Here is a 57,671-nt window from a genome sequence, read left to right as displayed (position 1 = left end):
CTTTGAGTTGCGTAAATGAAATCATTCCGGAATAGTTTGAGAAAATTTAGTGAACAAACTGTTTTCGCTATCTCTTGTTTTTTTGCTGACCTTCACCCGTATGGCTTAAGGCGGTAATACCAATAGAGGAAAACTACGGATAATCATTCGACTAGTGTAAAAATAAAGTTGATATTTAACAACGAGGAAGTAACGGAAAAACATGGACGATAATCCGTCAAGCCGCGACTTTATAAAGCGACTTCCAATAACGTTAACCTTCGAGGATTATGCTGGAACTGAAAAAATCAGCAGGCTAGAAGAAAGATTATCCAATGAAGCTGCACCGTCAGGCACTGATCCTTCCGTTGGAGATTTTAATTATTATTCCCCTTGGGGCCATTTGGCTATATGTTATCGAGATTTTGGTTATGAGATCGGGCTTAGATGATTATTCGTCCAGCAGCTCAAGTTGGTTAATTATAAAAGTAAAAAGAAAGTAGGGATTAAAAAATGAAGAACCAACACTTAAACAATAGCACAATCTTCCCGTTGGGCCAAAAAGTAGAACAATACTTTATCGGTGACGCATACTTACAAATGGTGTTTACCGATCCAACACCACTCAATACTGCTATAGGGAATGTAACCTTTGCTCCAAGTGCTCGCAATAACTGGCACTCTCATTATGCTGGGCAAGTGTTGTTAGTTACTGGCGGTGAGGGTTGGTATCAAGAAGAAGGAAAACCAGCTCAATTCCTCAAAACAGGCGATGTGGTAAACATTCCACCGAACGTAAAGCATTGGCATGGGGCTACGAAGGATAGCTGGTTTGTACACTTAGCACTTACACCAGGGCAAACAGAATGGTTAGAACCAGTTGATGATGAATGGTACAATAAATTATAAAATTTCTGTTGCCTGATAACTGATACTTAGGTAGAACTTTTGAGGATGAAAGGGATAGATAAACGTACACATATTTCGTTAAGTAGGCATAAGCTGAAAAGAAAAATGTACGAGGGGAAAAGATCTAAATGCAGGATATCGGGGCACTATGTCAGGAATTTGCTCATATTTTGGGTGGGGAAGGAAACATAAAACATGAAGTATGTAAGGTGGAAAGGGATCGCCCGCATATTAAAATAAGCATATTGGGAAGACCAAGCCATTCTGGGCTGGCTCTACACTCTATGTGGTCGTTTGAATCAATGGACAATCAGGGGAGAACTTTAAACCTAGGGGAAACAGCGCTCCTTCAAGAAGAAGCTTATCCATTTATCTGGCATCTACAAAGATACGGGATCATGTTGACTGCTCTGCATAACCACTGGCTAATGGATAATCCTCATCTTGTTTATGCTCACTACGCCTCCGTTGAGGAGCCTTTATCCTTTGCAAGAAAAGTTGCAGAAGCTTATAAGGTCTTACAATAATACAATTTCTTTATATGAAATTATGTCTAAAACCGGGCTCCCTAGTGGAAAGGGCCCCGGTTTTTTCGCAATTATCTCTCATGAGGAGTGCCGAGTTACAGCTGCTACAGTGTCAATTCTCAACATGCCCGCATACTGTTAATAATACATCTAGGGAAGAAGAGGCATGTACATGATTAAAAGGCATAAGGTACGGCTAGTTTTATTTCAAAGAGACTTTTTCACAAGGCGAAGAAGGGGTTTTCTTTAGGGTAGACCGATTAGTCACCGACAATAAACAGCAATTCATTAGTCTCCGCTCCATCCATCGCTTATTTAATGTTGACTTGCTTTTTAATGTTTGTAAGAAACGTGTTACAATTCGGCAACCTGGTCATTTTTTTGTGACTCTAAACGGGGATACATTGAGAGCACACTCATGCCGCAAACGAGACGTCATCACATCTGCTCACTAAATGGATTTCCCACAATCAATTAAACCCAGTTTAACACTTTATTTCAGTGTTTTGACTGGGTTATGTTTTTTTAGGGGTTCAGTGACATTATTCCACCCCATGTTCTATTGCCGGATTGACGTTTCTTTTATGATGTAGAATGAAATAAATAATAGCCGTGAATGCAACGATTATGGCAGAAATCATGTATACTGCTGAGTAACCTGAGCTTGAAGCCAATACTCCTAAAAGGTAAGATCCTACGCCATAACCAAGATCGAATAAAACAAAGAACGTGGCTATTGCAACCGCTCTGCGGTGAACATTTGCCGCTTGCACGGCAATCGTCTGAAAGCAAGGCAGCAGGGCGCCATAGCCGAGACCGCACACAAGTCCAGATAATAAAAATAAAGCGGGCGAATGGGCCAACCCTAGCAATAGCATGCCTATCGTGAAGGCGCCAATGCTTGGATAGACAATGACATGTTCTCCGTATTTATCGAGTATTTTGCCGATAAGCGGACGCGGAAGAACGGGCGACTGCTCTCACAAACGTTTCGATGGGTGCAAACTGTACAAGATTGATACGTTTAAGGTTTCATGAATGTGCGAAAAATGTACGAAAAAGTGCGTGCTGCGCGGGAGATTGTACATTCGTGAAGATAGATTTTCCATAAAGAGTGGATTTTTTAGATTCATTGACAATTAAATTAAATACATTTAATTCTCGCATGCCGCACGCTCCTATTGTAGTTTCATTTTTTGCTAATGAATACGAAAATTCGGAGGTTATTATCATATGTGTGGTATTGTTGGATATATTGGTAAAAGAAATACACAAAACGTCTTAATTGAAGGACTTAAGAAACTTGAGTATCGCGGTTACGATTCTGCGGGTATTGCTGTATTCACAGACAAAGGTCTTGAAATTGCGAAAGCGAAAGGCCGTCTAGCGAACCTTGAAACGAAGCTCGAAAATACACCGCTTATTGGTTCCGTGGGTATTGGACATACTCGCTGGGCAACACACGGTAAACCGTCTGATGTCAACTCCCACCCGCATACAGATGACAGCCACAAGTTCTCCGTTGTTCATAACGGTATTATCGAAAACTACTTGGAGTTGAAAGAAGAACTGATCGCTGAAGGACACACTTTTGTGTCAGAGACGGATACAGAGGTCATTTCTCATCTGATTGCACGTGAATATGAAGGCGATATTGTAAAAGCCGTTCAAAAAGCGATTAGCCATATGCGTGGTGCATATGCACTTGGAGTGCTTACAGAGTATGAACCTAATAAATTAGTTGCAGTTCGTCAAGCAAGTCCGCTTATTATCGGTGTTGGCGAAGACGAGAATTTTATCGGATCTGATATTCCTGCGATTCTCGAATACACACGTAATGTGTACATTTTGAATGACGGCGAAATGGCTGTATTGACACAGGATGCTGTCGAATTGATGACGATTGAAGGCAACTTTATTTCTCGGGAAATGATTCGTGTCGATTGGGATGCTGCAACAGCAGAAAAAGGCGGTTTTGAGCATTTCATGTTGAAAGAAATTCACGAACAGCCTAAAGCATACCGCGATACAATGCGCGGCAGAATTGACGCTTCTGGTAAACACGTAGTATTGCCTGAACTTAAGCTGAATTCAGAACAAATTAAAAATATTCGCAACGTTCAAATTGTAGCGTGCGGTACAGCGTACCATGCAGGTCTTGTGGGTCGCAGTGTAATCGAGCAGCTCGTTAAAATTCCAGTGGAAACGGATGTTGCTTCGGAATACCGTTACCGTTCACCAATTATAACGCCAGAGACACTCGTTATCGTCGTGAGCCAATCCGGTGAAACAACGGATACACTTGCAGCTCTTCGCGAAGCACAAAGCCACGGAGCGCATGTGCTTGCCATTACGAACGTAGTCGGAAGCTCAATCGCTCGTGATGCTGATGATGTAATCACAACACTTGCAGGTCCGGAAATTGCGGTTGCTTCAACGAAAGCTTATACTTCTCAGTTGATTGCTTTCTACTTGCTGGGCTTGTATCTTGCTGAAGTACGCGGAACGCAAACTCCAGAGCAAATTGCTCATATCATTGCTGCTATGCAAGCATTGCCTGAGCAAGTTGAGAAGATGCTGTCCCAAGCTGATGCCATTAAAGACTTTGCAGAACAAATTTCGAAACATGAAGACTTGTTCTTCATCGGCCGCGGTCTTGACTATGCTGTAGCTCAAGAAGGATCGCTTAAGCTGAAAGAAATTTCTTACATTCACTCTGAAGCTTACCCAGCAGGTGAATTGAAACACGGTACACTTGCTCTGATCGAAGACGAAATTCCTGTGATTGCACTTGCAACACAAGAAAGCGTCCTTGAGAAAACAGTAAGCAATATTAAAGAAGTGAAAGCGCGCGGCGCAGAAGTTATGGCAATTACATTCGAAGAGCACGTTGCTGGACTGCTGAAATCTGTAGACCAAGCATTTGCAATCATCACCCATATTGTTCCATAATTCACACATCTCCACTTCGCCCTAGTGATTCTCACTCCCATGTCTCAGCGGACCATAGCCCTTTCATTCCTATTGGTCACATCTAACCCTAACTACAGGGTGGAGGTCGGTCTTTCTAACGGAATGGGTCCGAGCCCTTTTGTTCAATGTCTCCCGATAATCCGTGCAACTTGTCATCCTACGAATACTTGAGCTGGTGAGGACAGATTGCTTTATGCTGCATGTGGGAATACCTTAAACGGTTCGTAAGATGCTTGGCTTTTAGATAGAGCTACGAGCAATCGTGCTACTTTAGCGAATAATTTCATGATGGATTTCATCTTCTTTAGTTTCTTTTTCTCTACATTGTAACAATGTAACCTCGAATTTCCGGATTTGTCATGACCATACTCATCATCATGAGATAAAGAAAATGACGTAGATGTGGCCGGCCACGTTTACTGAGCATTCATGTTTCCTCGCAATTCCCAGGGCCTCTACGCCGATGACCAAGTGATGAACAGTAATGGATTCAATGAGTTGATTTTGCTTATTTTGTGCCTTAAATTTCATAGTAGAGCGACCTCCTAATGGGTTTTTTGAGACAATAACCTCGTGCGTGACCCCATCTTATAGAGGCGCTCGTTTTTGTTAAAACGCCAAATTATTCTGTTTACAGGGATTCTAATGGGGGAACGTTAGTTGAAAACAATAAAATGGCAGCCGATCAGAAGATCAGTTGCCAATTTTAATGAAGTATAGGTGAGTTTACTTCAAATATAGAATAATGTTCATGTAAAAGGAGGATATAACTGGTAGACATAATTACCACAAGTGGAGTCATCAGTTTAGAAAAATCCACTAGCGTTGCATAAACCTTGCGAAAACGTTATGTCTGAAAATTAGAAATACCCTTATAAATCAAAAATCCAAAAAGGCGATAGCTTCCTAAAGGTAGCCTGTCTCATTTGGATGATTTATACAAATATGTATGATTAGATAAGATCAGCGGAGTGAGTTGTCGTAGCAATCGTTTTATTTCTTCGTCGCCTTCCCTTGGATGAACGACTTGGTTTTTGTTTCATTCGGCTTAACCATTGAGCATAGGGCTGCCATAGTAATTTAATAAGCCATCGAGTCAATTGCAGTAGACTGTGATCGACCTTCGTATCCAGTTTGACGAGCAGTAGCAAACAAAAGGCGATAAGGGCGATCCAGACCTGATTATGAACTGCGCGGTCGCTTTGACCATGGAAATGCTTGATCCTCAGATGCTGCTTCATCCACTTAAAAAACGTTTCAATCGCCCAACGACTGCGATACATGTCGCTGATCTCGTCACAGGTCAGGTCAAACCGATTGGTAACCAAAAATAACAGATTGCCCTGAGAATCTTTCGTTTGAACCATCCGAAGCAAATGCTTCATTTTCTTTTGTGGAGAGCCAACTCGCACTATGACATCCTCACTGACACGGCTTTCTTGCGGAACTTCAAGAAACTCAATAGGTTCAATGCACGCATTATTCTTCAGCCTTGTGACGAAAGAGATGTTATTCTCGCAATAGCGGTCGAATGCGGAATAGTCCATGTAACCTCGGTCAAACACATACGTGAAGCCTGGTTCATCCGTAAGCTCATCGAGCTGTGTACGGTCGTTCTTCTTTGCATTCGTAATGGTCGCCTTCTCTGGCAAGACATCTTGTTCGCCGACAAATGCCAGTCGCATATGGAGTTTAATTCCTGCCTTCGTCTTGCGGAAGGTTGCCCATTTGTACTTTTGCAAGCAAAGGGCGACGGTAGTCGAATCGATAATCTTTATTTTGTTACGTGCAGCTGGTGCATGATAGGTCGTGAGAATTCGTTTGACGAGACGCTCAAACAACTGTTGAAGCAAATCCGGATCCACCTGATTATGCTTCCGACTAAGTTGAGCTGCGGAAATGGACTTCAGCCCAAGTTCACGTTGAAATGCCTTGCAGAGCACATCATCGGCAATGTGCCTGAGACCTTTTCTGCCTTGCAGTTGTGCATGCAGGAACAGTTTCAAGTAGGCTGCAGTCGTTAGCTTCTTCACATACTTATCTTGCTGAGTTCCTATAACCCAATCTGTGAACGTTCTCGTACATATTGGTGCTAACCATTTACCAAATGAAGAAATTAGGATATGCTTGTCCATGCGTGAATCCTTTCATTGGATTATGGACAGGGCTACCTTCCATATCTATTGTAAAGGATTTTTTTATGCACAATTTTAGATAAGACAGAAAGTTATGAAGATTCCGAGAACATTAATGCAACGCTAGTGAGAAAAATCATTACTTTAAAAACGATATAATTGTTTAAGCCGACAAATTTTTACATAATTTGGTGCTTAGGGATTATGGAATTATTCTATATAATTCTATAATATTACATGTGTATGAATTAACCATGTTAATAAATAAGTGGTAGAAATGGGTAACCAGTATCATCTTTGATTGAGATGCCGGCCTGCTTTCAATATAAAAAATGCTAATTAAATTGGAGGAATTTATATATGAAGCATAAAGGTAAATTGGCTATCGCCACACTAGCAGCTTCTGTGCTCTTTGCCGCAACATCAGCCTTTGCCGCGACAGCTACTTTCTCGGGTAGTCTACCAGCCAATCAAGGCGATACTGAAATTAGTACCGTAGCGAGAGCTAATGAAGATACTGCTGTGAAGTATTTTAGCATCAAAATAACAAGTTTAGGTAGCGGAACATACGTTAGAGCATGGACAGAAAAAAGTGGTGGTATTGGTGCGAATCCCAATCTATCAGATCCATATAATCAAGTAGCTTTTGATAGCGCATATCACACTATTAACTACTCCACAGTACCCACTAAAGGTACTAATGTCATATTAAACCTCGACAATCCTGTCGTTACAAGTTCGACAGTTTCTGTTTCAGGTGCATGGAGTCCCAACTAAGCTGACTGATTTATGCTTATGCTCTTGAGATTTAGCACAAACATGGGGACAAGTAATTTACGTCCCATGTTTGTGCATTTTGTTACTTGAAGGGACTCTTCATAAAATGTTTTTGTCACAAAGGAGAGGAAAAATCGAGTGGGAGATTTGCTAGTAAGTTATCTGAAAATTGATATCAAAAGACTGATTACAGATAAAAAAGTATTATTCGCAGTTCTGATATTGCTTATTATTGCCGTGATTGATCCAATTACAGTAACTAGACATTTTACTAAATATGCTGGTTCAGCAGAGACAATTGGGCAGAATCCGTTCCAGTTTTGGATGTTAATGAATTCAGTAAGTTGGGGGAATAATTTATACAGTACTGTATTTTGGATTCTTGCTGTGTTATTTACCGGGTTGATCTATTACGAAGATAAGAATACCTCACTGTATATGTATCAAATTACCCGAGGAGGTAAAGGTAGGTACTTTGTTTCAAAGTTCATTTCTACCGGTATGCTGTCTTTCCTTACAGTACTAGTCACTTTGGAGATAAATGTTGTAATGACCTATAAGCTATTCCCTGATACGATCAATAAGACTGAGTATTATGATCGATTGGTTCCGCATGCAGGAAGCTTTGTATATAACGCTTTTTTGTCGAATCCGATGAATATGGTTCAAATTTATACACTGATTAATGCTTTAGCAATCTCTATATTTGTCGTGTTTTCACTTTGCATTAGTATGCTGCTTAATTTCAAAAATAGGTATGTTATTCTTGTGACTCCGGTAATTATTCTATATGCAATTAACTATATTTTTGATTCCTATCCAACGTTGTTCACCTATGACATTCGAATAATCCTTCAACCTGTAGCGGTAGGTGCATTAACAAGTATTATAACTTGGGAAAATGTGATTATCGTTATTGGAGGATGGATATTAGTGGATCTAATATTAATTGGTGCAGTTTTTTATAAAATGAGAGATTGTTATGAATAGATTTATATTTTTCTGTGTGTTTACGATCTATATTGCAATTAGTGGAATCATCTTTTTGTTTAAAATGCCTATCAGTAATAACTGGTTCGATCAGTGGATATTTGATAAGTTTTTCGTATTTCAATTTATTTCAGTAGTTACAATCGGACTGACTATTGAAGGCAGCTATTTTAATAATCTATCGTATGTCAGAATAGGAAACAGAAGAAAAATACTCATAAAAGAGTTGATTGGATATTACACACAAGGGTTTATCTGTTTAAACATTATGTTCATGTTTATAATATTCGGTGCATTGTCACTTAGAGAAAGTGGTTTTATATTGCAGTTGACAGACTGGTATTTTAGATATTTATTAGGAATTATCTTATTTATAAACGTAATGTCATGTTTGAAATGGTCTAACAACTTAATTTTGAGAAGACATTGCATGTTAATTGTATTTATATGGTTGGCTTTGGAACTTATATTGTTCCGACCATATATTAAGAAATTCTACTCACTAGATATAAACTTGTTATTTTCGTGGGTCTTTCATAAAGGACCGGAAAGTTATTATTGGATGCTAGGTTTAGTATTACTTACGCTACTTTTAAATTTCAGGATTAGTGATAAGAGGAATTTTATATGATAAGCGTGTTCAAGCATGTAAAACCATTCTTTCTTATTATTTTATTGGGTAGCATTCTGGCTAGTTATAGCTATTTAAAAAGTATTGGCATTAGTGATCTTACAACAATGTATCAAACTATTTTTGGAGGTAAACCTTTAAATGGAGTGCTGTTAAAAAGCTTATTCGTTATGATATTTTCATTATTACAATATACACTTATTGACTATATTGTTTTCTATATTGATAACTCTGATAATTTATCTATTCGATATGGAAATAAAAACGATTGGTTAAAAGCTCTGTTAAAAGGCGCTTTAATCATCACCGCGGCATTTGTAATATTATTTTATTTGATAGGGTTACTTTTTAATATTGTTTCAGGTAATTTCGATGTGTTTCAAACGATTAATATGAATACTGTTGGGGTTATAGCGAGAGTCTACTTATTTTGTACAATTGCGGTTTTTGCTCAGATATATCTATTACTTAAGTTCACGAAAACAAGTACTTTTATGATAATGGGGGGGATTTCAATTTTTTTAGCTATGACCAATCATTATCAGGCTTTGGCTTTTTATATTTTACCTCGATCCAGTAGTCCAATGATTACATTGTTAAATGTCGTTGAAAGTATAGTTCTTGCTATAGCACTAATTGCCCTTATTCAAAGAAGAATCCTTAAGAAGGAGTTATCATCTTATGAAAATTGAAGCAACCAATTTCACCAAGTCTGTCGGTAAAATAAAAGTTCTTGAAAATATAAATGTATCTCTAGAAAGTGGGAATATATACGGAGTAGTTGGTAAGAACGGAAGCGGAAAAACAATGTTTTTGAGAATGATTGCTGGCCTGATACTGCCAACTAATGGCGAGGTGAGAGTAGATGGAAGAGTTTTGGGGAAGGATATTTCATTTCCTGATAAGTTAGGGATACTACTTGAAAAACCAAGTTTCCTCGGTCAACTGACAGGATATGAAAATTTAAAAATGCTAGCTAAGATAAGAAATGTTACTAAAAGTGAAGATATTCAACATTATATGAGTATTTTTGATTTAGATTGGGAAACTAAGAAGAAATTCAAAAAGTACTCGTTAGGAATGAAGCAAAAATTGGGAATTATCCAGGCTATTATGGAAAATCAACAAATTATCATATTGGATGAGCCTTTTAATGCCCTAGACGAGACTTCTGTGGGAACATTAAGACAAGTGTTAGAGAAGCTGAGAACAGAACAAAAGTTAATTGTAATGACGTCTCATAACAAAGAAGATATTCAATTATTATGTGATCACACCTTTACGATTTCTGATGGAAAAATAATAAACGTTCATAACAAATTAGAACAGAAAAATGATCGAATCACTGCTAAAGACGCATAATGGCCGCGCGCTTGGTGTTCATTCGTTTCAAGTGGCTTTACGCTAGTATGGTAAGGATGTGTGTCACTAATCGGGTATGGCCTCACACTTTAAGGCATACCTTTTCAAAGTGTAGATTATTTATGAGAGCGATACGTAGGCATTGTGACACAATTGTCGAACGACAAGAACTTCTATACAAAATAAAAGCCGTATTAGGGCAAGAACCTCTATACAATTCCGTGGTCCCAGAAAGAGATGAGTAATAAAGTTAAGCTGGGAACGTAAGTTAAAGAAATAGTGGAGCAGTCTGCCGGCGGCAGCTGCTCCATTTTTTTAACTTGAAGGGTAGAGAACGGCCACTAACACCGGCTGCCGTTTTCTTAACTACAGGTCAGAGTAGTTCCAAGGTGTGGTATTATTGGAGTCTGTCAAGAATTTTGTGTAAACTCTATTAAAGGATAATCCTAAGTCCCTAGGGGCTTAGCGTAAATGTGAACCAATTCGGTCTGGGAAAAAACAGAGAGTTGAAGTAAAATCTGTCCCCAGTTTTGGACTCTTCCTGTCCAGCGGTGTATCATTAAGCTAACGGGCAGTTTTGTTGAATAAGTTATAAATTTAACATTTTAAAGTAAAAGCATTTCTTTGTAATGAGAAATGCTTTTTATTTTTATCAAAAACGATATTAATTTATTGTATAACGATAAATTATGTGGTGAAGTTAAAAACTGACATTAAATAAGTGAGGTGCAGTTTATGATACGAGGAAAAACACTCTTTTTGAAGATAGCTGTTATTCTTATTGGAATCCCAATTCTCGCTTTGTGCATATTTTTAGTGCCTAAGATTGGGAATTTTGCTGGAGAATTGTATCCAGAAATGGCTTATATGAAATCTCTCGTTTTAATCGATATGTACGCAGCAGCGATTCCTTTTTACTTAGCTCTGTATCAAGCTTTTAAACTTTTAAGCTATATTGATAAGAATCAAGCGTTCTCGGAATTATCGGTAAAAGCTTTAAAGAATATAAAATACTGTGCCATCACAATCAGTACCTTGTACCTGCTAGGTATGCCACTCTACTATCTCATGGGGAAGAGAGTTGACCCTCCAAGTTTCATACCAATGGGATTGGTCATTATTTTCGCCTCTATGGTGATCGCCGTGTTTGCTACTGTTCTCCAAAGACTTTTACAAGAAGCTATTAATATAAAATCAGAAAATGATTTAACGGTCTGAGGTGGAGCATATGGCAATTATTATTAATATTGATGTGATGTTAGCAAAACGAAAAATGAGCGTAACGGAGCTTTCGGAGAGGGTTGGAATTACTATGGCAAATCTTTCCATTCTGAAAAATGGGAAAGCAAAAGCGGTTCGTTTTTCAACATTAGAAGCGATATGTAAGACTCTGGATTGTCAGCCAGGTGATATTTTGGAGTACAAAAGCGACGAAGACACTCAATAAAAACAGACAACAAATTTATTTAACTAACGGGTCTCTTTAGTTCAACAAATCATGTAGCAGTTTGCCGCGGCAACTGCTCCCCGAATCCCTTTCTTTTTCCTGGTGCGCCCTCCCGTTTTATCTAAGCTTGCCATTACCGATAAGCGCCGCGAACCATAACGTGATTCACGTCGTTTGGCCGTTCCTCAATTTATAGGATTTTATGGGTACGGGCAACTAATTTTGGGTAATCAACGTCTATAGAGATAGGAACGAAGGTGATTGGAGTTTAAGGTTCAGAAGGTGAGAAAACGTTGGGACGCTCGAATCGAGTTCGCACGCAACTATATGATTAAGAACTTTAGGAGGGAGCAAATTTGAGAAAACTTGTCGTCTTACTTGCTCTGTTTAGTTTTAATTTAATGGGCTATGCTCATGCTCATGCAGCGGCGGATTATGATAAAAGGCCTGTGGAACTAAACGTTAATGGGAATTTTATTTCAATGGATGTACACCCGACTATGGATACTAATCGCTTGTTTATTCCTATACGTTTATTAGCGTCCTTAGGGATTCAATACAGTTGGAGTCCTTCTTCAAAAGTAGTGACTTTACAGAATAAAAACGGAGAATACTTGAAGATTACTGTAGGCAGTAAGGTCGCATATAAGGGGAGTCAACAGATACAAATGGATCAGGGCGCAAAAAATCAGGATGGACGCGTGCTTGTCCCCATTCGATGAGATGACTTCGGTAAGCTGCCGGAGTCATCTTTTTTAAGTTCCATTGCTTTCTGGTCGTGTTATAGTGCTCCATATATTCATCAATCATGTACTTCAATTCTGCTAAGTTACGTGCTTCCTTGTAATCTACTTCATCTTTTAAGTGCCCGAAGAATGACTCCATGGGGGCATTATCTAGACAATTTCCTCTACGTGACATCGATTGAAGGAGTCCTAGTTCTTTAACACGTTTTTGATATTCAGGATGTGTATATTGCAAGCCTTGATCCTAGTGAATTATTGTTTCCGGATGAATATTCCGATCTAATGCTTCCTTTCACTTTGCCAGTGTTCTGTACACAATACTCATACGTAAACTGGTGGAGAGATCATACGCAATAATTTCTCTTGTGGCGGCATCTTTAACGCAAGACTCCCTTACCCGCTAGATTTTCTTTCACCGCTTGTATTTTAAATTCAGCTCTATATTGAATCGCACGATCAGATACAGAAGCGACATTTGGATTCATTTCTAATAATTGTCGTTGATGTTCATTAAATATAATCTTACTCATAATAACTTCTCCCGATTTACTTCATACATTTTAGTATAACGGGGTTTTGAGCTAGAAAAAACAAAAAACCCCGAATAGATTCACTTTTTTAAAGTGTCTACTATTCGGGGTTCAGTTCACCCACCTCGTGTGTTTTGCTCTATTATTTAAAAGTTCTTCCTATCGCCAGGATATATTTTAATTTCTCTTCATAATTACTAGCCGCAAAATTATCTACTCTGTTAAATGTTTGATTAATACTAAGTGCTGGTCGTAATCGTTCATTGTTCTGATCCGTAGTGTTCCAGTCTGCTTCCATTTGGAACGCATTATCAAACATAAAGATAATATGGAGATCTTCCTTCCCTTGAGCTATGGCTTTTCCAGATATATTTTTTGAGGTGATATTAATCGAACCCTTCTGTAATTTTCCCTTTTCATTATCGTTTAAAGTCAAATCGTAGGTAAGAGGCTGAATGGCGTTATAATCTGCAATTTGATCTGGAGGAAGATCAGATTCTTTGATTAACTTAATCGATTGATTTTTATCTAATGACTCACTTTCAATATGCACCATTCCTGTTTTCGGATCTATATTTGAAGGGATATCTGAATTATCAATTAAAGCCCGAACCGGAATAAACATAGATTGATTATACATCACTGGAATGGTATCCATTGCTTTTTCGGTGTTATTTACTTGAATAATATTGGAGCCTACAGTAATATTTAAAACTTTATTGTTCAATTGGATTGATGCCGTTTTTTGTGCTTGGTTATAACTTACATTGCTGCCGATCAGCTCACTTACCGCCCGTAATGGGATCATCAAACGGTTGTTTTTATCGAGATAAGGTTGTTTTGGAAATGTGTACAGAACGTCATATTCGTTGATTTTAAGCAATACTGGTACTTTCTTTTCAACGATGGAAGGAGATGCATAACTGTTCTTGGAAAATCCCAAAATTACTGCCATTGCAACCATTGCAGTAATAAAAAACTTTGCCTTTTTCACTCTTTTTCACCTCCGTTAATAATTGTAATTCCTGAATTAGGGATAAGGAAATCCTTATCCCCATTTGAATTAAAGCTATAATTGAATATTAACAGTTTCTTCGCCCGCATTGATATAATTTACAGATACATGGGCTGAGTCATTATTATAAGTGCCGCCTGTTTGACTAGAACCCCAACCAGTATAAACAAGGCTTCCAGTGCTATTATAATATCCAATGGTGATATCATGCCAATGAACGCCCTTCATAAAGGAGCCTGTAGTAAAACTTTCTCCGTTTTTTTGTCCGATAGTGGTCATTCTTTTTAATCTCATTTTAGATCCATCTTTCGTCCAACCACTCACGCCAGAACGAACAATCGTCGTTGTTTTGCTTTCTCCTGTTGTTGTAATACCTGATACAGCCAAGGTAACTTCATTGGTTGCAGTAACATAAAATTTCAAATAGATGTCTTGTCCTGATTTATAACGTGGAGTTGATGTTACCATTTGTCCGTTTGCCAAGGTAGACGGTGCCCAATCATCATACATTGTGCTATGCTGCATTCCAGCATCAACACCTACATCAGTCGCTCCCCAGCCTCCAGTATAAACATAAGCTGTATCATAGTATGGTGCTGCACTATTATTGTCTTTTACATTGGATCCACCCGGTAAAGTTACGTAAGTACTTATCCAAGAGTATCCATCATTGGAATAAACTCTTCTGTAAGGTCCTGACCCCCCTGTTTGTGGAGGAATAGAGGAGTAAGGTGAGATAATTGAGGAATCATTTGGAGTAGTGGACTCAATCACTTGCTGATCCATAGGTAGTTCTTGGTTCCCTGGTCCAGTGATCAATTCGCCAGAAGCCGCAATTACATCTCGATCTTTGCCAATAATGGAGCTGTCAATTTTAGCTTGAATTGCTTTATTAACCGGCAATAAAGGGTTTACATTGTTTTGAGACTCTGAACTTGAACCATTGAATGAAGAAGCGGATACTACAGAACCTCCCAATAAAAACAATGAAAGAATTAAGCTCGTTGATTTAGGTATAAATCTCACATTAAGCCCATCTTTTAATAAATTTATTATGAAAGCTGGCCAGCTATTCACACTTGACTTATTGAAGTAGAGTCTTTGAGTCACTAGCTTTAGAGAAAAGATATTATTAGGGGGTAGATAAATCATCTAGTATTAGAACACTTTAAACAGGCGTAAGTTACATGTGAGGTAAAAATTTTCCAGGAACAGATATCTGTAGCAAATTCTAGGGAGAAATAATCGCTTCTCAATGAATACCCTTCAGGAAAAATTGTGGTGGTGCTGGACAACGGACGAATCCATAAAGCAGCTACCATTGAATATTTCGTTCAGGATGAGCCGCGTCTGGAGTTTGTGTTTTTGCCAAAATACTCTCCAGACCTCAATCCCATTGAGGGTCTTTGGAAATGGCTGAAGAGTGATGTCATTCACAACGTGTTTGACGATAAAACCTACAAAATCCGAACTGCCGTCAGCAGATTTATAAAGCGTGTTTACCAAAATCCAATGGAAGCCATTGATCGGCTGTGCATAAATGTGTAATTTATGCCCTTTAGACCATACGCACCACGTTCCCGAATATCGTGTAGGAGCTCTTTCCATACGAATGCAGACTCTGTAGGCGCTAAGGTGTAGGCAAGTACTTCTTTCGAACCATCTTCCCGAATGCCCAGGCTAGATGCACAGCTTCTTTGGTAACCGTGTCACGCTTTACCGCAAGATACGTAGCATCCAAGTAGACGGGATGCTCAAATGAAGGTCTCCGTACTCGGTATGAAGGGTACGTGAGTAGGTTCCATTACGGGAATTGCCTGAATGAAAGCCAGTTCGGTCATACTTCTCATAATCTAGAAAAGCGGTTAGTTCGGTTTCTAAAAGGTGATTCATGGATATTTCTAGATGAAAACGAAATACTTCGGTCACATCTTGTTTGGTCACTAGTGCTTGGACTAAATTTGTTGTAAACTGATTCATAGGGAAGGCCTCTTTTCTATGGATTGTTGTCTGGTAACTCCATTCTACTAGAAAAGGCCTTCCTTTTTTGCTATTCAGCTATTTACACATAATATTTTACGCTCTCTATGAGTTCTCAGTTTGTTAGTAAAAATGTTGATGAATTAATTGATAAGCTCGAAAGTAGTGATGATTTGTATTCGCAGATTGAAGAATACATTAATAAACGTATCTATGACGAAATAAGTGAAGAATTGAATGAAGTAGGGAGGTTTGGTTACGGTTCCGATTATATATCGATAGATGTAATCGAGGACATTCAATTCGAGGTTATTTCAAAAATGATCTCTGACGATAATGTTGATATTGATTGCACGGTTAAATTTATAGCTTATGTGGATCATAACTTTCACGTTGATAGTAGAGAACCTGATATAGAGATGAGCGGATCAATGATCTGCCAAGTAGAAGCTTCTATAACTATTGACATATTATCCGGACACCATGATGACAGTACGAAAACACTTGATCTGACATCGACTTGTATCGAATTCAATAATTTTGATGTAATCGAAGCAACAGATCCATTCGAAGGACCAGATCAACTTGATGGTCCTGACTTTGACGACGATGATGATGAAGTTGATTACTTCGATGATTATGACGATGATGATCAATAAAAATGCTACAATTATAGATTGCTTAAAACGTTTATTTAGTTCGTTTGATTTATTACAACATAATCCATAGTCCAAAATTCCGGTAGAAATTATGAATATCAGTTATGCGTGATTTGCAGTTGGAATTGTTATTGGAAATATTAAACGGATGAGAAGACCAAGAGAAAATCAACTTTCATGAGCGGATTGAAGAATTAATGAACGGAAAAGAAATGTTCTCAATTGCCCGTCAATATTTAGATACAGTTGTACTCAAATCATTTACCAACTCTAATGTCACTGAATAGTTCAAAAATAAAAAAGTGTGGAACCAGTAAAAAAAGTCTGGAACCACGAAGTCAGTCCCGATGATAGAATTATTCATCGGGACTTTTTACTAATAAGGAATGAGACTAGGTCGCTCTGATTAAAAGTTTAAAGCAAATTAGCTAATGTTTTTTCACTTAAAAAAGTTCGATGTTAGGGGCAGAGAAACAAAATGAAACCTTATTCGTTTAATATTTGGAGAACGAAGCACGCAAGTGGACGCAAAATATTTCGCTGATAATGGGGCAGCAGGTTGCTGTGATCGATGGCATGGCAACTATGGGTCTTCCAAGGAAACGGTAAAGTTAGACATATCGATCAAATCAGTACATAACCGCATCTATGTGCCTCTTCGATTCGTGTCGGAGCAGTACGGCTACAAGGTCGGTTGGGCCAACCATACGGTCTCCATACAATCGCCGTTGTACGAGAAAGAGCGGGTGGCTCTCTATGCCGGCAATCTGGCGGCAGCCAGGAAAATCGCGATGAGCGCCATGTTCGCGGGCGGCCATTACGAGCCCACGCCTTTGCAGACGCTGCATAGAACGGAGAATTACGACACCGAGTTCCTGTCGGATCGCACAGGTCCGACGCCCCGAATCGACAAGACCTTCCTGTATTACGACAGCGGATTTGCGGGTCCCGCCCGCTGGGTCAGAAGCGGCCGGGTCGGCACGGATGGGAAGGTTGAGCAAACAGCCGTGAAGATCACAACGGACGGAAAAGTGACCGATTATATCGGAACGATCGCGTTGACACTGCCAAAACGAGAAAAGAATGGAAACAGTAGAAATACCGCAAGCATTTAGTGTAGAAAGAAAATAAAATGTTAGACTGAAAAATAATGTATTAGACACTCATGCCGCAAACGAGACGTCATCACATCTGCTCACTAAATGGATTTCCCACAATCAATTAAACCCAGTTTAACACTTTATTTCAGTGTTTTGACTGGGTTATGTTTTTTTAGGGGTTCAGTGACATTATTCCACCCCATGTTCTATTGCCGGATTGACGTTTCTTTTATGATGTAGAATGAAATAAATAATAGCCGTGAATGCAACGATTATGGCAGAAATCATGTATACTGCTGAGTAACCTGAGCTTGAAGCCAATACTCCTAAAAGGTAAGATCCTACGCCATAACCAAGATCGAATAAAACAAAGAACGTGGCTATTGCAACCGCTCTGCGGTGAACATTTGCCGCTTGCACGGCAATCGTCTGAAAGCAAGGCAGCAGGGCGCCATAGCCGAGACCGCACACAAGTCCAGATAATAAAAATGAAGCGGGCGAATGGGCCAACCCTAGCAATAGCATGCCTATCGTGAAGGTGCCAATGCTTGGATAGACAATGACATGTTCTCCGTATTTATCGAGTATTTTGCCGATAAGCGGACGCGGAAGAACGATCATGACACCGAAGAAGACAAAGAAATAACTGGCGAGTGAACCCATGGAAAGCTCTTTGGCATAGAGGGATATAAATGAGGTAAGACCACTGTATGCGAATGCTAGCACGAACCCTGCCAAACCAATCGGAATAGCTTTCGTTTCAATCAATTGGCTCCAATGAAATTTTTCTTTAACATTTTTCTGTGCCATCGGTAATTTCGGAGCACGTGTACTCATACCAAACAGTAAAGCAAGCAAGCCAAAAATGGCGCAAATGCCGAATAAATAACCATAACTAAGATGTGACGTAATTGTCAGTCCTACAAACGGTCCAATGACCATAGCTAAGCTCATGAACAAGCTGAAATAGCTGATGCCTTCTCCTTTTCGATTCTCAGGAATAAGACGAAGTGCAAGCGCGTTGGTTGAAGTGGTCGCAATTGCGAAGCTGCCACCGTGCAAGAACCGAAGCAACAGCAGCATAGCCATACCGGCAATGTTCAAATAAGCTGCGGATACAACAAAGAATGCCGCCAATGATATAACGGCTACTTTCCTTTCCCCATACTGGGCCATCCATTTCCCGGAAAACGAACGAAGTAAAACTGCAGCGATGACAAACACCGTCATTGTCAGGCCAATTTGCTGTCCAGTACCATGAAAATTGTCCTTCACATAAACAGGCAGGGATGTCGCCAATGTGTAAAACGTTAAAAATACAAAAAAACTGCTTAAACAAATCTTTACAAAATCTCCACTCCACAATATTGTGTTTCGTTCTTTCACGATATTTTCTCCTCTAAGAAGCAGTACCTTTAATTGTTTCTCTCGCGGTATCTCTCTATATTTTTGTTTATTTTTTGCATAAATGCTTTGAAGGCCGAAGCTTCATGATCAGGAATATCCAATAACAAGGCACGGATGAACTCCGCTTCAATCGGTTCAATCTGACGTACGGCTTCCTTCCCTGATTTGGTAATATACGTGTGATAAGATCTACGATCCTCGGAATTAGTGACTCGATTTACGAAGCCTTTGCGCTCCAATTGATCCAAAATTCTCGTTATATTGGCCGGATCCTTTTCGGTTCGCCGAGAAAGCTCTTTTTGGCTGATTCCGTCTTCCTCACTTAAACAAAGGAGAAGACCAAACTGCTCAGACGTCAAATTGTAATCTTGAGTCAGCTGGGTCAAGCATTGCGTTAATTTACGGCCCGTATTGCTGATCAAATAACCGACCGATTCTTTTAATTTCACTAGCAGGTACCTCGCACCACAATTAGTTTGCATAGCAACTATATTTATAACAAATCAAATAACAGAGGTCAATAAGCACAGGGGGCATATGACGCAGCTGGAGCACAACGTAATACGTTCGTCTTCTTTGTGGAACGAAAATACTATATAATGCGTGTAGATACATGTCACCCGGGGGCTTTGTTCTGTTAAATAAACGCTATATACCGAAAGGGGGCACCACGTTGAAGCATCATTTCAGCGATTACATAACCATATACATCCACCAGTCGGATTTGATCATTTCTAATTATATTAAAAACTTGCTCAGTCCATTTAATATCGCACCGGAACAAAATTTGATCCTGCTGCTGTTATGGGAAAACGACGGTCTTTCTCAAAGTGAATTATCGGCCAAGCTTGGTAAGGATAAAACCAACATCGCCCGTATGGTTCTCAACCTGGAGCAGAAGGGTTTGATACGTCGGGTCAGCGATGAAAACGATCGGCGTTTGCTAAAGGTCTTCTTGACTGAGAAAGGACGGAAGTTCGAAGAACAAGTGATTCCGGTCATTGATGATTTCAATGATCAGGTGCTGCAAGGTATTTCGGAGGAAGAACTGAATGCGGTAAGAAGGGTACTCGCGAAACTGATCGATAATGTGCGCTAGTACAATCTATCTAATGAGATGGATGTTACAATAACGCTTTGCTGAGTCATTGGTTTGATCCCATGAACTAGCTGGCGTTTTTTTTTGCTGTTGTGATGGCGTCATTATAACATTGTAAAAAAATAATTTTTATCTGTATGTGTTTTTCCTAAACCTCAGAGGATGATCGGCCGAATAATAATATAGCAAGCTTGTTAACTTCAGCATCTAAACTCAATTAGTAGGATTTACCATAAACAACGAGTATATTGCTTCGCTCGAGATTTACCTTAGGGTTATACCTGTTATCAAGCGATGTTATCCGGTAGATGCATCTGTGATCCTCAGTAACCTGACACATGATATAGGACTATTTCCCGGTAAAGAGATCGATCTAGGCATTAAGAATGGTGATATCCTACACGATCAGACCCCGATTGCACAGGCAATGAAATTAAATAAAGAAATATTGTCCAACGCTCCTGCTCATATCTATGGCTTCGAGTTTACGGGCATAGCCTTGCCGCTCCACGATAGCGAAGGACGGGTTATAGGGGATTAGGCGTGGCAATGAGAAGGCAAACTGAGCTGAGAGAAATATCGGATAAGATTCTCACCTCTTTGTCGCAGGCGAACGAAGGCATTTTGCAAGTCGCGCAGGGCTCTTGCTGAATTCGGACAGCAGCTTTTGGAGCAATCGAAGCAGCTCACGCTGGGGAAAAGGGAAGAGGTTTCGCAATCGTGGCGAATGAGATCCAAACAGCAATCGAAAAGATCGCCTCGATCGGTAACGAGCAGGCGGCGTCCAGCAAGGAAATTTCGGAATTCTGATGTCGGAGAAGCTGAACGAGTTCGCCGAGAAGCTGTTGAATTTTCAAGCGACAATTTGATGAACACAGTTTTTGACAAATAAAACGCTTTAGATTAGAATTAATTTAGTTGCTATAGCAACCTGTTTGTGTTTTAGTTGCTATAGCAAAAAAAGGCATATCTCATTAAATCGAAAGAAAGAAGGAATTTTCATGACAACTGCACCGATCGTCGTTCATGCCATTATTAATGGTCAAGAGGCTCCGACTGAAAAACAATATGCCCGTCAAAACCCTGCGAACCCTGATGAAATCGTGGGTTATGGTCCTATCAATACTCGTGAAGAGGCGATTCGCGCGATTGATGCTGCTGCCGCGGCATTTCCGAGCTGGGCTGCAACGCCGATTGAAGAGCGTGTCGAACGGATGAAGCGTGCGATTGAGAAACTAAAAGCCGCGACGCCAGAATTGTCCAAACTGCTCTCCCGTGAACATGGTAAGGCTCTTTACGACGCTGAAGGAGAATTTGGCGTATCCTTCATGTGGATGGAATATGCTTGCAATACTGTACAAGATGTACTGAAAGACGAAGTGATGGAACATCCGGATGGCGGTAAAACGATCATTGCACATGACCCGCTTGGTGTTGTATCCGCGATTACGCCGTGGAACTATCCGATATCGCTTTCGACCATCAAAGTAGCTCCTGCACTGCTTGCAGGTAACACGATGGTGCTCAAACCTAGTCCGTTTGCTCCGCTGGCCGTCAGCAAGGCCATGAAGATCATCGCTGACGAGTTTCCCGCTGGCGTGTTGAACCTGGTGCATGGCGAGGCTGATGTAGGGGTCGAGCTTACTACGAATCCTAAGGTTGCAAAGATCGCTTTCACAGGCGGAACGAATACGGCTAAGCACATCATGAGATCGGCTGCAGATACGATTAAGCACATGACTTTGGAACTTGGAGGAAATGACGCCGCAATCGTGCTTCCGGATTTTGATGTGAACGATGAGCGTGCAATGCGTAGGTTCGTTATATCGAATTTCCTTACCGGCGGTCAAATTTGCATGATTGCTAAACGGGTATATGTACACCGCTCCATTTACGACAAGTTTGTGGAAAAGTATATTGAAGCGGCGAATAAATGGATCCGCGTCGGCGATCCTTTCAATCCTGAAGTAACCATAGGTGCGGTTAACAATCCCGGTCAGCTGAAATTCGTTCAGGAGCTTGTGGAAGACGCTAAGAAGGGCGGCGCCGAGGTCATTAAGCTTGGACGCATTCTCGATGAAGAAGTGTTCGCGAAAGGTTATTTCCTCCAGCCGACACTTGTTTTGGGCGCAAAATACAACGATCGTATTGTAGTCGAAGAACAGTTTGGACCGACTGTGCCGATTCTGCCTTATGATGATGAAGAACAGGCTATTGCTTTGGTCAATGACAGCATCTATGGCTTAACGAGCTCGGTATGGGGCGAGGAAGCTCATGCGGTTCGTGTGGCACGGCGTATCGAGGCGGGTACGACAATGATCAATACGGCTGCCGTACAAGGACTTGACGTTCGCTTCCCGTTCGGCGGTGTGAAACAGTCGGGTATCGGCCGTGAATACGGTCGTGAAGGCTTGCTGACATACACCGAGACACATGTCATTAACGTTCCGAAAATGAAGGAACTCCCGTATATTCCAGAATAACGGATCCGATCTTATAAACTTTTTATTATTAATTAGGGTAATCCGGCTTTATGCCAGATTACCCTTTTTTTGCAGCATTCTTATAAGTTATGACGATGGTATCTATTACTTAAAGGGTTTGATACCACCTGGCATGAATTTTATCGACTTCGATATGAAGAGTATGGATTAGAACATGTAGTGGCATTAGAGTTTTCTAAGCACGAGCGGGCTACCTCATTAAGGTTTGAATCGGATTCTGCGCGGAATGCGCAAAACTTTGCGGAACAACAGCAAATCTTTGCGGGTTGGAACTGCTTGCTCCTATGTATGATAACTTTATTCCAATCTATAGGGTAGCGCCTTTGCGGACCGTTGGCGGCCTAAACTTCCGATGGAAACGGTTCAAGGTTCACGTACCGGGAGATCAAATGCAGATGGGCATGTCGATGTATCAGACCATCATGGCTAAAGGGCCGACAATAATTTGTAACTTCCCGTGAAACGGCGAAAGCTTTATGATTACGATATAAGCCGTTTAAGGGGAGGCATCAAGATGGATATTGATGCAAGAAGAATGGATAGCGAAGTTAACACGTTCTTCACCGAAGGAAATTTCAATAAATTGCAGTCTATCATGTATTATAGACATGTTTCCGCTGGGTCTAACTTGTTTTGGGAAGGTGACGAGGCGGGAAAGTTGTATTATATTCGTTCGGGCAGAGTAAAATTGAAAAAATCGACTGACGAAGGAAGGGATTTCATTCTGTCGATTTGCCGCCAAGGAGATCTGATCGGGGAATATGGAGGATGGGGTCCTTTACATTTTACGTATAGTGCTGAAGTCATTGAAAATGCAGAGATCGGCATCATTCAAGAGAAGGATCTCGAAGTGTTACTCTATCAACATGGTGATCTTGCTCTGGAATTTACCAAATGGCTCGGTTTAATGCACCGAACGACGCAATCGAAATTTAGAGATTTGATGCTGTACGGCAAACCAGGTGCGCTCGCATCCACTTTGATTCGTATGTCCAACACGTATGGTGTTCAATGTGAAGACGGCATACGTCTAGACATCAAACTGACGAATACGGATTTCGCCGACCTAATCGGCGCAACTCGGGAGAGTGTCAATCGAATGTTGAACGACTTAAAAACAAGCGGAACGCTTGATACCGTACAAGGCAAAATCGTCATCCGGCGGTTGGAGGATTTACGCTGCATTTGCAATTGCCCTAAGTTCCCATCATGCCCTAAAGAAATTTGCCGTATTTAATATAAAAGAGTCCAATAGCCCCGCATACGGATGCTGAAATCCACTTGCGGGTTTTTTTATCGTTTATGCGGCTCACTAACCGTTCGGTGTGACATTTACTACAGAACGCCAAGCTTTGCGAAGTTAAACTGGACTTAAACAGAACAACAAGCAAGATCGTATAGAAGGAGAGGGGATACATGTTAACCGGAGTTATTTTGGCTGGCGGCAGAGGTGCGCAGATGAATGGAATCCACAAATCGCTGTTGACGATCGGAAGTGAAAAGATCATTGAACGGCAGCTTCGGGTATTGAAATCGGTATGCACCGAAGTGATCATTGTCACGGATGAGCCGAAGGCATTTTTGTCCATTGTCGGAAGAGACGTCCGAATTATAACGGATTTTGTACAAGGCAGAGGTCCACTAGGCGGAATGCACGCGGCGTTATCTTTGTGTACTTCAAACAGCTTGTGGGTAGTCGATTGCGGAATGCCGTTTATTTGTGCATCTGCTGTTAAATTAATGCTGAGCTTGGGCAGATTATACAGATGGGATGCTATTATTCCATTTATCGGGGGTCGTCATGAAATGCTTCACGGCATTTATCTTAAATCATGTTTAAGCGCTGTGAATGTTTTACTAGATCAAGGCATAACGGAACTAAAGCATTTGAAGGAACTGCTGAATGTGTATACGGTGACGGAAACCGTTTTTTTAGAAAACGGTATTTCCTCAGCATTTACTAGAAAAATTAACGACCTAGGAAGTTACCTAGAAGTAGAGAAAATGTTGTCTGAGCGTGGGTGAAAAAAAGTTATAAAAACATATGTCAGCTCATATTTAACGGAACAAAGAAAACCGACTTGCAGAAAGTTCGCAGGTCGGTTTTTTATATTGAATGTAGAGTGTCCGTTTATTTATATTCTGCAAATTTCTTTCGGGCAGAGCTCGCAGTTGCATACATTTTTGAGATAGTCCATCTTCTTAATAAGGATATGTCCGTTCTCAATCGCAAGTACGTCCTGCTCTTTCAATTCGTGCAGCATTCGGTTTACGCTTTCACGGGCTGCTCCGATATGGTCTGCTAAATCTGTATTCGTCAGTCTCTCTTGAATGAGAATGTGCTCTCCTTGTTCGACTCCGTACGTATTAGCCAAGCGAATCAGTGTGGAGCATAATGCGCCTGGTTTGCCGTAGAGCATCAAATCCCGGAACTTTGTTTGTGTCAGCCGGTGCGTGAGACCCATCCATCGTACGAATTCGATCGCCAAATCTCCGTGCTGCCACAAGAGCACTTCTAGATCCGTTTTTTGCACGGTCCCTATGACACAATCCTCTACCGCCTCGGCGTTGAAACTTTGCTTCGAATCCTGATAGGGATCAATTTGCCCGAGGAAATCTCCTGTTTTAAACATATACAAAATAAATTGCTTGCCTTCGATATTGGATTTTGTAATTCTTACTTTTCCATCTTTAATGTAATACAGTTTATCTGCTGTATCTCCTTCCCAAAACAGGTGTGATCCCTTAGAAACGCGGAAGTCGTACATAATATTTTTAATTTTCGCAAAGTTTTCCGGTGAAAAACAAAGTGTGTTTTGTACGGAATCCTGCTTCGCTTCCATCGTTCATTCCCCCTACTGTAAATCGTTACGACAAATATAGCAAAGCCGGCAACAATGAAGTGTGACAAATATCACACTATGCGTCCGAGTGAGAGTCATTTCTTAAGGACGTAACAAATTAGTAACAATTACAGGATGAAACCTGTAATCAGAGACATGGAAGTGGGTAACTATTTAGCTTGTGATAAAAATCACAGATATGAAAAATTTGCTTGTGGTACTTTGAAATCAAAAAATCGGGGTTACAGAAGAGCCTAAGAAATTTAGGAGGGACGCGAAAAATGAAGTCCGTGACAATTAAAAATATAGTAGATCGTTTTTCGTTAGAGGTCCTTGCGGGAAGCGGGCAGTTGAATCAAGCGGTAACTAAACCTAGGGTCAATCGACCGGGACTCGAATTTGCGGGATATTTTGATTTTTTTTCGCATGCTCATGTACAGATTTTAGGGCAGAAAGAGATCAACTATCTACATACGCTAAGTGAGACAGAGCGCAATGACCGAATCGGCAACATCGTGAAATATCACCCGCCTTGTTTTGTCGTTACCCGCAATCAGGAAGGGCTCAAATATTTAATGAAGTATTGTGAGCAAGAGGGAATTCCTCTTTTACGCACAAAGGAAACAACAGCAAAATTTATGGAGCTGATCGACAACTATCTAGCTAAGGAGCTGGCACCGGAAATAATCATTCATGGTGTTTGTGTCAACGTATTTGGTGTTGGTATTCTGCTTCGCGGAAAGTCTGGGATCGGCAAAAGCGAGACGGCTCACACCCTAATTGGGAGAGGACACCGTTTAGTCGCTGATGACCTGGTTGTGTTAAAGAAGATAAGTCCAGAAGCCATCGTTGGAACACATGATGGAAAAACGAAGGAACTCCTTGCTCTTCGAAGCATTGGGTTAATCAATGTGTCGAGGCTGTACGGGCGCAAGGCTTTTCAAGATGAAACGAATATCGTTCTTGATATTGAACTCATCAAATGGGAAGATCGAATCCCGCATAACGAGCTGGAGCTCGAACCGAAATTTACCGAGTATATGGATATTCAAATACCACATATTCAAATCCAGCTTCAACCGGGAAGAGATGTGGCGGGATTAATCGAAGCGGTCGCCAACAACTGGTACCTTCGTGAGCAGGGGTATAGTGCAGTTGATGATTTTTTGAAGCGATGTGAACAATGTGTGGAATGAGTGATGAAGCGGGCACTGAGAACAACTCGGTTATTCGGAAGGAGTACTCCCGTGATTGCTTATGTGTCCCTGTTTGGAAATGTGAGTCTACCTATTCTTCTAGCGTGTATCTTGGGTTTTTGTACCAGAAGTTCAAATCGCCAGATACTCAAACACTTGCCGATTTGAGCTTGTTCGTGCTCTCCCCCTGCCTGATCATTAGTGCTGTTTCAGGAAGTGAGCTTAATAACTCAACCTTTGGTCACATTGCTCTCTTCACTATCATTCAGACGGCTCTCTGCTGGGCGGCATCTGTTGGTGTAGGTAAGCTGTTCCGATTTAGTACCCCTTCTCTTCGCGCTATGGAGCTGACAACGATATTTGCCAACTCCAACAATTATGGATTGCCCTTATTACTGCTTGCGTTTGGGATTCAGGGCTTTACCATAGGCGTGACGAATGTCATCCTGCACATCGTGCTAGTGAATACTCTTGGATTGTATATCGCTTCCCGTAGCTCTTTCAGTCCGATACAAGCCGCTGTCAAGCTGGCCCGCAATCCACTGATTTATGCTGCAACTCTTGGACTGATTCTATATTTCTTTCAAATTCCGCTGCCAACTGGCTTACATAATGGTCTAGAGCTGATTGGCGGTGCCTATGCTGGTATCGTGCTGCTCATGCTGGGAATGCAGCTGGGAAAGACGAACTGGCGAAGCAGCATGCGCCGCGAGTTGTGGATTGCTGTTACCATGCGAATTGTGGGTGTGCCTCTTCTGTCCTGGCTGACAATTAGTCTGCTAGGACTGCATGGTCTTGAGGCTTCGGTGTTGTTCGTACAATCTTCTATGCCTTCTGCAATCAACTCCGTGATACTCATGGAGAAGTATGGCGGTGACAAAGAGCTTGTGGTTTTAGCTGTCGCTATCACAACGGTGGCTAGCTTTTTTTACCTCCCTGTCCTAATTTATTGGGCGAACGGGTTGTAATACTTAAAGGGATTTTCACCCTCTCCCACGAATATTAATCAATACAGAACATACATTACCCAGTTGTAAAAAATATAAAAAGTTTTTGTTTGCCTGAAGCTCATTATTTTAAAATCCTGATATGAGAAGGAAGGGTTCGATCATGACAAATAAGATGAACTGGGAAGCGCAAACGGCCGGAACATTGGTAGAAGCGCTTGATATTGAGATCGTGGAAGTATCGAGTGAAAAGGTTGTATTAACGATGCCGGTAGGTCCGAAGACGAGGCAACCTATGGGGCTTTTGCATGGAGGTGCTTCTGTGGCATTAGCGGAAACCGCGGCGAGTATCGGTGCGTTCAGTAAAGTGGCGCATCTGGGTAAAACAGCCGTCGGGCTAGAAATTAACGCCAATCATATCCGCTCAAAGCGAGACGGAATCGTTAAGGCTACTGCAACAACACTGCATGAGGGAAAAACAACTATGGTATGGGATATTCGCATCGTCGATGAGGAAGAGAAGCTTCTATGCGTATCACGGTGTACCGTGGCCATTGTTGATGTTAAATAGAATAACGTATCCTTAAACGTGTAAAAAAGACTGGATACTCATCCCCTCAAAGCAGATGATATCCAGTCTTTCGCTTTTCTCACACATGAACTGCTCTAAGTTCTGCCTTCTGAAAATAATTCAGAATATAATCTATAAACAATTTCGATGCAAAATTCAGCTCCCGATCCTTATGAACGATGAGTCCGTGAGTCATTCGAAGCGGGCTGCTGAACGACAGCACTTGTAATTCCCCGCTTTCAATTTCCTTAGCCACCATCGATTGTGGAATTAAGGCATAGCCTAACCCGCATTGCAGACTCTTCTTGATCATTTCAAGGCTCGGCAATTCAATCGTCCGCGGCACTTGTATGCCGTTCTGGTTCAATATTTTGTTGGCATGCGAGTTGTAGAAGCAAGTTGGACCAAAGCTGATGATCGTTTCATTATTCAGTACCTCCATACCACGGGTATTCACACGTTCAGCCATTGCTTCTGAAGCGATAAAGACTAATGATTCCTCCACAAGAGGATAGTAGTTAATTTCGTTTCGTTCGGGGTCCTGAGGGACAATGCCGAAGTCAGCGGTGTGATCCAGCACTTTTCTAAGAATGTCTTGCCGAAATCCCGTTGCAGGCAGCACTTTGATCCGCGGATATTTCGTTAGAAATTGAAACAGAGGATCTGCGAGACGGGTGACGAAAAAAGATTCCTGCAACCGAATTTGAATTAATCCTTGCGGCTCATTCGACTCACTAAGCGTTTCTTCTAAAGACACCCCAAGCTGAATAAATTGATAAGCAAACTTGGCAAATTTAAGTCCTGCTTCTGTTGGCTTGACGCCTCTAGGCAGTCTGTGGAATAGCTTTTGCTGACAGGTTTGCTCTAATAATTGAATTTGCGTCGTCACTGTGGACTGCACGTATCCTAATTTATCTGCTGCACGGCTGAAGCTTTTTTCCTCAAGGACCGTAACAAATGTCTTGAAAAATCTGCCTTCCAACAGATCGATCAACGTAAAACACCTCCTATGTATCGAAAATATAAATACCAAGTATTCAAAGTATTCATGACTGTGATAGCGAAACTCATGATATGATCATACCAGAATATAGAGAGTAAATCCTTTATATTTTATGAAAATATTTCAATAGGAGGAACTCCATATGAGTACAGCGATTAAACCACCGTTTACCAAAGAAACGGCATTAGCAAAAGTAAAGGCTGCAGAGGATGCTTGGAATACGAAGGATCCGGAGAGAGTGTCGTTAGCATATACGCCTGATTCAGTCTGGCGCAATCGAGATGAGTTTTTTCAAGGAAGAGAGGCTATACAGAAATTTCTGAAGCGGAAGTGGGAGAAGGAACTCGATTACAAATTAATGAAAGAATTGTGGTGTTATACCGACAACCGCATCTCCGTAAGGTTCGAATATGAATGGCGCGACGCTCGAAGCGGTCAATGGATGAGAACGCATGGTAACGAGCATTGGGAGTTTGATGAAGAAGGGCTTATGCGGCGCAGAGATATGAGTGCTAACGACTACCCAATAGAAGAATCCGAGAGAAGATACTTGTAAATGCACCTGGCGAAGCACAGTTAGGTGAATGGGGAGAACGTGAATGGGGAGTGGAAAGGGGTTAGGCCATGATTGTAATACAGTATCTGTTTATTTGTTTAGTATTCGGAACGACTTTTTTGGCGATTAAGACCGGGATTGGGGCAGGGCTCCCCCCTTTATTTTTTGCTTTTTTTAGGTTTTTTGCGGCGAGTGTACTGTTGCTTGGTTATTTGATGCTCAAAAAAGAGTCTCTCCCGAAAAGCTGGAAAACGTATGGTTATCTGTTTCTAGCGGGTGTGCTTATGACCGCTGTACCTTTTGCTGCATTATTCTGGGCCGAAACTCGGATCGATTCTGGGACAGCGGCGCTTATGGTTGCGACGGCTCCTATCTTTATAGGGCTGATCGGGAAAATGACCAAGTGGCAGTGGATTGGGTCAGGGATTGGAGTGTTCGGCATTTATCTCATTTTTTTCACAGACTTTCAGTCGGCCGGAGGTTTCTTAAGCGGGATTGTTCCCAAAGCATCCATCATGATTTCTGAATTGTTCTTCGCGATAGGCCTGATGATATCCAAGCGTCTAATGGGTTCCGGGATGTCTTCCAAAATGCTGAACGGGCTGCAAATGTTGTTCGCTAGCATCGTACTCCTTGCACTTTCGGTAATCTTTGAAGATCCATCCAAAGTTCAGATGAACTGGCAGGGTGCCGCAAGCTTATTCTATTTAGTCGTCATCGCATCGATTATCGCCTCGAACATTTATTATCGACTGGTCGAAAAGACGAACCCGCTATTTCCGACAACGTGGACATATGTGGCTCCAGTGATTGCGATTATCGTCGGCGCACTATTTTTACAGGAAAAACTCAGTCTTATCAGCGGTATAGGCGCGCTATTCGTTCTGGGTGGTGTTGTGTTGGTGAATGCATTGACATTACAGGGATTAATTAGAAGACCGCAGTATCGAGATAAGGCGGCAGGCTGACTGAATACAAGGCGAGGTGACTAGACATGTCTATGAGTGTAATTGGAACGGGACGAATGGGAAAAGGGTTAGTAAAAATATTGAGTCAAGCAGTGCCGAATCTCATGTGGGGATCGCGCGCTCCTGATCGGGCACGCATGTATATTCAGGAAAATGATTTTCATGGAGTAGAAGCAGTTGACACGGAAACCGCGTTAGATGCGGATATTATTGTTCACGCTCTATGGTTCCGTGATTTAATTCCTTGGGCTCATCAGTATGAGGAGCACCTTAAAGGCAAAATATTAATTGATATCGTGAATCCGTTCACGGACGATTTTCATGATTTTATTCTAGACTGGGGAACGTCCGCTGCTGAAGAGCTGCAAAAGAAGCTGCCTGATACGAGAGTGGTTGGAGCATTTAAAAATACATTTTTCAAAGTATTTGATCAGCCGCTGCATCAAGGTGTCCCAAGCGACGTGTATGTAACATCGGACGATGAAGAAGCAAAGAGTACGGTAATTGAGCTGCTTCAAGGCATTCCTTTCCGAGTAATGGATGCGGGCTTGCTTCAGAACAACCGTACCATTGAGAGAATGACGTTGTTCGAGCGGGAATTGGCTGTACGTTATGGACATTATCCGTATGTATCGTTCCGTCTCTTTGGTCAAGATGAAGAAGCTTGACAGAACCCAGGACTATTTCCTGGGGTTCTTTTTATTGTTTTAAATTGAAGTCTTCTCAGATGGAGTTTAAATTCAATTTACATTTTATACATATGATGAACTTTGGAGAAGGAGGAGTTGAAACTTGGAAAGAACCAGTGCGAATTTAACGAATGCAAGCTCGGTATGAAATCGGCTAATAAAATACTGATCATGACTGGCCTCATCATTGGAGTGATTTTCTCGGAATTGGATGAAAATGGTCGTCACAACTGCGCTGCCCACCATCATCCGCGATCTTGGAGGAATGTGACTGTATGGATGGGTCGCCGAAGTGTATATGTGGCGATGACATCATTTATTCCTATTTTGGGAAAGCTGGCAGATTTATGTATAAACAGAGTCCACCATCCGTTTTGGGAGGTGGCTCTTTTTTATTTCAGCTAGTGGTTAGAAAATTTCGTTTTTTTAGGAGATAGATGTCGAAATATGTAAAATTAAGGTTTTGATTTAAAGGAGGTTTGTTTTACAATTGGATTCAAAATAGTGGAAGTATTGGTACATCCTGATTATCAGACTTGGTTGACTATGGACCATTACTATCTCTTACTTTAATACACATCACTTACGGGGGACAACGATATGAACAAGGTGAAACCGTTTTTTAGATTTAAAGGGATGACGATCAGAAAGAGGCTCATTATTTCTTTTGTATTAATGTTATGGGTGCCTAGTTTATTGATTGGTTATTCATCCTATCATTCTTCCAAGAACGAAATTGAGAAGCAATTGATGTTGTCAGCAAGCGAAAATGTAAAGCTGCTTAATAGTCAAATTAACAGTCAGCTTCAAATGGTAGTCAATGGGCTGAATTCTTTCTCAACGACAATAAATTCGGCCTCGTATGAGGATGCAAATATGGGTATGTTAGAGCATGATTTTTCCCAGTTTACACGATTGCAAAATGAAGTGACTTCCATATATGCAGCTGCAGATAACGGGACAATGATTCGTTTTCCCAATGTAGAGCGTTCTAAAGATTCTGACCCAAGGCAGGCACCGTGGTACAAGCAAGCAATGGATAATAAGGGGAAAGTAATGGTCACAGAGCCTTATATCAACAGTGCCACAGGAGATACAATCATTACGCTTGCGAAGGCCGCTTCGGATGGTTCAGGAGTCATCGGCATTGATTACAGTTTGAAAACGATCACCAATCTAACGAATAAAGTAGCTATTGGATCAAAGGGATACGCCACAATTATTGACATGCATAAAAAATATGTGACCCACCCCGATCAAAAGACAGGAACTGAAATTAAGGATAACTGGGTAGACCAGCTATACCAATCCAAGGAAGGCGTATTGGATTATCAATTGGATGGCAAAGCGAAGAAAATGAGCTTTGTGACCAATGAACTCACTGGCTGGAAAATAGCAGGAACGATGTATAGCAGTGAAGTATTTGAAGCGACAAGTTCGATTCTAATAAACACCCTTATCGTTATGTTTATTTCTATATTGATTGGCAGCTTTGTCATCTACGGGGTCATTAAGTCCATCCTGAGGCCGCTGCGAATTTTATCAGAGAATGCAGAGGTTATTAGCAGTGGAGATTTGACACAGAGAATTGCGATTGAATCTAACGATGAAATTAGCAGATTAGGCAGAAGCTTTAATCAGATGGTCGAAAGTTTACATGCTGTCATTACGAACGTGAAAATTTCTACAGAGCAAGTAAGCTCTGCTTCCGAGCAATTAGTAGCGAGTGCGGTTCAAACTTCCCAAGTCACGGATCAAGTATCTTTAGCTATTCAACATATTGCAAGCGGAGCGGAAGACCAGACCTCAAGAATAGAAGGAAATGCAAAGGCTTTAGAAGAAACGCTGCAAGGTGTCCTGCATATATCTCAGGGGTCAACATCCGTTTCGCAATTATCGAGTGGAATTGCTGTGAAGGCTCAGGAAGGCAGCGAATTTATGGGTAATAATTTGAAACAGATGGAGTTCATTCACGAATCTGTTGTTCAATCGAACGAAATGATGAAGTCTCTTTCCGAGCGCTCCAAAGAAATCGAGAATATCCTTGATGTGATTAAGGAAATTGCTGAGCAGACAAATCTCTTATCGCTGAATGCCTCTATTGAAGCAGCCAGAGCGGGAGAGCACGGAAGAGGTTTTGCCGTCGTTGCGAATGAAGTGAAGAAATTAGCCGAACAGTCAAATGTCTCTGCTGCTCAAATCTCTGCGTTGATCCGCAGTGTTCAACAGGAAACAAAAAGCTCGGTTCAGCTGATGGAGCAGGTAACGAGCAATGTAGAAGATGGTGTGTCTATCTCTAAAGGAGCCGCTGATAAGTTCAACGAAATTATGAGCAGCATGCGGCAAATAGCTTCAAGAGTCGGGGGCGTAACTGGTACGATGCAACAAATTACAGCAAGTATTCAAGAGGTATCTTCCTCTGCAAATGAAATATCATCGATTGCTAGAGAAAATGCCGCGGTGTCGGAAGAGGTTGCAGCATCCTCAGAGGAACAATTAGCTTCGATGGAAGAGGTTACTGCTTCTGCGAGATCCCTTTCTAAGATTTCAGAAGAACTTCAGTCCTTAGTCAATAAATTTAAGGTTTAAAAATAGCTTGCCATGAGCCGAGTGAAATGGGCGCCCAAACCTATTTTGCTAGGCTCTTTTTTCGTTTTTGTGCGAGAGGTGAAGTGCATTACAGACGATCTATAATAACATTAACGTTGACGTTAATGTTAAATATATGGTATTTTATGACTAAATTATGAATGGATAGAGAGATGAGGGCCGAGATGAATACATACAAAATTGAGGATGTCTCTAGGGAATGCGGGTTAACGAAACGGACGATTCGCTACTACGAAGAAATCGGTTTGCTCTTTCCTCCTGAACGGAGTGAGGGCGGATATCGCTTGTACTCTGACAGGCATATCGAGAGGCTTAAACAAATTACGATTGCGAAGGATGTACTCGGAAGCTCGCTTCAGGACCTTCAAGAATTTGTCTCTATAAGCGAGGAGTTTGAAAATCATCGTCAAGGCTACAGACAAACGGAAGATGATGCGTTAAAACGTGAGAAACTTGCGGAGATCGAAAAGATCGTTGGCAAGCAGCTGCAAATTATCGATCAGAAGCTTGAGAAATTAATGGCCATTAGAAGAGACATGGATCAATTATACAACCGTGTGCTTGAAGCCAAAGCAAAATTAAAATGATAAAGGAGATAAGAGGATATGTCATCAATGACTAGGCCAGAGACAACTGCTGCACATGGAACAGCTTCATCGGTGCAGGAGAAAACATCTATATTGAATCAACCAAGGGCTGTATGGGCCATTTTTTTCGCGGGTATTATCGCTTTTATGGGGATAGGTCTGGTGGATCCGATTTTGCTCGCTATTTCTAAAAAAATGGATGCTTCTGCAAGCCAAGTGACATTGCTGTTTACGAGTTATAATGCCGTCATGGCAGTGGCGATGCTTATTACGGGATCTGTTTCTTCAAGAATGGGTATTAAGCGAACACTGCTTACGGGTATTTTTATCATTGCAGTATTCTCGGCGCTTGGAGGATTGTCGAACAATATATGGGCGCTCATTGGACTACGAGGCGGCTGGGGATTAGGCAATGCGCTCTTTGTAGCAACGGCTCTATCTGCTATTGTATCTCTATCGAAAAGCGGTACAGCAAAAGCCATCATCCTGTATGAAGCAGCCATCGGACTAGGAATCTCGGTGGGACCGCTGCTTGGCGGGGAGCTCGGCTCGATTTCATGGAGAGGACCTTTTCTTGGCGTTGCCAGTTTGATGGTAATTGCATTTGTGGCTCTTATTGTGCTTATGCCCAAACTCAATACGAACCATGAAAAGACAGCCCAAAACAAAACTTCGATCCTTGATCCATTTAGGGCGATGAAGCACCGTTCTCTAGTTGTGTTTGGCATCACAGCATGCTTATATAATTTCGGATTTTTCACTTTGTTGGCGTATTCCCCTTTCGTTATGGGCCTTAATGAGCATGGTTTGGGCTATGTATTTCTGGGCTGGGGGCTGCTTCTGGCCATGACTTCTGTGTTCATGGCTCCAAAACTTCAGCAAAAGTTCGGCACGGTAAAATCGATGTGTGCCATGCTGTTTCTATTCGCACTCGTTCTCGTTGCGATGGGCATTTGGACATCTACGCAATGGGTAATCATTGTTGCTGTTATATTTGCTGGGGCACTGCTCGGAAATAACAATACACTCATTACGACAGGTGTGATGAATGCAGCTCCGATCGAACGATCGACGGCATCCGCTGCATATAGTTTTCTGCGCTTCATTGGCGGGGCAATCGCTCCGTATTTTGCAGGAAAATTAGCGGATTGGTTCAATCCGCATGTTCCGTTTCTAGTTGGCGCAGCTTTTGTTATGGCTTCGGTACTGTTTATATTACTGAATTCACGACATGTGAAGCACGTTGATCACATTGGATCAGGACATTGATTACACTTGTGTACCTGCGGTCTATCAAGCCTAACAGGTTGATAGGCCGCTCTTTTTGTGCCCACCTAAAAAACTGAAACCAAAACCTTAAAAATAACACCTAACTTTTCGAGAACAAGTCCTTTATAATATAGGTGCTATAGAAATAAGCCTGTAAAGGAGGATAGCTGAGGTCTAAGAGTTGCCATTTATGAAAGCGGTTACAAAAATTGTCGAATTTTAAAGGAGGAGAACATACCCATGTTGAAACGGAAAATTTCAGCAACCACTGCTTTTCTATTGATGTGGTCGATGTTGGCGGGCTCATTTCAGGTACCGTCCTATGCAGCACCGACTATGCCAGGAAAGCTAGTTCCCTACTTGAATGCGTCCTTGCCAGTAGAAGATCGTGTGTCTGATTTGCTTGGACGGATGACGCTTGATGAGAAAATTGGACAGATGGTGCAGGCAGAAAGGGCCTCAGTGACTCCTGAAGATGTTAGAACTTACTTCCTTGGTTCCGTGTTAAGCGGCGGGGGATCATTTCCGAATGGAAAGCAAGCAGAGAGTACACGTGAGAGCTGGGCAGGGCTGGTTGACTCGTACCAAGCAGGAGCGTTATCTACTCGGCTTGGTATCCCGATTTTGTATGGCGTGGATGCCGTACATGGTCAGAGCAATTTGATCGGTGCGACGCTGTTCCCCCATAATATAGGGCTAGGAGCAACAAGGGATTCTGAGCTCGTCAAGCAAATTGGCAGTGCAACAGCTCAGGAAATGAAGGCTTCCGGTACGAACTGGGCGTTTGCACCGACGATGGCAGATCCGCAGAACATAAGATGGGGCCGTTCGTATGAAGGATTCGGCGACAATCAGGCTCTTGTTGGACAGATGGGAGCGGCCTTTATTCAGGGATTGCAAGGTATGACCACCTCTGAGCTGAGAAGCAGCGACAAAGCGGTCGCTACCGCGAAGCATTTTCTGGGTGAAGGTCTGACGGATAACGGGACGAATCAAGGCAACGTCTCCCAGATGACGGAGCAAGAAGTTGTAAACCTTGATTTGCCTATGTATAAGGTAGCAGTGGATGCCGGGGTAAGAACGATTATGGTTTCCTACAGCAGCATCCAAGGACTAAAAATGCATGCCAATAAACGGTTGATCCAGGATGTTCTGAAAGGAACCGGAGCAGGACAACTCGGTTTCACGGGGTTTGTTATTTCGGACTATAACGGTGTACAGCAGATTACGAAGGACTGGGATGGCAACCTGGTTAGCAATGACAACAAGTTTAAGGATCAAATTCGAATCGCTGTGAATGCTGGAGTAGATATGCTTATGATGCCTTCAGACTGGAAAGTGACCATTACAAATCTGAAAGCGCTTGTCGAAGAAGGCAAAATTACGAACGCACGGATTGACGATGCCGCTAGACGAATTTTGCGAGTCAAGTTCGAGTCAGGGGTGTTCGAGCATCCGATGACGGACGAGAGCCTAGCTGGAACGTTCGGATCAGCGGAGCACCGAGAACTTGCCCGTCAGGCCGTTCGGGAATCGCTTGTTCTGCTGAAGAACGATAATGTGAACGGTAAACCGATTCTTTCCCAGTTGAAAAATATGAAAAAAATCTTCGTCGCGGGAAAAAGTGCTGATAATATTGGCCTTCAGTCAGGTGGCTGGTCGATCACCTGGCAGGGCCAGGCGGGAAATATTACGACAGGCACGACCATTTTACAGGGCATTAAAAATGCTGCCCGTGATAAGAAAACCGTCACATATAACAAGCATGGCCGCGGCGCAGCGGGAAGTGATGTTGCGATTGCTGTTGTTGGGGAGACACCTTATGCAGAAGGTAACGGGGACGATCTGAATGGTCTTAAGCTGGATAAAGAAGACATGGCTACCTTGAGCAACATACGCGAATCAGGTGTACCGACGATTGTCATCTTAGTATCCGGTCGACCGCTAATCGTAAACGATCAATTGAATGACTGGGCAGGATTGGTAGAAGCATGGCTACCGGGTACGGAAGGTCAAGGAGTAGCAGATGTTCTGTTTGGCGGCTACGATTTCAAAGGGAAACTGCCTGTTCGCTGGCCATTCTACACCGAAGCATACCAGGCTCCTGAAGCAGGTAAAACCAATCTGGAGCAACAATACATCTTGTTCGATTACGGCTATGGACTGACCAAAAATCAGGCAACGCCAGCTCTTAGGCCAATCCCTGATAAACCTGGTCAAGCGGGGTATGTGAAGGTGGAAGCGGAAAACTATACGAATCAAAGCGGTCTGCAGACGGAATCCACTTCTGATACAGGCGGCGGTCTCAATGTCGGCTATGCAGATAAAGGTGACTGGCTCGAATATTTGATGAACGTACCGAAAAGCGGGACGTTCAGTGTAGACTTCCGATATGCGGTTGGGGCAGATACGACAACGGGACTTCAAATATTGAATGAGAATGGTGATGTTCTTGGCATGCTCTCCGTGGGCAACACTGGCGGCTGGCAAAATTGGCAGACGGCGACTGTCCCGGGTGTTACACTTACTCAAGGCGTGCAGAAGCTTAAGCTGTTATATACAGGAGGCAGCCTGAATCTGAATTGGTTCGGCTCAAGCGGTTTCTCCGCAGCTACGGCGCAAAGCGGCGGAGACAGCGGGACGATTACACCGCAGCCTGTCATTCAGGCTGGCGCTGTTGAGAACTGGGTTACCAATGAGCGAGATTCGCAAAATAGTTTATGGTACTATGCTCCACGTTATCAAGACGGTGACAAGAAGCTGGAGCAGCAGCCGAATCTTGATATAACGGCGGTAGGTACCGACGAGAATGTGACGACGATTAACATTAATCCAGGCAAATCATATCAGTCGATGATGGGTATCGGAACATCGATGGAGGAATCTACAGTCTATAACCTCATCAAGATGTCACCCGCGAAGCAGGAAGAGCTGCTTAAGAAGCTCGTTAGCAAAACGGACGGTATCGGAATGAGCATGTTCCGTTTAACGATCGGCACCGCTGACTTTACAGCACAGAAATTTTACACTTATGACGATATGCCGCCGGGTGAAACAGATCCAACATTAAGTCATTTCTCGATTCAGAAGGATATCGATTACGGCATTATTCCAACCTTACAGAAAATAAAGGCAATCAACCCTGATGTGAAATTTTTCGCTTCGCCATGGAGTCCTCCTGGCTGGATGAAAACAACAGACAGTATGATTCGGGGACAAGTGAAGGATGAGTATTTGCCTGTACTCGCCGATTATTACGTTAAATACATTGGGGAGTATAAGAAACAAGGGATTGATATCGAAGCGATGACTCTGCAGAACGAGCCGCTTCTAGAAATTGATTATCCAAGTACGAAGATGCCTTGGCAGCAGGAAGCCGAGCTTGCGAAGCTGCTGAAGAAGAAGCTTACGGATACAGGGCTAGGAGACGTGAAGCTATGGATATTCGACCATAACCCGAGCGATACGATGAATTACCCGGCTCCGATTCTCTCGGATCCAGCAAATCGTGAAGCGGTGGACGGAACGGCATTCCATGACTATGGCGGAGATCTAGGAATGATGTCGCAGCTGCACGATATGTATCCAGAAGAAAATGTGTACCTGACCGAACGTGCGGTATGGGGGACAACAGGTACGGACAGGATTGCCCAGTATTTCCGCAATTGGGCGAGAAGCTATAACTCCTGGGTCGCCATGCTGGACAGCGACATAAATACGCATCAATGGATTGGAACGCCTGATCCGACGCTGCTCATTCAGGATTCTTCGAACCGCGACAATTATTGGCTGACTCCGGAATATTACTTCCTAGGTCATTACACGAAATTCGTTGATCCAGGTTACGTACGCATCGACAGCAACTATGGGTCGAAGGATAAGGTTACGAACGTTGCCTTCATGAGTCCGGACAAAAAGACGATCGTGACGGTGGTCATTAACCAGACAGATAAGGCGCAAACGTTCAAGCTTGTCAGTAACGGCACTCAAATCGCCGCGTCACTTCCCGCAAAATCAGTGGCTACTTACCGCTGGAACAGGGTGGCAGCAAGCCAAGGTGCGAATGTTGATCATACTGTGCCTGGCTTGATTCAGGCAGAGGATTTCAACAAATCTTCAAATGTTAAGGCCGCGCCTATTGAGGGGACGGATGGCGGAGAGCTTAGCGCCCTCTTTGCGAATGCGGGAGATTGGACCGAGTATAAAGTTACCGTGCCTGCTGAAGGAGACTATCCAGTGACGTACCGATATGCCGCCGCGAACAGTCCTGTGCATATCGAATGGACCGAAGGAGAGTCAGGTGCGCTCATTACGAAGGGCGAGCTGACAGGCTCAACCGGCATCAGTAATTGGGTGAATGCTGAGGGAACTCTACATCTTAAAGAAGGCACCTATTTGATCAGGCTAAATGCGAAGGATGTTTTCAATCTAAATTGGATGGCGATTGGAACGACATTGGTGCAAAAAGGCGGTCAGCTATTGAAGGAAGGCCAAGAAGACGGTACAACCGTAGAGATGCAGCTGATCAATGGAACATTCGAGTCCGGTATTGTCAATTATAGCTGGCAAGTGAGCGGCATGGATGGAATAAGCATTGACAATGTGAAGCCTGTGGACGACAAAACCGCGGCAATTACTTTGAAACATGGTTTAGCGGCTGATATTGACTATGATATGAAAGCGACAGTTACCGTGTCCGTTTACAGTAAAGTAACGAATAGTGTTTATGCTGCAACGGTAACTGACAGCGTCTATGGAACAGTGACCGACAGTGTGTACGGCAATTCGGCCGTGAACGGAATTGTAATGATTAAAGCTGTCGACGATCCAGAATCACTCACGATCTCGCCTCAAACGCTTGATTACGGTGTAGATGGGCATCTCATTACGGTTCATCTTAATGGGGGAACTTTTAATGAAACGAAGGTTAGTGATATTACCCTGTCAGGAGAAGCGACGGTTAAAGGTGTCTCTATTAAGAAGATCAACTACGTAAATCCGCACGAAGTTACTGTAGAGCTTGCATGGGATCATACGCCGTATTTCGGCAATCTGCCGCTCACGGTTAATGTTCCTTTAACGGCTTATTCAGATTCCCGAGGAGACGAACCGCTCTCAGGGAAAGTCATGCTAACAGGAACTGGACATAGAACAGAGGCCGTCTCCATACCAGGCACTGTGACTTGGGAAGATTACTATCAGTTGTCAGGTGTCTCAGCTGACTCTGGGAAGATTTCAGGCTTCGGAGCTGGTGATTGGGCAGACTTCAAGATTAACGTTCCTGTCCAAGGCAAATATGCCGCTATATTGAAAGTGGCTTCTCCGAACGGCGGCGGATTTATGCTAAAATCGGCAGACGGACAGACGATGGGATCATTTAGCATTCCATACCAGTACGGTTCGAACGACTGGGTCGGTGCACGGTTGCCACTAAATCTTCAAGCAGGAGAACAGATCATTAGAGTTTTCGGTAATGCTGGCGGCTTTGATATGAAGGAATTTGTATTCGAACCGATATACCCGTGTCTGCCTGACAATGGCGGTATGATGAAAGTCGAAGCGGAGGGCTTCATTCAGGCAGGTCAGAACGTCATTCAATATGGAGGTATAACCAATCTCGGTTATATGGCAGCTGGCACTACGCTTGACTATCTAGTTACCGTTCCACAGACAGGATACTATACTGTGAAATATCGGTATGCAACTGCTCAAGGCGGCGTTTCTGTTTCGCTCGCAGCAAGTGGTCTGACCCAAGCAACAACAAGCCTGCCTGGAACGGGCGGCTGGGGGAACTATACGGATGCCACCGCAGTTGTTCACCTTGATGCAGGTGAGCAAACGATTAGACTTACCGATAATGGAGATGGCTTCAACCTCGATTGGTTCCAGCTTGAACCTACAGATGAGGCTTCCATTCCAGAGAGCAGAGCCGCGGCGCCGATCATTACAGATCGTGACGGTCAGCGGGGCGACGAGCAAATCGTAACGCTAACCGCCAATACCGAAGGCGCTGAAATCCGTTATACGCTGGACGGCACGCTGCCGACCAAAGACAGCACGCTGTACAGGGCTCCGATTATCGTGAATCCGTCGAAGGTCATTCGCGCAATTACAGTGAAACAAGGATTAGAAGGCAGCTTCGTTTCTTTTTACGCTGCAGCGGCCTCGGCACCGAAGGCTGATCCAGATACGGGTAAATATAATAACGACATCAAAGTGAAGCTCACGAGCAAAACGTCAGGCGCAGCCATTTACTACACGACGGATGGCACCGTACCTACGACATCAAGTATGTTATACACGGGTCCGATTCGAGTAAGTAACGATACGACGATCAAGGCCATCACAGTCAAAAATGGTTTGAACCACAGCGATGTCTCTGAGTTCAAATATACGATCAAGAACGGCCGCGGAGGCAGCATCCATGATCATGACCGAGATGACGATCATCATGACGCTCATGATAACGGCCATGATGGCGACCATGGAGACAGTTCTTCGATGGCATTGATGTAACAAGTCCAAGTCATTCGGATTGTGAGTCATGAAGAAGAGTGCTGAGGATTTCCTCCTCGGCACTCTTTCTTGTTCGTCTCTTGATGATGGTCATTTTCGATCTAGATTTTTTTGGAGAAACACACAGCTGTAGTTTAAAATGAATTTGTAACCATAAGAGGAATAGGTACACATCAACCTTTATTAGGAGGAACTAATAACGAAGTCTTCTGAATCCAATGAAATTCGTGCCTTATATCAACAACTCTGCTCCATATGTAACCAAAGTGAAAGGTGTACATTTTCTAGGTTCTGACGCAGCGATTTTGCGCGCTATAGCAATGGCAGATCCAGCTTTTTCAGAATACTCCAGCTCAATTTCATGGCAGACCTGAGTTAGCCCAGCAAATGACAGACGAATTAAGAGAATTAATTAAGTAAATCCGTAGCTCAAATTACTTTTCCATTTACACAAAAATATTGACGCTACCCTTAAAAAGGATAATTGATAATGCAGATAGATAATTATTACAGTTAGAATAAACAAAAAAACATATAATAATTTTTAAGAAAACAAAAGGAGTGCTTTGTTCATGTGGCTAATTTACGCCCTTTTATCTGCAGCGGCAGCTGCAATGGTTGGTATCTTTGGGAAAATGGGATTAAAAGATGTCGATGCCAATACAGCTACTGCTGTTCGTTCGGTCATCATGACCCTTTTTTTATTTGCAGTAGTTGCTTTCCAAGGGAATTTGCACAAAATACCTTCTATCTTTGAGGACAAAAAAGCGTTTTTTTATATCTCATTAACCGGTGTTGCAGGGGCTACTTCATGGATCTTTTATTTTTTAGCATTAAAGTACGGAAAAGTATCTCAAGTGGCTCCTGTTGACAAGCTTAGCGTTGTGATTGCGGCAATTGCAGCTGTCATTATTTTAGGCGAGAAAATCAGTCTTTTAGGAGGGATAGGGATCGGACTCATTGCAATAGGTGCAATTCTTGTCGCTTTAGGGTAACTTATGACACATTGCTGAATACAAAAAAAGATGAGCAACGCAATTTGTATTCTGGTACTTTGCATTACTCATCTAATCAAAAATTAGGCGCTACAGCCTTCACATTCATAATAGCGATTTGTCGCATCTAACGTTTTGATCAGTTTACCGACTACAACGTCAGACTCTTCAACAAACTCAATATCGGCAATTCTAGCACGAATTTCTTCTTTTGCCTTTTCTTCTGATTCCGCGACATGACTAAATTCACTTACATATCCTGTCGAAACAATTTTATATTCAAAAAGATAACGAGTCATCATACTCCTCCATTCGTGATCATATTTCTTTATTATACATGAAATGGAGTCATTCGAGCATTTTTTTTCTTATGTATGAGATAAGAAGGCTTGAGCTATTGACTGATCAAAGAGGAAATGTCTTTGACAATCGCATCATTGTCCATCTCTTCGCCCATTTTGTATATTTTTCGAATATTGCCTGTTTCATCGACGAGCATCAGAGATGTCATATTATGAGTAAATTATTTCCGAACAACAGGCAGAGAGCCTCCAACTGATTTGTACACATAACTAGAAACTAAAATAACGGCAGCGAGTACTAGTAAAGAAACGGCAATCCTAGTCCCCTTATAAGATCGTTTTGTTGTCCATGGAAAATATTAAATATAAAACGGTTCAACATGGGCGATTACGCCTCGCCGACCTTTTTAAATCTCAATAGGAGGCTCGTAAAATCACCCTTGAGCTCTGGGATTGTAAGACCTGCGTTCATCAGCTCATCACCACCGAATACTTCCCCTGTATCTAGATGCTGATACAGAAAGTCAGGATTTAGTCCTCTGCATTTCAATATTCGTACAGGCTCGGCTGGCTGGGACAACACTTTGAAATAACAGAGCACAGCTTCAGCTTGATCCTGGGATACGAATGCCCAAGCTGTCTCGTTCCCTTCGAACGGACTTAGAATGCGGTAAAAGTCGCCGAATTGAATAAGCGGGCGAATTTCTTTGTAGAGCTTCACCTGCTCCTTCACCGTCTTCTTCTCTTCTTCCGTCAATTTCGTCAAATCAAGCTCATATCCGAAATTGCCTGACATAGCTACGTGTCCGCGAATATCAAGCGAGGTTACACGATGGACTTGGTGATTCGGAACCGTTGATACATGAGCACCCATCGAACTCACTGGATATACAAGGCTTGTTCCGTATTGAATTTTTAACCTGCTTACAGCATCTGTATTGTCGCTGGTCCACGTCTGAGGCATGTAGTAGAGCATGCCGGGGTCGAAGCGTCCGCCGCCGCCGGAGCAGCTCTCGAACAGAATGTCAGGGAATCTGCTTATAATTTCTTCCATGACTCGATATAGCCCAAGCATGTACCGGTGTGCCGTTTCCCGCTGTCTTTCCGGAGGAAGAGCAGCGGATCCGATTTCCGTCATATGACGGTTCATGTCCCATTTGACGTAACTGATCGGCGCGCTGGACAGCACAGACGAGACAGCTTCTATGATATAGTCGCACACTTCTTTGCGAGATAGGTCGAGAATAAGTTGATTGCGGCCTAATGTTGCCGGACGGTTCGGCACGTGCAAGCACCAATCGGGATGCGCGCGATACAAGTTGCTGTCTTCAGAAATCATCTCGGGCTCGAACCATAAGCCGAACTCCATACCCATATTACGGACACGGCGGGCAAGATCATCTAGACCATTCGGGAGTTTATGGCGATCGACTACCCAATCGCCAAGCGAGCTCTTGTCATCATCTCTTTTACCGAACCAGCCGTCATCCAGCACGAACAGCTCGATGCCGAGCTCTTGACCTTGCTTAGCAATTTGCTCAATTTTATCAGCGTTAAAATCAAAGTAAGTCGCTTCCCAATTGTTGATTAGAATAGGCCGTACTTGGTCGCGGAATTTACCTCTGCTAAGGCGAGTGCGGTACAAACGGTTATAGGTTAGCGACATATCGTTTATGCCTTGTGAACTGTACACCATAACCGCTTCTGGTGTTTGGAATTGTTCACCTGGCGCGAGCAGCCATGAGAAATCGAACGGGTTAAGACCGATGGATGCTCTTGTCGTTAGGAACTGATCCACTTCAACCTGTGCATGAAAGTTGCCGCTGTATACGAGACTGAACGCGAAGACTTCACCTTGATGCTCATCCGATCCTTTACGAAGCAGGGCGAAGAACGGATTTTGCTGAGCGCTGCTCGCGCCTCGGCGGCTGTCCACACCTTGAAGACCCGGCACGATAGGGCGTCTAGCAATATTGCGTTCGTTAATATGCGCACCGTACAGGGTTAACAAGTCGTATTCATGATCACGGAAGTCCACACTGGCACTAAGAGCGCGAAGCAGCTTAATAGGTTCAGTACCTTGATTATGGAACCGTACCGATCTTGTGATCGCGTCAAAATCACGGAATACCGTGTACATTAACGTTGCAGTTAGACCAGTGACACTGTCTTCTACGATGATTTCGAGCGTCTTCGCTTCATCGTTATGTTCTACGTAAGTGGCGGGCAAACCTTCAAGCGCAGGTTTCCCTTCGTAGATGCGATGTTCCTTGTAACGGAAATCAGTAACCGTCGATCCATTACCCAGCTGGACTTGGTATGCTGGCATTCTGAAGTCCCCATTTCCGTAGGCAGGATATTCTTGAGGTATCGTATCCAGAGAGAATGTGCGGTCATCTGGATCAGGATTTGGTGAGAACCCCCGGTCGATAAAGCGCAGCGGGTTGCTTTGGCGATATGTATGTATTCTTTTTCCCCAGTACAGGTGGGTTAGGTACCCGTCCCGAATGACTTGCATGACATAACTTGTATTTTTACTTTGCAGATGAAAGATCTTTTGTTCCGCGTCAAATTCAATTTTCATAGTTGATTTACGACCTCCTGAACTATTTAGAATCATAAATAAATGAGGTACAATATTGATGATTGGAATCACCTTTTAGCTTAAGAATAGTTGCACTGTTCTTAGGGTACAAGAGTAAAAAAGTAAATCGGGAGGGTAATATATTGCTGTCATCAATGCCTCATACATCCGTCGGGTTCCAATTTGTTACGCCTATTCCGATGCTTATGCTTAAGGGAATCGGTTGGCAACGGGTTACTTCACAAGATTATATATGGAATGGCAGAAACAGGCCGGGAGAGTATTGCTTGTTCCAGTACACCATTAGTGGGCAGGGAGAAATTGAGATTCAAGGGACTACATATACGCTTAAACCGGGCGATGCGTTTATCGTCGATATCCCCGGAGAACATTGCTACTGTCTTCCGTCTTCATCTGAGGAGTGGGAACTATTGTATCTTGAGTTGTCTAAAGATGCACTTCCTTATTGGAGACAGCTTCTTACGATGTCCGCGCCGGTCTTTCAGGTCTCTTCTGACTCTGAGCTGATGAAGCTGGGCTGGCAAATATACGAAATGGCAGCACGCGATGAGATGAATGACGTGTATCAGTGCTCTAGCTTCGCATATCAGTTCGTTATGGAACTGAGTAAATATGTGACCAAGCAAAGGAGTAAGCCGCTGCCTCCAAAGATTGAACGATGCAAGAAGTTTATTGAAATGCATTATGCAGAGCCGATCGGGTTGAAGGAAATGGCAGAGGTCGCAGGGATATCTAAATTTCATCTCACTAGAGATTATGAGAGCAGGCTCGGGGTGACGCCTGTTCGCTATTTGAACGAAGTGCGTCTTACGCATGCTGTGAAGCTGCTTCTATCTACAAATGATAATTTGGAGACAATCGCTAGGCGAACCGGATTTTCGAACGCTAATTATTTTGGCAAAGTGTTTAGAAAGCACATGGGCATTCCCCCTGCCGCTTACCGCGAAAATAACAGTACGTACGACATCGGACGAGTCTTTTTCTAAGTTCAACATTGCCAATAATAACGACTTGCAGCATAATAGAATGCTTGTTTATACAGGGGAGATTTAGTATAGTTTGTTTGTATCATACCAATTCTGGATGAGGTTATTCTTATGGCTACAATTAATGATGTGGCATTAAAAGCGGGTGTGTCTGTCACAACGGTATCTAGAGTGCTTAACAATCGGGGGTATATCAGCGAGGCAACACGGAAGAAAGTGTACGAAACGATGGAAGAGTTAGGCTACCAACCGAATGAAATTGCTCGTTCTTTGTTGCGTAAGCAGTCCCATATTATTGGTCTTATTATTCCTAGTGTTTCCCATCCTTTTTTCAGCGAGCTTGCTCGTCATGTTGAATATTACGCTTACCAATACGGGTTCAAGGTGCTTCTTTGCAACTCTCATTTGGATCCGGGGAAGGAAAAAGTGTACACCGAAATGCTGAGACGAAATCGAGTGGATGGCATCATCATGGGCAGCCATACACTGGAAGTAGATGAGTACCGAAATGTGCACTCGCCGATTGTGACGATCGATCGTAAAATTGATGATGAGATTCCATTCATCTCCTCGGAGAACTACCGAGGGGGAGAGCTCGCCACTGAGCTTTTGGTCAGCAAGGGATGCCGGAAAATTGCGCACATTTGCGGCAACTTGGAGCTAAATCTTCTTGCTAATCAGAGAAGCGATGCTTTCCGTGATGTCGTGACCAAGCATGGAGTGGAGCATGTCATTATTCAAACGGATATGAATGTATTCGATCAAGAGCAGTATGAGCGCATTATTCGTAGATTGCTTGAGGAGCATCCAAATGTCGATGGTATCTTCGCCACAAGTGACATCATTGCCGCTTTTGCGGTAAAAGAATGCATGAAAGCTGGGAAGACAATTCCGAGGGATGTCCGCATTATTGGCTACGATGATGTAAATGCTGCCTCTTGGCTGACACCGGAGCTTACTTCGATCAAACAACCGATTGAAGAGATCGGCCGACTCGCGGTAGAACTGATTCGTAAACAGCTTGAAGGCGAGCCGTTTGAAACGGAGAACTTATTGCCGGTCGAACTCGTGGAACGCCAAACGACGTAATTTTTTTACGAGATATCGGAAAAACCAATCCTGTTCTTCATATATGGGATTGGCTTTTTTTAATAAAAAATATGTGAAACGATTAACATGTCAAAGGATTGACATATGATAAACGATTGACATATAATCCGAAATGAAAGCGATTTAAATTTATTATGAACTCAAATGGGGGAATACAAGTGAAGCGGTTTAAAGGTATTCAATTACTAGTTTTGTCACTTCTTGTTGTCATGATTGTTTCAGCATGCGGCAATTCCGCGAGCAGCAGTAATCAAGGTTCTTCCGAAGGATCGAACTCTGGTAAAGATGTGAAAATTACGCTTCTAAACTCCAAAGGGGAAATTCAACAGCAGTTAGAAGAAGCTGCCAAAGCATTCCATGAAGATAACCCTAATATTACGCTTGAAGTGCAAGCGGTTCCAAATGGAGGTTCGCCATTTGAACGCGCGTCCGCATTGTATGCAGCCGGTAACCCGCCAACTATGATTATGCTGGATACTGGCGACGTTGAGAAATTTAAAGATCGCATTCTTGATTTGAGCGGTGAGAAGTGGAACCAAGATGCAGTTGCGAATGCTACGGATTTCACTACGTTCGAAGGTAAAAATTATGCATTCCCATTCGCAATCGAAGGTTACGGCTTCATCTACAACAAAGCTGTAGTTGATAAAGCGGTAGGTGGAAACTTCGATCCAAGTACAATTAAAACAACAAATGACTTAGAAAATCTATTCAAACAAATCGAAGCATCTGGCAAAAAAGCTCTAGTCATTTCGCCAATGGACTGGTCATTGGGCGCACACTATCTGCCTCTTGCTTATGCTGGTCAGAACAAAGATATGGCAGAAGTGAACAAATTCATCGATGCTCTGAAAGCGGGACAGGTAGATCTCGCAAGTAACAAAGTGTTCAACGGTCTAATGGATACGTTTGATGTCATGATGAAACACAATATCGACAGCGCTTCCCCGCTTTCCGGACAATATGAACGCGGAGCGGAGCTCCTTGGTAAAGGTGAAGTTGGGATTTGGTTTATGGGTAACTGGGCATGGCCGCAAATCAGCGGATATGACACCGCTAATAAACAATATGGCTTCCTCCCTGTGCCAATTAGCAACAATCCAGACGACTACGGCAACCAAGAAATTTCTTCAGCGGTTTCCAAACGTATTGTCATTGACAAAGAGAAGAGCACTCCTGAACAACAGGCAGCTGCGAAGAAATTCCTCAATTGGCTCGTATATGAGCAAAAAGGTCAGGATTTCCTAGTAAACAAAATGAACATCATCCCAGCATTTAAGAATATTACGCTTCCAGCTGCTGATCCGCTCGGCAAATCCATTCAGGATTATATTGCAAAAGGTAAATCCGAACAATCGATGAGCCTACTTCCAGCTGACCACTGGAAGCAAGTCGGTGCATCCATGCAGAAATACTTAGCCAAAGCAAGCGACCGTGCTACGCTGGCTAAAGAAATTCAAGATTACTGGAAAAACGTGAAGTAATGGTTTGAACGCCTAACATAAAAAAAGGCAATGGATAAGACGCAAGGCGTCTTGTCCATTGTTTTCATATGGAGGACATAACAGATTTAAATTCATCCAAGATAGAGAGGGATCGTTATGATAACGGAAAAAGGAGTGTGGAACCGACTGCGGTCACGGCTATTATTTACCGGGCCAACGTTGTTTGCGTTTCTGACAGTCATGATTGTGCCGTTCTTTTATGGTATCTATTTGACCTTTACGAACTGGGACGGTATTTCCACGACACATACACTGGTTGGTTTCAAAAATTATGGAGCAGTATTCAAGGATACGGAATTTTGGAAATCATTCGGACTAACACTTAAATATGTGTTATTCACCGTCATTCTGATCAACGTCATTGCATTCCTGCTTGCTTACGTGCTTACAAAAGGGTTAAAGGGACAAAGCTTTTTTAGAGCTGGGTTTTTCCTGCCCAACCTTGTTGGCGGTATCGTTCTCGGCTTTATTTGGCAATTTATTTTTAATAATGTAGTTGTCTATTTGGGTCAAAAGGCTGCGATTCCGCTCCTCAGTGCATCTTGGCTGTCCGATCCGGATAAAGCGTTCTGGTCACTTGTCATTGTAACCGTCTGGCAGTATGCGGGTTATATGATGGTTATTTATGTTGCGGGCTTGATGGGTGTGCCCAACGATATTTTGGAGGCAGCAAGCATTGACGGGGCTAACGGCTGGACGAAAATGCGCAAAATGATTTTGCCGCTGATGGTTCCTTCCTTTATCGTCTGCATTTTCTTATCTCTGCAGCGCGGATTTATGGTCTACGACGTAAACGTCGCTTTAACGCAAGGCGGACCTTTCAAAAGTACAGAATTAGTTTCGATGCATGTGTACGAGAAGGCGTTTCTTGCAAGGGATTACGGGTTAGGGCAAGCGGAAGCGTTTGTGCTGTTTCTGCTCGTCGCTGGAATTACGCTGCTTCAGGTGTATTTTAGCAAGAAAATGGAGGTGGATGCGTAATGGTGGGCAGCAAATCCTCTTTTTCTTGGCTCAAGTTTATTGTTCTTGCTATAGTTCTGATCTTGTTTATCGTTCCGTTTGTGTTGCTCCTTATTAACTCATTTAAAGATAACAATGCGATTACATCTAATCCGTTATCGCTTCCGCATCATTTCAGTTTTTCGAATTATAAAACAGCATTTGACGAAATGGGCTACTTGTCCGCGTTTATGAACACGTTCATTATTACGACGGTAAGCGTTCTGCTCATTTCACTATGTGCCGCGATGACCGCACATTATTTTGTAAGAAACAATACCAAATTCAATCAAATTACGTTCTTGCTCATGGTCGCATCGATGATTATTCCATTTCAGGCGATTATGATCCCGCTTGTGAAAATTTACGGTTCGCTTGGTATGTTGGACAGTAAATGGTCATTAATTTATATGTATGTTGGTTTCGGCAGCTCGCTGGCTGTGTTCATTTACCATGGTTTTGTGAAGAGCATTCCGGTGGAGCTGGAAGAAGCGGCTATGATCGATGGCGCTACGCGGACTCAAACTTTCTTTAGAGTCGTGTTTCCGGTTCTCATGCCAACGACGGCTACGATTTCCATCTTAAACGTGCTGTGGATTTGGAATGACTTTTTGCTTCCGTCTCTGATTCTTGTTAATCCGGAACAGCATACGCTTCCGCTGTCCACGTACAGTTTCTATGGCACTTATACTGTTGATTACGGTCCACTGATGGCCGGTTTGGTACTGACTATTCTTCCGATCATCATCGTATACCTGTTCGCTCAGAAGTATATCATTCAGGGTGTTATGCAGGGTTCCATCAAATAATTCAAGTAAGGGGTAGGATGGCTTATCAAACAGACTATGGAATACTCAAGAGAAAACGCTGACCGTTTCATTCGTGAGTCGAAGCATCTGCTTCGTCCGGATTACAGACTGAACTATCATCTTATGGCTGAATTTGGCTGGATGAATGATCCGAACGGTTTTATTCAATATAACGGACAATATCATTTGTTTTATCAGCATTATCCATATGAGCCCGTATGGGGTCCAATGCACTGGGGGCATGCTGTTAGCCGCGATTTGATCAAATGGGAATATCTCCCTGTTGCTCTTGCTCCAGATGGAGTGTTCGACCGGGATGGATGCTTCTCCGGAAGTGCGGTCGAGAAGGATGGAAATTTAGTACTTATGTATACCGGACACGTCATGACTGGACCTGACCGAGACAATGATTACAAGCAGTCGCAAGGCATTGCCTATTCTAAAGACGGGGTGACGTTTACCAAGTGGGAAGGCAACCCAGTCATTGGCTATGATGAAATTCCAGCAGGTGTAAGCCAGAAAGATTTCCGTGATCCCAAGGTATTTGTGAAGGATGGCCAGTATTATGTTGTGCTTGGCTCGAATGACACGAGGGGCAACGGTCTGGTGTTGCTATATCGCTCTGACGACCTCAAGAAGTGGTCATTTGTGAATATTCTTGCCGCAAGCGATGGGCGGTTCGGCGACAACTGGGAGTGCCCGGATTTGTTCTCGCTTGGGGACAAAGATATTTTTATGCTGTCGCCGCAGCGGATGCCTGCACAGGGAGAATCATTCCGCAACTTGCATTCCACGATGTATGTAGTCGGCAAGTTTGACCCGATTGCAGGGCAGTTCCAATTTGAACGATACGCGCCAGTTGATCATGGATTCGATTTCTATGCACCCCAATCGACTCTAGACGATAAAGGACGCAGAATTGTGATCGGCTGGATGGATATGTGGGAGACAGATATGCCGACCCAGAAAGGTCACTATTGGGCGGGGGCAATGAGCTTACCTCGTGAGGCAATACTGGATGGAGATCGTGTACTGTTCAGGCCGGTTGAAGAGGTAGAGGCTTACCGTCATAATGAGTATGAGCTTTACAATGTGCCTCTTGACGGCGAACGTGATATGGGGACGAGCGGAGACAGCTACGAAATTCAGGCTGTGTTTAAAGCAGAAGAAGGTACTGAAGAGTTCGGTCTGAAGCTACGTGTAGGTGATGGCGAGGAAACGATACTGTCTTACCGTCCAGATGGCGAAATGTTCTCTTTTATTCGCGATCGTTCTGGAATCGGGCCAGGCGGTGAACGCCGTGTGCGGGTAAGTTTAACCAAGGGCACTCTCTTGCTGCGAATTTTCGTCGACAAGTCTTCCGTTGAAGTCTTTATCGGTGACGGTGAGCATGTTGTCACGAGCCGCATTTATCCAGGTCCTGAATCGCTAGGTATTAAGGCATTCGCTAAAGGCGCTTGTACATTAACATCGTTTCATAAATGGGATATTCATTAAGGAGGAGCAGCAGGTGTCGACAGTATTTACAATCGGGGAAGCGTTGATCGATTTCATTCCCGCCGTTAAAGGTGTGGAGCTTAAATCAGTAGACAGCTTTCAGAAAGCGGCAGGGGGGGCGCCTGCCAACGTAGCATGCGCTGTATCAAAGCTTGGCGGCAGAAGTGCCTTCATTGGTAAGCTGGGCGCCGATGCATTCGGCGATTTTTTGGTGGATACGATGAAAGGAATCGGCGTAGATACCTCGTTCGTACTTCGTACAGATGAAGCCAATACGGCGCTCGCCTTCGTCAGCTTGAAGGCTGACGGCAACCGGGACTTCTCATTTTACCGTAATCCCAGTGCAGATATGCTCTTAAGCGAGGAAGAAATTGGAGATTGGTTCAGTGTAGGAGATATTCTTCATTTCTGCTCCGTTGATCTGATTGAAGCCCCGGTCAAATATGCACACTTTAAGGCGATACGTACCGCGAAGTCTGCCGGAGCGATCATTAGCTTCGATCCTAATGTAAGGCTTCCGCTTTGGCGGGATCCGGAAGAGTGCCGCCGCACGATACTAGAGTTTCTGCCCCTCAGTCATATTGTAAAAATCAGTGACGAAGAACTGACATTCATCACGGGTATTGAAGACGAGAAGGAAGCGATTGCTTCATTATTTGTCGGTGACGTGCAGCATGTTGTATATACCCGCGGCGCAGAGGGCGCGGCTTGGTTCACGAAGGAGTTCGAGGTGTCGGTGCCGGGCAACCTAGTAGATGCGGAGGATACAACCGGTGCAGGGGATTCATTTATTGGAGCGCTGCTGTTTCAATTACATTTGCTGACAGATGTCCAGCAGCAGATAAGCCGAGAGCGAGCAGAGGAGCTTCTGACATTCGCGAACGCCGCGGCGGCCATTACTACGACCAGACCGGGAGCTATTCCCTCACTGCCGACCTTCTCAGAAGTTGTCGCTTTTCAGTGAATTAAGGGGTATCAACATCAATAAACTTGATACGTTTGTGAAGAAGCATACTCGCAAAGAACGGTTTTTATTTAGGTCTTTGCGGGTATGTTTTTTATTGTTTTGACATGAAATATAAAATTGAGTATTATTTAAACTGTTGAAATATTAAATATTTTAAAGTTATCTGTAAGGGCAAGGAGGAACATCCGATAAAAGAATATGACCGTTATGTGGAACGTTACAATTCAGCTATTCGGATATTGATGCAAACATTGTGGCCGAGTATGACCGAATTTAAGGAATTAGGCGTCACGCTTCCACAAATCAAGATGCTTCATATGATTGAACACTATGGAACTAGCAAACTATCGGTTTTGGCTGAACAGTTGGAAGTCAAACCGAGCGCCATTACAGTCATGATTGATCGTCTGGAAGCAAGCGGCTTCGTCAAACGGCATGCTGATGAACAGGATCGCCGCGTTGTTCTTGTATCCATAACGGACGCAGGAAGGGAAGTTTTGGAAGAAGCGAGACGGAAAACCAATCAGGTACTTGCCGATTATTTTTCTGAACTAGAACATGAAGAGCTGGAGCAGCTTATCATCCTTAACGAGAAGCTGGCATCTATCGCTCAAAAGAGAAAAGAAAGTTCATGTTCGCATCATCATAATTGATTAAAGGAGAATGGAGAAACATATGCAAGAAAAAGAAATAGCTCTTGAACAAAATCAAAGCTTTACCGGTCACCGAGGCATGTTAATCATCGGTCTGATCATAGCGATGTTGTTCGCCGCGCTAGACGGTACGATTGTAAATACGGCAATGCCGACGATCGTTGGTGACTTAGGTGGACTTAGCCTAATGACCTGGCTGGCGACGGCTTACATGCTGACGTCCACAACTGTCGTCCCCATCGCCGGTAAATTGGCTGACCTTATAGGTCGCCGAACCGTTTATGTTACGGGTCTAATTATTTTTATGGCCGGTTCCGCTCTGTGCGGATTGTCACAAAACATGACCGAACTTATCATTTACCGTGGTATTCAAGGGATTGGCGGCGGCGTCATGATGCCGATGGCTATGATTATTATTGGTGACTTGTTCAGCGGTAAAGATCGGGCGAAATGGCAAGGTGTGTTCGGCGGTTTGTACGGACTATCTTCTGTGGTCGGCCCGCAGGTCGGCGGCTGGATCGTTGACAGCTTGAACTGGCGCTGGGTGTTTTACATCAACCTGCCAGTCGGTATTTTAGCAGTTGTATTTATTTCAATGGGCCTTGGTAAACATGTTAATAAAGGACCAGTTAAATTTGATGTCGCAGGTATCGTAACGATGATCGTAGGCGTAGTCAGCTTGCTTCTTGCCCTTTCCTTGGGAGGAACCGAGTTTGATTGGTTGTCTTGGCAAATCATCGGACTGTTCGTTCTTGCAGTTATCTTCATTACTGCGTTTATTATTGTAGAATTACGTGCGGATGAGCCGATTTTGCCAATGGGCTTGTTCAAAAATCGCACCTTTACGGTCATTAACGGAATTGGCTTTTTCATGGCTGTCGGCATGTTCGGCGCAATGCTGTTCGTACCGTTGTTCATGCAGGGCGTAGTAGGCGTTAATGCGACTCAGTCGGGTACCATTATGACCCCGATGATGATCACGATGATCGTCGCAAGTATTATCGGCGGTCAAGTTGTTTACAAAGTAGGTATTAAGCCGCAGCTAATTGTCGGTATGATTTTGATGGCTGCAGGCTTCGGATTGCTCTCCACGATGGATTTGGAAACGACTCAATTACAGGCTACTTTATATATGATGATTATGGGTCTGGGCTTAGGTTTTGTGATGCCGCTTCTAACACTCGCGCTTCAGGAAAGCTTCCCGAAATCGGAGCTTGGCGTCGTTACTTCCTCTAGTCAATTTTTCCGCTCCATCGGCGGTACGTTCGGTATGACGATTCTCGGAGCTCTGATGAATCACAAATCAGGGAACTTACTAAATGAGAACTTGGTGCCTGTGCTGAAAAAATTGCCGGAGCAAGCAAAAGCGTTAAGCGACATGATGATTGGGATGATTAATGACAAACCGCAAAATGTCTTCTCGTTCCTGTACAGCAATGATCTTAAGAAAATGGTTCCACAGCCGCTTAAAGATACGCTTTATCCGATCATGAAGCATGCGATGGTAGATTCCCTTTATATCGTATTCATCTCTGGTCTTGTGTTCGTTATCCTCGGAGCATTCTTGACCTTTGCACTTCCTAAAATCAAATTAACCGTTCGAAAAAAAGAAGAAAAAAGCGCAGCGTAAACTGCTGCCCAAGAGAAACCGGCTTTAGGGCCGGTTTTTTTTATAAATGAATTCATCTAAATGTTTACAAATATTTTATCTAATACTAAAATAAGGCGAGCAAAATGGAAAAGGAGTTTGGGATATGAATAAAGCAGCATTACTTCGTGAACCTAAAGGGCGTAAATTACTGTTTAGTGCTGGTCTTAGTTGGATGTTCGACGCGATGGATGTGGGAATGGTTTCGTTTATCGTTGCTGCATTGTCTGTCGAGTGGAAACTTGGTGCGCAGCAAATCGGACTTTTGACATCCATTAATTCTATTGGGATGGCCGCTGGTGCTGCAGTAGCGGGCTCCCTTGCCGATCGATATGGGCGACGGGCGGTGCTTCTATGGACGCTTCTCATTTTCTCCGCGGCGAGTGGACTGTCTGCATTAGCTGGCAGCTTTGCTGCTCTATGTATACTTCGTTTTTTTGCCGGTTTTGGTCTTGGCGGCGAGCTGCCGGTCGCATCTACACTTGTCTCTGAGTCTGTTCCTGCTAGGGTAAGAGGACGAGCGGTCGTGCTCCTCGAAAGCTTCTGGGCTGGCGGCTGGATTCTCGCAGCGCTCATTGCTTACTTTGTCATTCCTGATTATGGATGGAAGGCAGCATTTGTTATTGGTGCTGTACCTGCTCTCTATGCTTTATACCTAAGACGGGCTATTCAGGATTCGCCGCGTTTTACCGGACAGCAAAATCATAAACTGTCATTTAGAGCGCGAGTAGCATCTGTATGGTCTTCCAAACATCGAACAACGACGATCACCCTTTGGATCTTATGGTTTACTGTCGTATTTTCTTATTATGGAATGTTTTTATGGCTGCCAACGGTAATGGTGCTGAAAGGATACGGCCTTGTTAAGAGCTTTGAATATGTTCTCATCATGACGCTCGCTCAGTTGCCAGGGTATTTTACTGCCGCTTACTTTATCGAGAAATTCGGTCGTAAATTTGTACTCGTCACTTATTTGCTGCTAACTGCGGCAAGTGCTATATGGTTTGGTAATTCTGAAACGGAAGGCATGCTGATTGCAGCTGGAATTTGCTTGTCCTTCTTCAATCTTG

At 43.0% G+C, this 57,671-nt stretch carries 52 protein-coding genes and 5 pseudogenes (2 of these 57 cut by a window edge); 42 read left to right on the top strand and 15 right to left on the bottom strand.

Going from position 1 to position 57,671, the window contains the following annotated elements; all coding sequences use genetic code 11:
- From J2Z20_RS10655 to J2Z20_RS10640, 4 genes are all read left to right on the top strand, one after another.
- Positions 1–35 carry the final stretch of a carboxymuconolactone decarboxylase family protein gene (locus tag J2Z20_RS10655; RefSeq protein WP_209849358.1) on the top strand. The gene continues 673 nt to the left of window position 1, outside the view, so the window shows 35 of its 708 coding nt (coding positions 674–708); its start codon lies off the left edge, out of view; its stop codon occupies positions 33–35.
- A gap of 167 nt (positions 36–202) precedes the next feature.
- Positions 203–430, top strand: a complete 228-nt coding sequence (locus J2Z20_RS10650; protein WP_209849350.1) for a cyclophilin-like fold protein — start codon at positions 203–205, stop codon at positions 428–430.
- A gap of 62 nt (positions 431–492) precedes the next feature.
- Positions 493–888 (top strand): cupin domain-containing protein, encoded by a 396-nt coding sequence (locus J2Z20_RS10645; protein WP_209849347.1) that lies wholly within the window; start codon positions 493–495, stop codon positions 886–888.
- Between the two features lie 128 nt (positions 889–1,016).
- The gene (locus J2Z20_RS10640; protein WP_209849344.1) at positions 1,017–1,415 is read left to right on the top strand and encodes a DUF1259 domain-containing protein; all 399 of its coding nucleotides are present in this window, start codon (positions 1,017–1,019) and stop codon (positions 1,413–1,415) included.
- Between the two features lie 542 nt (positions 1,416–1,957).
- On the opposite strand, the gene J2Z20_RS10635 is transcribed toward J2Z20_RS10640, so the two are convergent.
- Positions 1,958–2,365, bottom strand: a complete 408-nt coding sequence (locus J2Z20_RS10635) for an MFS transporter (protein ID WP_209849549.1) — start codon at positions 2,363–2,365, stop codon at positions 1,958–1,960.
- A gap of 283 nt (positions 2,366–2,648) precedes the next feature.
- Between J2Z20_RS10635 and glmS the strand changes: the two are divergent.
- Positions 2,649–4,346, top strand: a pseudogene (gene glmS / locus J2Z20_RS10630) (glutamine--fructose-6-phosphate transaminase (isomerizing)); the annotation flags it as partial.
- Positions 4,347–4,707: 361 nt separating this feature from the next.
- Here the strand turns inward: glmS and J2Z20_RS18000 are convergent.
- From J2Z20_RS18000 to J2Z20_RS10615, 3 genes are all read right to left on the bottom strand, one after another.
- The gene (locus J2Z20_RS18000; RefSeq protein ID WP_245252237.1) at positions 4,708–4,815 is read right to left on the bottom strand and encodes a transposase; all 108 of its coding nucleotides are present in this window, start codon (positions 4,813–4,815) and stop codon (positions 4,708–4,710) included.
- Positions 4,764–4,919: a hypothetical protein gene (locus J2Z20_RS10620; RefSeq protein ID WP_209849562.1), complete on the bottom strand. Its 156-nt coding sequence runs from the start codon at positions 4,917–4,919 to the stop codon at positions 4,764–4,766. Before J2Z20_RS10620 ends, J2Z20_RS18000 begins: the two co-directional genes overlap by 52 nt.
- Positions 4,920–5,341: 422 nt before the next feature.
- The gene (locus J2Z20_RS10615; protein WP_209849338.1) at positions 5,342–6,523 is read right to left on the bottom strand and encodes an IS4 family transposase; all 1,182 of its coding nucleotides are present in this window, start codon (positions 6,521–6,523) and stop codon (positions 5,342–5,344) included.
- A gap of 360 nt (positions 6,524–6,883) precedes the next feature.
- Between J2Z20_RS10615 and J2Z20_RS10610 the strand changes: the two genes are divergently transcribed.
- The 7 genes from J2Z20_RS10610 (at position 6,884) to J2Z20_RS10580 (ending at position 12,452) form a co-directional block, all read left to right on the top strand.
- The gene (locus J2Z20_RS10610) at positions 6,884–7,300 is read left to right on the top strand and encodes a DUF2712 domain-containing protein (RefSeq protein WP_209849335.1); all 417 of its coding nucleotides are present in this window, start codon (positions 6,884–6,886) and stop codon (positions 7,298–7,300) included.
- A 138-nt stretch (positions 7,301–7,438) separates the two neighbouring features.
- Positions 7,439–8,290, top strand: coding sequence for a hypothetical protein (locus J2Z20_RS10605; protein WP_209849332.1), 852 nt, complete (start codon positions 7,439–7,441; stop codon positions 8,288–8,290).
- 627 nt (positions 8,291–8,917) lie between these two features.
- On the top strand, positions 8,918–9,613 hold the full coding sequence (locus tag J2Z20_RS10600; RefSeq protein WP_209849329.1) for a hypothetical protein: 696 nt from the start codon (positions 8,918–8,920) through the stop codon (positions 9,611–9,613).
- Positions 9,603–10,283 carry an ABC transporter ATP-binding protein gene (locus J2Z20_RS10595; RefSeq protein ID WP_209849326.1) on the top strand — a complete coding sequence of 227 codons (681 nt, stop codon included), beginning with the start codon at positions 9,603–9,605 and terminating at the stop codon, positions 10,281–10,283. Before J2Z20_RS10600 ends, J2Z20_RS10595 begins: the two co-directional genes overlap by 11 nt.
- Before the next feature lie 735 nt (positions 10,284–11,018).
- Positions 11,019–11,501, top strand: a complete 483-nt coding sequence (locus tag J2Z20_RS10590; RefSeq protein WP_209849323.1) for a DUF2975 domain-containing protein — start codon at positions 11,019–11,021, stop codon at positions 11,499–11,501.
- Between the two features lie 10 nt (positions 11,502–11,511).
- The gene (locus J2Z20_RS10585; protein ID WP_004434885.1) at positions 11,512–11,730 is read left to right on the top strand and encodes a helix-turn-helix domain-containing protein; all 219 of its coding nucleotides are present in this window, start codon (positions 11,512–11,514) and stop codon (positions 11,728–11,730) included.
- Between the two features lie 401 nt (positions 11,731–12,131).
- Entirely contained in the window at positions 12,132–12,452 is a 321-nt protein-coding gene (locus tag J2Z20_RS10580; RefSeq protein ID WP_209849546.1) for a copper amine oxidase N-terminal domain-containing protein, read from the top strand.
- Here the strand turns inward: J2Z20_RS10580 and J2Z20_RS10575 are convergent.
- The 4 genes and pseudogenes from J2Z20_RS10575 to J2Z20_RS10560 form a co-directional block, all read right to left on the bottom strand.
- A pseudogene (locus tag J2Z20_RS10575) lies at positions 12,448–12,864 on the bottom strand (integrase core domain-containing protein); the annotation flags it as partial. The gene J2Z20_RS10580 and the pseudogene J2Z20_RS10575 sit on opposite strands and share 5 nt — an antisense overlap.
- The gene (locus J2Z20_RS10570) at positions 12,854–13,006 is read right to left on the bottom strand and encodes a hypothetical protein (protein ID WP_209849321.1); all 153 of its coding nucleotides are present in this window, start codon (positions 13,004–13,006) and stop codon (positions 12,854–12,856) included. The gene J2Z20_RS10570 and the pseudogene J2Z20_RS10575, both read right to left, overlap by 11 nt.
- Positions 13,007–13,148: 142 nt before the next feature.
- Entirely contained in the window at positions 13,149–14,000 is an 852-nt protein-coding gene (locus J2Z20_RS10565) for a copper amine oxidase N-terminal domain-containing protein (protein WP_209849318.1), read from the bottom strand.
- 75 nt (positions 14,001–14,075) lie between these two features.
- Complete coding sequence (locus J2Z20_RS10560; RefSeq protein ID WP_209849315.1) at positions 14,076–15,173, bottom strand: hypothetical protein; 1,098 nt, start codon at positions 15,171–15,173, stop codon at positions 14,076–14,078.
- A 108-nt stretch (positions 15,174–15,281) separates the two neighbouring features.
- On the opposite strand from J2Z20_RS10560, the pseudogene J2Z20_RS10555 reads away from it, so the two are divergent.
- A pseudogene (locus J2Z20_RS10555) lies at positions 15,282–15,569 on the top strand (transposase); the annotation flags it as partial.
- 2 nt (positions 15,570–15,571) lie between these two features.
- Here the strand turns inward: J2Z20_RS10555 and J2Z20_RS10550 are convergent.
- Positions 15,572–16,001: pseudogene (locus J2Z20_RS10550) on the bottom strand (transposase); the annotation flags it as partial.
- Between the two features lie 173 nt (positions 16,002–16,174).
- Between J2Z20_RS10550 and J2Z20_RS10545 the strand changes: the two are divergent.
- Together J2Z20_RS10545 and J2Z20_RS10540 are read left to right on the top strand one after the other, a co-directional pair.
- Complete coding sequence (locus tag J2Z20_RS10545; RefSeq protein ID WP_209849310.1) at positions 16,175–16,660, top strand: hypothetical protein; 486 nt, start codon at positions 16,175–16,177, stop codon at positions 16,658–16,660.
- A 521-nt stretch (positions 16,661–17,181) separates the two neighbouring features.
- Positions 17,182–17,775 (top strand): stalk domain-containing protein, encoded by a 594-nt coding sequence (locus J2Z20_RS10540; RefSeq protein ID WP_209849307.1) that lies wholly within the window; start codon positions 17,182–17,184, stop codon positions 17,773–17,775.
- A 174-nt stretch (positions 17,776–17,949) separates the two neighbouring features.
- Here the strand turns inward: J2Z20_RS10540 and J2Z20_RS10535 are convergent, their stop codons facing one another.
- Complete coding sequence (locus J2Z20_RS10535) at positions 17,950–19,146, bottom strand: MFS transporter (protein ID WP_209849304.1); 1,197 nt, start codon at positions 19,144–19,146, stop codon at positions 17,950–17,952.
- Positions 19,147–19,175: 29 nt separating this feature from the next.
- Complete coding sequence (locus tag J2Z20_RS10530; protein WP_209849300.1) at positions 19,176–19,616, bottom strand: MarR family winged helix-turn-helix transcriptional regulator; 441 nt, start codon at positions 19,614–19,616, stop codon at positions 19,176–19,178.
- Positions 19,617–19,840: 224 nt separating this feature from the next.
- On the opposite strand from J2Z20_RS10530, the gene J2Z20_RS10525 reads away from it, so the two are divergent.
- The 4 genes from J2Z20_RS10525 (at position 19,841) to mobA (ending at position 24,795) form a co-directional block, all read left to right on the top strand.
- The gene (locus tag J2Z20_RS10525; RefSeq protein WP_209849297.1) at positions 19,841–20,266 is read left to right on the top strand and encodes a MarR family winged helix-turn-helix transcriptional regulator; all 426 of its coding nucleotides are present in this window, start codon (positions 19,841–19,843) and stop codon (positions 20,264–20,266) included.
- A 1,001-nt stretch (positions 20,267–21,267) separates the two neighbouring features.
- Complete coding sequence (locus tag J2Z20_RS10520; protein WP_209849293.1) at positions 21,268–22,749, top strand: aldehyde dehydrogenase family protein; 1,482 nt, start codon at positions 21,268–21,270, stop codon at positions 22,747–22,749.
- A 535-nt stretch (positions 22,750–23,284) separates the two neighbouring features.
- Positions 23,285–24,007 (top strand): Crp/Fnr family transcriptional regulator, encoded by a 723-nt coding sequence (locus tag J2Z20_RS10515; protein WP_209849289.1) that lies wholly within the window; start codon positions 23,285–23,287, stop codon positions 24,005–24,007.
- A gap of 179 nt (positions 24,008–24,186) precedes the next feature.
- Positions 24,187–24,795, top strand: a complete 609-nt coding sequence (gene mobA, locus J2Z20_RS10510) for a molybdenum cofactor guanylyltransferase (RefSeq protein WP_209849286.1) — start codon at positions 24,187–24,189, stop codon at positions 24,793–24,795.
- A gap of 110 nt (positions 24,796–24,905) precedes the next feature.
- Here mobA and J2Z20_RS10505 read toward each other — a convergent pair whose 3' ends face one another.
- Positions 24,906–25,613, bottom strand: a complete 708-nt coding sequence (locus J2Z20_RS10505) for a Crp/Fnr family transcriptional regulator (protein ID WP_209849283.1) — start codon at positions 25,611–25,613, stop codon at positions 24,906–24,908.
- A 281-nt stretch (positions 25,614–25,894) separates the two neighbouring features.
- Between J2Z20_RS10505 and hprK the strand changes: the two genes are divergently transcribed.
- The 3 genes from hprK to J2Z20_RS10490 all read left to right on the top strand — a co-directional run bounded on the left by hprK (position 25,895) and on the right by J2Z20_RS10490 (position 28,327).
- The gene (hprK, locus tag J2Z20_RS10500) at positions 25,895–26,809 is read left to right on the top strand and encodes an HPr(Ser) kinase/phosphatase (protein WP_209849280.1); all 915 of its coding nucleotides are present in this window, start codon (positions 25,895–25,897) and stop codon (positions 26,807–26,809) included.
- A complete protein-coding gene (locus tag J2Z20_RS10495) occupies positions 26,806–27,777 on the top strand; it encodes an AEC family transporter (protein WP_209849277.1) in 972 nt (323 codons plus the stop codon). Before hprK ends, J2Z20_RS10495 begins: the two co-directional genes overlap by 4 nt.
- Before the next feature lie 142 nt (positions 27,778–27,919).
- Complete coding sequence (locus J2Z20_RS10490) at positions 27,920–28,327, top strand: hotdog fold thioesterase (protein ID WP_245252235.1); 408 nt, start codon at positions 27,920–27,922, stop codon at positions 28,325–28,327.
- A 79-nt stretch (positions 28,328–28,406) separates the two neighbouring features.
- Here J2Z20_RS10490 and J2Z20_RS10485 read toward each other — a convergent pair whose 3' ends face one another.
- Entirely contained in the window at positions 28,407–29,321 is a 915-nt protein-coding gene (locus tag J2Z20_RS10485; RefSeq protein WP_209849274.1) for a LysR family transcriptional regulator, read from the bottom strand.
- A 151-nt stretch (positions 29,322–29,472) separates the two neighbouring features.
- Here J2Z20_RS10485 and J2Z20_RS10480 point away from each other — a divergent pair, with 151 nt between their 5' ends.
- The 10 genes and pseudogenes from J2Z20_RS10480 to J2Z20_RS10440 all read left to right on the top strand — a co-directional run bounded on the left by J2Z20_RS10480 (position 29,473) and on the right by J2Z20_RS10440 (position 43,520).
- The gene (locus J2Z20_RS10480; RefSeq protein WP_209849271.1) at positions 29,473–29,886 is read left to right on the top strand and encodes a nuclear transport factor 2 family protein; all 414 of its coding nucleotides are present in this window, start codon (positions 29,473–29,475) and stop codon (positions 29,884–29,886) included.
- Positions 29,887–29,954: 68 nt separating this feature from the next.
- On the top strand, positions 29,955–30,854 hold the full coding sequence (locus tag J2Z20_RS10475; protein ID WP_209849268.1) for a DMT family transporter: 900 nt from the start codon (positions 29,955–29,957) through the stop codon (positions 30,852–30,854).
- 26 nt (positions 30,855–30,880) lie between these two features.
- Positions 30,881–31,522, top strand: coding sequence for an NADPH-dependent F420 reductase (locus J2Z20_RS10470; protein ID WP_209849265.1), 642 nt, complete (start codon positions 30,881–30,883; stop codon positions 31,520–31,522).
- 117 nt (positions 31,523–31,639) lie between these two features.
- A complete protein-coding gene (locus J2Z20_RS10465; protein WP_245252233.1) occupies positions 31,640–31,948 on the top strand; it encodes a hypothetical protein in 309 nt (102 codons plus the stop codon).
- A 195-nt stretch (positions 31,949–32,143) separates the two neighbouring features.
- Positions 32,144–34,132, top strand: a complete 1,989-nt coding sequence (locus J2Z20_RS10460) for a methyl-accepting chemotaxis protein (RefSeq protein WP_209849262.1) — start codon at positions 32,144–32,146, stop codon at positions 34,130–34,132.
- A gap of 185 nt (positions 34,133–34,317) precedes the next feature.
- Positions 34,318–34,740 (top strand): MerR family transcriptional regulator, encoded by a 423-nt coding sequence (locus J2Z20_RS10455; protein ID WP_209849259.1) that lies wholly within the window; start codon positions 34,318–34,320, stop codon positions 34,738–34,740.
- A gap of 27 nt (positions 34,741–34,767) precedes the next feature.
- On the top strand, positions 34,768–36,009 hold the full coding sequence (locus tag J2Z20_RS10450; protein ID WP_415640031.1) for an MFS transporter: 1,242 nt from the start codon (positions 34,768–34,770) through the stop codon (positions 36,007–36,009).
- A 240-nt stretch (positions 36,010–36,249) separates the two neighbouring features.
- A complete protein-coding gene (locus J2Z20_RS10445; protein WP_209849253.1) occupies positions 36,250–42,525 on the top strand; it encodes a glycoside hydrolase family 3 N-terminal domain-containing protein in 6,276 nt (2,091 codons plus the stop codon).
- Between the two features lie 245 nt (positions 42,526–42,770).
- A pseudogene (locus tag J2Z20_RS17995) lies at positions 42,771–42,945 on the top strand (SgcJ/EcaC family oxidoreductase); the annotation flags it as partial.
- 146 nt (positions 42,946–43,091) lie between these two features.
- Positions 43,092–43,520 carry an EamA family transporter gene (locus J2Z20_RS10440; RefSeq protein ID WP_209849250.1) on the top strand — a complete coding sequence of 143 codons (429 nt, stop codon included), beginning with the start codon at positions 43,092–43,094 and terminating at the stop codon, positions 43,518–43,520.
- Positions 43,521–43,603: 83 nt separating this feature from the next.
- Here J2Z20_RS10440 and J2Z20_RS10435 read toward each other — a convergent pair whose 3' ends face one another.
- On the bottom strand, positions 43,604–43,819 hold the full coding sequence (locus J2Z20_RS10435) for a hypothetical protein (protein ID WP_209849247.1): 216 nt from the start codon (positions 43,817–43,819) through the stop codon (positions 43,604–43,606).
- A gap of 391 nt (positions 43,820–44,210) precedes the next feature.
- A complete protein-coding gene (locus J2Z20_RS10430) occupies positions 44,211–46,406 on the bottom strand; it encodes an alpha-galactosidase (protein ID WP_209849244.1) in 2,196 nt (731 codons plus the stop codon).
- Between the two features lie 143 nt (positions 46,407–46,549).
- Here J2Z20_RS10430 and J2Z20_RS10425 point away from each other — a divergent pair, with 143 nt between their 5' ends.
- From J2Z20_RS10425 to J2Z20_RS10380, 10 genes are all read left to right on the top strand, one after another.
- On the top strand, positions 46,550–47,413 hold the full coding sequence (locus J2Z20_RS10425) for a helix-turn-helix domain-containing protein (protein ID WP_209849241.1): 864 nt from the start codon (positions 46,550–46,552) through the stop codon (positions 47,411–47,413).
- Between the two features lie 111 nt (positions 47,414–47,524).
- Entirely contained in the window at positions 47,525–48,502 is a 978-nt protein-coding gene (locus J2Z20_RS10420) for a LacI family DNA-binding transcriptional regulator (RefSeq protein ID WP_209849238.1), read from the top strand.
- A gap of 179 nt (positions 48,503–48,681) precedes the next feature.
- Positions 48,682–50,007 (top strand): ABC transporter substrate-binding protein, encoded by a 1,326-nt coding sequence (locus J2Z20_RS10415; RefSeq protein WP_209849235.1) that lies wholly within the window; start codon positions 48,682–48,684, stop codon positions 50,005–50,007.
- Positions 50,008–50,124: 117 nt separating this feature from the next.
- Positions 50,125–51,009 carry a carbohydrate ABC transporter permease gene (locus J2Z20_RS10410; protein ID WP_209849232.1) on the top strand — a complete coding sequence of 295 codons (885 nt, stop codon included), beginning with the start codon at positions 50,125–50,127 and terminating at the stop codon, positions 51,007–51,009.
- Positions 51,009–51,836: a carbohydrate ABC transporter permease gene (locus tag J2Z20_RS10405; protein ID WP_209849229.1), complete on the top strand. Its 828-nt coding sequence runs from the start codon at positions 51,009–51,011 to the stop codon at positions 51,834–51,836. Before J2Z20_RS10410 ends, J2Z20_RS10405 begins: the two co-directional genes overlap by 1 nt.
- A 36-nt stretch (positions 51,837–51,872) precedes the next feature.
- Complete coding sequence (locus J2Z20_RS10400; RefSeq protein ID WP_209849226.1) at positions 51,873–53,333, top strand: glycoside hydrolase family 32 protein; 1,461 nt, start codon at positions 51,873–51,875, stop codon at positions 53,331–53,333.
- A gap of 13 nt (positions 53,334–53,346) precedes the next feature.
- Positions 53,347–54,297 (top strand): carbohydrate kinase family protein, encoded by a 951-nt coding sequence (locus J2Z20_RS10395; protein ID WP_209849223.1) that lies wholly within the window; start codon positions 53,347–53,349, stop codon positions 54,295–54,297.
- 266 nt (positions 54,298–54,563) lie between these two features.
- Complete coding sequence (locus tag J2Z20_RS10390; protein WP_245252231.1) at positions 54,564–54,953, top strand: MarR family winged helix-turn-helix transcriptional regulator; 390 nt, start codon at positions 54,564–54,566, stop codon at positions 54,951–54,953.
- A 22-nt stretch (positions 54,954–54,975) separates the two neighbouring features.
- Entirely contained in the window at positions 54,976–56,583 is a 1,608-nt protein-coding gene (locus J2Z20_RS10385) for an MDR family MFS transporter (protein WP_209849220.1), read from the top strand.
- 124 nt (positions 56,584–56,707) lie between these two features.
- Positions 56,708–57,671: the 5' portion of an MFS transporter gene (locus J2Z20_RS10380; RefSeq protein WP_209849217.1), read on the top strand. The gene runs 260 nt beyond the window's last position; only the first 964 of its 1,224 coding nucleotides appear in the window; it begins with the start codon at positions 56,708–56,710; the stop codon falls past the right edge of the window.

The sequence above is a fragment of the Paenibacillus sediminis genome (assembly GCF_017873765.1).
Classification (GTDB): domain Bacteria; phylum Bacillota; class Bacilli; order Paenibacillales; family Paenibacillaceae; genus Paenibacillus_AG; species Paenibacillus_AG sediminis.
Note: the sequence above shows the minus strand (reverse complement) of the source record. Positions and strands in the feature narration are given on the sequence as shown.

What these genes read in the sequence shown, in the direction of transcription:
- J2Z20_RS10615 (WP_209849338.1), bottom strand. Translation starts at nt 6,523, where the DNA reads ATGGACAAGCATATCCTAATTTCTTCATTTGGTAAATGGTTAGCACCA.
- J2Z20_RS10600 (WP_209849329.1), top strand. Translation starts at nt 8,918, where the DNA reads ATGATAAGCGTGTTCAAGCATGTAAAACCATTCTTTCTTATTATTTTA.
- J2Z20_RS10645 (WP_209849347.1), top strand. Translation starts at nt 493, where the DNA reads ATGAAGAACCAACACTTAAACAATAGCACAATCTTCCCGTTGGGCCAA.
- J2Z20_RS10405 (WP_209849229.1), top strand. Translation starts at nt 51,009, where the DNA reads ATGGTGGGCAGCAAATCCTCTTTTTCTTGGCTCAAGTTTATTGTTCTT.
- J2Z20_RS10435 (WP_209849247.1), bottom strand. Translation starts at nt 43,819, where the DNA reads ATGACTCGTTATCTTTTTGAATATAAAATTGTTTCGACAGGATATGTA.
- J2Z20_RS10460 (WP_209849262.1), top strand. Translation starts at nt 32,144, where the DNA reads ATGAACAAGGTGAAACCGTTTTTTAGATTTAAAGGGATGACGATCAGA.
- J2Z20_RS10580 (WP_209849546.1), top strand. Translation starts at nt 12,132, where the DNA reads ATGGGCTATGCTCATGCTCATGCAGCGGCGGATTATGATAAAAGGCCT.
- J2Z20_RS10410 (WP_209849232.1), top strand. Translation starts at nt 50,125, where the DNA reads ATGATAACGGAAAAAGGAGTGTGGAACCGACTGCGGTCACGGCTATTA.
- J2Z20_RS10640 (WP_209849344.1), top strand. Translation starts at nt 1,017, where the DNA reads ATGCAGGATATCGGGGCACTATGTCAGGAATTTGCTCATATTTTGGGT.
- mobA (WP_209849286.1), top strand. Translation starts at nt 24,187, where the DNA reads ATGTTAACCGGAGTTATTTTGGCTGGCGGCAGAGGTGCGCAGATGAAT.
- J2Z20_RS10620 (WP_209849562.1), bottom strand. Translation starts at nt 4,919, where the DNA reads ATGAAATTTAAGGCACAAAATAAGCAAAATCAACTCATTGAATCCATT.
- J2Z20_RS10430 (WP_209849244.1), bottom strand. Translation starts at nt 46,406, where the DNA reads ATGAAAATTGAATTTGACGCGGAACAAAAGATCTTTCATCTGCAAAGT.
- J2Z20_RS10515 (WP_209849289.1), top strand. Translation starts at nt 23,285, where the DNA reads ATGGATATTGATGCAAGAAGAATGGATAGCGAAGTTAACACGTTCTTC.
- J2Z20_RS10650 (WP_209849350.1), top strand. Translation starts at nt 203, where the DNA reads ATGGACGATAATCCGTCAAGCCGCGACTTTATAAAGCGACTTCCAATA.
- J2Z20_RS10470 (WP_209849265.1), top strand. Translation starts at nt 30,881, where the DNA reads ATGTCTATGAGTGTAATTGGAACGGGACGAATGGGAAAAGGGTTAGTA.
- J2Z20_RS10560 (WP_209849315.1), bottom strand. Translation starts at nt 15,173, where the DNA reads ATGATTTATCTACCCCCTAATAATATCTTTTCTCTAAAGCTAGTGACT.
- J2Z20_RS10480 (WP_209849271.1), top strand. Translation starts at nt 29,473, where the DNA reads ATGAGTACAGCGATTAAACCACCGTTTACCAAAGAAACGGCATTAGCA.
- J2Z20_RS10490 (WP_245252235.1), top strand. Translation starts at nt 27,920, where the DNA reads ATGACAAATAAGATGAACTGGGAAGCGCAAACGGCCGGAACATTGGTA.
- J2Z20_RS10385 (WP_209849220.1), top strand. Translation starts at nt 54,976, where the DNA reads ATGCAAGAAAAAGAAATAGCTCTTGAACAAAATCAAAGCTTTACCGGT.
- J2Z20_RS10610 (WP_209849335.1), top strand. Translation starts at nt 6,884, where the DNA reads ATGAAGCATAAAGGTAAATTGGCTATCGCCACACTAGCAGCTTCTGTG.
- J2Z20_RS10390 (WP_245252231.1), top strand. Translation starts at nt 54,564, where the DNA reads ATGACCGAATTTAAGGAATTAGGCGTCACGCTTCCACAAATCAAGATG.
- J2Z20_RS10505 (WP_209849283.1), bottom strand. Translation starts at nt 25,613, where the DNA reads ATGGAAGCGAAGCAGGATTCCGTACAAAACACACTTTGTTTTTCACCG.
- J2Z20_RS10520 (WP_209849293.1), top strand. Translation starts at nt 21,268, where the DNA reads ATGACAACTGCACCGATCGTCGTTCATGCCATTATTAATGGTCAAGAG.
- J2Z20_RS10450 (WP_415640031.1), top strand. Translation starts at nt 34,768, where the DNA reads ATGACTAGGCCAGAGACAACTGCTGCACATGGAACAGCTTCATCGGTG.
- J2Z20_RS10590 (WP_209849323.1), top strand. Translation starts at nt 11,019, where the DNA reads ATGATACGAGGAAAAACACTCTTTTTGAAGATAGCTGTTATTCTTATT.
- J2Z20_RS10595 (WP_209849326.1), top strand. Translation starts at nt 9,603, where the DNA reads ATGAAAATTGAAGCAACCAATTTCACCAAGTCTGTCGGTAAAATAAAA.
- J2Z20_RS10455 (WP_209849259.1), top strand. Translation starts at nt 34,318, where the DNA reads ATGAATACATACAAAATTGAGGATGTCTCTAGGGAATGCGGGTTAACG.
- J2Z20_RS10570 (WP_209849321.1), bottom strand. Translation starts at nt 13,006, where the DNA reads ATGAGTAAGATTATATTTAATGAACATCAACGACAATTATTAGAAATG.
- J2Z20_RS10420 (WP_209849238.1), top strand. Translation starts at nt 47,525, where the DNA reads ATGGCTACAATTAATGATGTGGCATTAAAAGCGGGTGTGTCTGTCACA.
- hprK (WP_209849280.1), top strand. Translation starts at nt 25,895, where the DNA reads ATGAAGTCCGTGACAATTAAAAATATAGTAGATCGTTTTTCGTTAGAG.
- J2Z20_RS10495 (WP_209849277.1), top strand. Translation starts at nt 26,806, where the DNA reads ATGAGTGATGAAGCGGGCACTGAGAACAACTCGGTTATTCGGAAGGAG.
- J2Z20_RS10585 (WP_004434885.1), top strand. Translation starts at nt 11,512, where the DNA reads ATGGCAATTATTATTAATATTGATGTGATGTTAGCAAAACGAAAAATG.
- J2Z20_RS10400 (WP_209849226.1), top strand. Translation starts at nt 51,873, where the DNA reads ATGGAATACTCAAGAGAAAACGCTGACCGTTTCATTCGTGAGTCGAAG.
- J2Z20_RS10445 (WP_209849253.1), top strand. Translation starts at nt 36,250, where the DNA reads ATGTTGAAACGGAAAATTTCAGCAACCACTGCTTTTCTATTGATGTGG.
- J2Z20_RS18000 (WP_245252237.1), bottom strand. Translation starts at nt 4,815, where the DNA reads ATGCTCAGTAAACGTGGCCGGCCACATCTACGTCATTTTCTTTATCTC.
- J2Z20_RS10475 (WP_209849268.1), top strand. Translation starts at nt 29,955, where the DNA reads ATGATTGTAATACAGTATCTGTTTATTTGTTTAGTATTCGGAACGACT.